The 57,671-nt window shown below is 36.5% G+C and carries 42 protein-coding genes, 5 pseudogenes and 1 riboswitch (1 of these 48 only partly in view); of the genes and pseudogenes, 39 read left to right on the top strand and 8 right to left on the bottom strand.

Annotated features, from left to right (window positions below; translation table 11 throughout):
• Together dptG and dptH are read left to right on the top strand one after the other, a co-directional pair.
• Nucleotides 1-536, top strand: the end of a protein-coding gene (dptG, locus tag B1R93_RS05800) for a DNA phosphorothioation-dependent restriction protein DptG (RefSeq protein WP_088102997.1). The gene continues 847 nt to the left of window position 1, outside the view; the window shows 536 of its 1,383 coding nt (coding positions 848-1,383); the start codon falls outside the window, past its left edge; the stop codon is at nt 534-536.
• Entirely contained in the window at nt 517-5,688 is a 5,172-nt protein-coding gene (gene dptH, locus B1R93_RS05795) for a DNA phosphorothioation-dependent restriction protein DptH (RefSeq protein WP_165763737.1), read from the top strand. The genes dptG and dptH overlap by 20 nt, the downstream gene beginning before the upstream one ends.
• A 180-nt stretch (nt 5,689-5,868) precedes the next feature.
• On the opposite strand, the gene B1R93_RS05790 is transcribed toward dptH, so the two are convergent.
• Genes B1R93_RS05790 through dndB form a run of 5 tightly spaced genes read right to left on the bottom strand, consistent with a single transcriptional unit; the run spans nt 5,869 to nt 12,094 of the window.
• Nucleotides 5,869-6,993: a cysteine desulfurase family protein gene (locus B1R93_RS05790; RefSeq protein ID WP_088102995.1), complete on the bottom strand. Its 1,125-nt coding sequence runs from the start codon at nt 6,991-6,993 to the stop codon at nt 5,869-5,871.
• 9 nt (nt 6,994-7,002) lie between these two features.
• Nucleotides 7,003-7,377 (bottom strand): DndE family protein, encoded by a 375-nt coding sequence (locus B1R93_RS05785; RefSeq protein WP_088102994.1) that lies wholly within the window; start codon nt 7,375-7,377, stop codon nt 7,003-7,005.
• Nucleotides 7,374-9,380, bottom strand: a complete 2,007-nt coding sequence (gene dndD / locus B1R93_RS05780) for a DNA sulfur modification protein DndD (RefSeq protein WP_088102993.1) — start codon at nt 9,378-9,380, stop codon at nt 7,374-7,376. The genes B1R93_RS05785 and dndD overlap by 4 nt, the downstream gene beginning before the upstream one ends.
• Nucleotides 9,381-9,398: 18 nt before the next feature.
• Nucleotides 9,399-10,997 carry a DNA phosphorothioation system sulfurtransferase DndC gene (gene dndC / locus B1R93_RS05775; RefSeq protein ID WP_088102992.1) on the bottom strand — a complete coding sequence of 533 codons (1,599 nt, stop codon included), beginning with the start codon at nt 10,995-10,997 and terminating at the stop codon, nt 9,399-9,401.
• A gap of 2 nt (nt 10,998-10,999) precedes the next feature.
• Nucleotides 11,000-12,094, bottom strand: coding sequence for a DNA sulfur modification protein DndB (dndB, locus tag B1R93_RS05770; RefSeq protein WP_088102991.1), 1,095 nt, complete (start codon nt 12,092-12,094; stop codon nt 11,000-11,002).
• Nucleotides 12,095-12,322: 228 nt separating this feature from the next.
• Here dndB and B1R93_RS05765 point away from each other — a divergent pair, with 228 nt between their 5' ends.
• From B1R93_RS05765 to B1R93_RS05755, 4 genes and pseudogenes are all read left to right on the top strand, one after another.
• Complete coding sequence (locus B1R93_RS05765) at nt 12,323-13,198, top strand: phosphorothioated DNA-binding restriction endonuclease (protein ID WP_088102990.1); 876 nt, start codon at nt 12,323-12,325, stop codon at nt 13,196-13,198.
• Nucleotides 13,199-13,280: 82 nt separating this feature from the next.
• Nucleotides 13,281-13,483 (top strand): annotated as a pseudogene (locus B1R93_RS23340) (MrcB family domain-containing protein); the annotation flags it as partial.
• Nucleotides 13,484-13,573: 90 nt separating this feature from the next.
• Nucleotides 13,574-14,608: pseudogene (locus tag B1R93_RS05760) on the top strand (nuclease domain-containing protein); the annotation flags it as partial.
• A 237-nt stretch (nt 14,609-14,845) separates the two neighbouring features.
• The gene (locus B1R93_RS05755) at nt 14,846-15,070 is read left to right on the top strand and encodes a hypothetical protein (protein WP_088102988.1); all 225 of its coding nucleotides are present in this window, start codon (nt 14,846-14,848) and stop codon (nt 15,068-15,070) included.
• 331 nt (nt 15,071-15,401) lie between these two features.
• Here B1R93_RS05755 and B1R93_RS05750 read toward each other — a convergent pair.
• Together B1R93_RS05750 and B1R93_RS05740 are read right to left on the bottom strand one after the other, a co-directional pair.
• Nucleotides 15,402-16,529, bottom strand: a pseudogene (locus B1R93_RS05750) (IS3 family transposase).
• A 489-nt stretch (nt 16,530-17,018) separates the two neighbouring features.
• Nucleotides 17,019-17,471: a hypothetical protein gene (locus tag B1R93_RS05740; RefSeq protein WP_088102986.1), complete on the bottom strand. Its 453-nt coding sequence runs from the start codon at nt 17,469-17,471 to the stop codon at nt 17,019-17,021.
• A 158-nt stretch (nt 17,472-17,629) separates the two neighbouring features.
• Between B1R93_RS05740 and B1R93_RS05735 the strand changes: the two genes are divergently transcribed.
• The 20 genes and pseudogenes from B1R93_RS05735 (at nt 17,630) to B1R93_RS05645 (ending at nt 45,208) form a co-directional block, all read left to right on the top strand.
• Entirely contained in the window at nt 17,630-18,847 is a 1,218-nt protein-coding gene (locus B1R93_RS05735; protein WP_088102985.1) for a hypothetical protein, read from the top strand.
• A 341-nt stretch (nt 18,848-19,188) separates the two neighbouring features.
• Nucleotides 19,189-19,659 (top strand): hypothetical protein, encoded by a 471-nt coding sequence (locus B1R93_RS05730; RefSeq protein ID WP_088102984.1) that lies wholly within the window; start codon nt 19,189-19,191, stop codon nt 19,657-19,659.
• A 77-nt stretch (nt 19,660-19,736) separates the two neighbouring features.
• A complete protein-coding gene (locus tag B1R93_RS05725; RefSeq protein WP_088102983.1) occupies nt 19,737-20,591 on the top strand; it encodes an AAA family ATPase in 855 nt (284 codons plus the stop codon).
• Between the two features lie 478 nt (nt 20,592-21,069).
• Nucleotides 21,070-21,825 carry an alpha/beta hydrolase family protein gene (locus B1R93_RS05720; protein WP_088102982.1) on the top strand — a complete coding sequence of 252 codons (756 nt, stop codon included), beginning with the start codon at nt 21,070-21,072 and terminating at the stop codon, nt 21,823-21,825.
• Between the two features lie 538 nt (nt 21,826-22,363).
• A complete protein-coding gene (locus tag B1R93_RS05715; protein WP_088102981.1) occupies nt 22,364-23,068 on the top strand; it encodes a response regulator transcription factor in 705 nt (234 codons plus the stop codon).
• On the top strand, nt 23,065-24,066 hold the full coding sequence (locus B1R93_RS05710; RefSeq protein ID WP_088102980.1) for a sensor histidine kinase: 1,002 nt from the start codon (nt 23,065-23,067) through the stop codon (nt 24,064-24,066). Before B1R93_RS05715 ends, B1R93_RS05710 begins: the two co-directional genes overlap by 4 nt.
• Nucleotides 24,067-24,148: 82 nt before the next feature.
• Nucleotides 24,149-24,913, top strand: a complete 765-nt coding sequence (locus B1R93_RS05705; RefSeq protein WP_088102979.1) for an ABC transporter ATP-binding protein — start codon at nt 24,149-24,151, stop codon at nt 24,911-24,913.
• Nucleotides 24,888-26,780 (top strand): ABC transporter permease, encoded by a 1,893-nt coding sequence (locus B1R93_RS05700; protein ID WP_088102978.1) that lies wholly within the window; start codon nt 24,888-24,890, stop codon nt 26,778-26,780. Before B1R93_RS05705 ends, B1R93_RS05700 begins: the two co-directional genes overlap by 26 nt.
• A gap of 74 nt (nt 26,781-26,854) precedes the next feature.
• Nucleotides 26,855-26,941: riboswitch (cyclic di-GMP riboswitch) on the top strand.
• A 97-nt stretch (nt 26,942-27,038) separates the two neighbouring features.
• Entirely contained in the window at nt 27,039-28,499 is a 1,461-nt protein-coding gene (locus tag B1R93_RS05695) for a S8 family serine peptidase (protein ID WP_245308198.1), read from the top strand.
• A gap of 395 nt (nt 28,500-28,894) precedes the next feature.
• Nucleotides 28,895-31,285, top strand: coding sequence for an arabinan endo-1,5-alpha-L-arabinosidase AbnB (gene abnB / locus B1R93_RS23605; RefSeq protein ID WP_088102977.1), 2,391 nt, complete (start codon nt 28,895-28,897; stop codon nt 31,283-31,285).
• Between the two features lie 458 nt (nt 31,286-31,743).
• Nucleotides 31,744-32,694, top strand: coding sequence for an ABC transporter permease (locus tag B1R93_RS05685; RefSeq protein WP_425348936.1), 951 nt, complete (start codon nt 31,744-31,746; stop codon nt 32,692-32,694).
• Between the two features lie 90 nt (nt 32,695-32,784).
• Complete coding sequence (locus B1R93_RS05680) at nt 32,785-33,684, top strand: carbohydrate ABC transporter permease (protein ID WP_088102975.1); 900 nt, start codon at nt 32,785-32,787, stop codon at nt 33,682-33,684.
• Between the two features lie 30 nt (nt 33,685-33,714).
• Nucleotides 33,715-35,340, top strand: a complete 1,626-nt coding sequence (locus tag B1R93_RS05675) for an extracellular solute-binding protein (protein ID WP_088102974.1) — start codon at nt 33,715-33,717, stop codon at nt 35,338-35,340.
• A gap of 59 nt (nt 35,341-35,399) precedes the next feature.
• Nucleotides 35,400-36,491 (top strand): glycoside hydrolase family 88/105 protein, encoded by a 1,092-nt coding sequence (locus tag B1R93_RS05670; RefSeq protein WP_088102973.1) that lies wholly within the window; start codon nt 35,400-35,402, stop codon nt 36,489-36,491.
• A 64-nt stretch (nt 36,492-36,555) separates the two neighbouring features.
• Nucleotides 36,556-36,969, top strand: a complete 414-nt coding sequence (locus B1R93_RS05665; protein ID WP_088102972.1) for a glycoside hydrolase family protein — start codon at nt 36,556-36,558, stop codon at nt 36,967-36,969.
• Between the two features lie 210 nt (nt 36,970-37,179).
• Nucleotides 37,180-37,698 (top strand): glycoside hydrolase family 43 protein, encoded by a 519-nt coding sequence (locus tag B1R93_RS05660; RefSeq protein WP_088102971.1) that lies wholly within the window; start codon nt 37,180-37,182, stop codon nt 37,696-37,698.
• Between the two features lie 516 nt (nt 37,699-38,214).
• A complete protein-coding gene (locus B1R93_RS05655; protein ID WP_088102970.1) occupies nt 38,215-40,473 on the top strand; it encodes a helix-turn-helix domain-containing protein in 2,259 nt (752 codons plus the stop codon).
• 422 nt (nt 40,474-40,895) lie between these two features.
• Nucleotides 40,896-41,297 (top strand): annotated as a pseudogene (locus B1R93_RS23900) (rhamnogalacturonan endolyase family protein); the annotation flags it as partial.
• A 24-nt stretch (nt 41,298-41,321) separates the two neighbouring features.
• Nucleotides 41,322-43,718 (top strand): rhamnogalacturonan lyase family protein, encoded by a 2,397-nt coding sequence (locus B1R93_RS23600; RefSeq protein ID WP_425348935.1) that lies wholly within the window; start codon nt 41,322-41,324, stop codon nt 43,716-43,718.
• A gap of 341 nt (nt 43,719-44,059) precedes the next feature.
• Entirely contained in the window at nt 44,060-45,208 is a 1,149-nt protein-coding gene (locus B1R93_RS05645) for a serine hydrolase domain-containing protein (protein WP_088102969.1), read from the top strand.
• 344 nt (nt 45,209-45,552) lie between these two features.
• Here the strand turns inward: B1R93_RS05645 and B1R93_RS05640 are convergent, their stop codons facing one another.
• Nucleotides 45,553-46,482 (bottom strand): DMT family transporter, encoded by a 930-nt coding sequence (locus B1R93_RS05640; protein ID WP_088102968.1) that lies wholly within the window; start codon nt 46,480-46,482, stop codon nt 45,553-45,555.
• A 33-nt stretch (nt 46,483-46,515) separates the two neighbouring features.
• On the opposite strand from B1R93_RS05640, the gene B1R93_RS22920 reads away from it, so the two are divergent.
• From B1R93_RS22920 to B1R93_RS05580, 13 genes and pseudogenes are all read left to right on the top strand, one after another.
• The gene (locus tag B1R93_RS22920) at nt 46,516-46,668 is read left to right on the top strand and encodes a hypothetical protein (RefSeq protein ID WP_165763736.1); all 153 of its coding nucleotides are present in this window, start codon (nt 46,516-46,518) and stop codon (nt 46,666-46,668) included.
• Nucleotides 46,669-46,871: 203 nt separating this feature from the next.
• Nucleotides 46,872-48,278 (top strand): aminotransferase-like domain-containing protein, encoded by a 1,407-nt coding sequence (locus tag B1R93_RS05635; RefSeq protein ID WP_245308197.1) that lies wholly within the window; start codon nt 46,872-46,874, stop codon nt 48,276-48,278.
• A gap of 182 nt (nt 48,279-48,460) precedes the next feature.
• Nucleotides 48,461-48,595 (top strand): annotated as a pseudogene (locus tag B1R93_RS23895) (DUF2164 family protein); the annotation flags it as partial.
• A gap of 144 nt (nt 48,596-48,739) precedes the next feature.
• Nucleotides 48,740-49,240, top strand: a complete 501-nt coding sequence (locus tag B1R93_RS05625) for a GNAT family N-acetyltransferase (RefSeq protein ID WP_088102966.1) — start codon at nt 48,740-48,742, stop codon at nt 49,238-49,240.
• A 293-nt stretch (nt 49,241-49,533) separates the two neighbouring features.
• On the top strand, nt 49,534-49,965 hold the full coding sequence (locus tag B1R93_RS05620) for a GNAT family N-acetyltransferase (protein WP_088102965.1): 432 nt from the start codon (nt 49,534-49,536) through the stop codon (nt 49,963-49,965).
• Nucleotides 49,950-50,207 (top strand): hypothetical protein, encoded by a 258-nt coding sequence (locus B1R93_RS05615; protein ID WP_088102964.1) that lies wholly within the window; start codon nt 49,950-49,952, stop codon nt 50,205-50,207. Before B1R93_RS05620 ends, B1R93_RS05615 begins: the two co-directional genes overlap by 16 nt.
• Before the next feature lie 153 nt (nt 50,208-50,360).
• Nucleotides 50,361-50,912, top strand: a complete 552-nt coding sequence (locus B1R93_RS05610) for a GNAT family N-acetyltransferase (RefSeq protein WP_088102963.1) — start codon at nt 50,361-50,363, stop codon at nt 50,910-50,912.
• A gap of 55 nt (nt 50,913-50,967) precedes the next feature.
• Nucleotides 50,968-51,927, top strand: coding sequence for a phosphotransferase (locus B1R93_RS05605; protein ID WP_088102962.1), 960 nt, complete (start codon nt 50,968-50,970; stop codon nt 51,925-51,927).
• Nucleotides 51,928-51,991: 64 nt separating this feature from the next.
• Nucleotides 51,992-52,417 (top strand): GNAT family N-acetyltransferase, encoded by a 426-nt coding sequence (locus tag B1R93_RS05600; RefSeq protein ID WP_088102961.1) that lies wholly within the window; start codon nt 51,992-51,994, stop codon nt 52,415-52,417.
• A 619-nt stretch (nt 52,418-53,036) separates the two neighbouring features.
• Nucleotides 53,037-54,509, top strand: a complete 1,473-nt coding sequence (locus B1R93_RS05595; RefSeq protein ID WP_088102960.1) for an amidase family protein — start codon at nt 53,037-53,039, stop codon at nt 54,507-54,509.
• A 314-nt stretch (nt 54,510-54,823) separates the two neighbouring features.
• Complete coding sequence (locus B1R93_RS05590) at nt 54,824-55,705, top strand: aminoglycoside 6-adenylyltransferase (RefSeq protein ID WP_088102959.1); 882 nt, start codon at nt 54,824-54,826, stop codon at nt 55,703-55,705.
• Nucleotides 55,706-55,834: 129 nt separating this feature from the next.
• Complete coding sequence (locus tag B1R93_RS05585; protein WP_088102958.1) at nt 55,835-56,404, top strand: GNAT family N-acetyltransferase; 570 nt, start codon at nt 55,835-55,837, stop codon at nt 56,402-56,404.
• Nucleotides 56,405-57,025: 621 nt separating this feature from the next.
• The coding region (locus B1R93_RS05580) for an SAM-dependent methyltransferase (protein WP_133058623.1) at nt 57,026-57,671 on the top strand (646 nt) is incomplete at its 3' end.

The raw sequence follows: 57,671 nt of genomic DNA, 5'->3' as shown, positions 1-57,671 counted from the left end.
GGTTAATTCGTTATACGGACTTTAAACAGATCGTTGCAGATTCAACCGAGGAAGAGAAACAACTACTAGCAGATGATTTGGAACAGTTAATCTCAGAATATAAAGAAAAAGTAAAGGATGTTGTCTGGAGCCAGCATCACCCCCCCTATCCAAAAAGTGAAGAGGATATTTTCAATCTAATTAAAGAATTGTTTTATGCCATTAATTATCAATTTGCAAACTCTACGCGTTCTCGCGCTAATGAAAAATATTATAAAGGATTTGAGAGTTTTGCTAAAAAGTTCTTTTTAAAAAAATCAGGTCCTTTAGGTTACACATTAAATTTGAAACAAGACTTCCTCATATTTTTAACAAAGCTATGTATCAAAAATGCTGAAAAAATAGCATTAAATGATTTGTTTACTAAGTTTAATTCCAGAGGAATTTATTTCGATAGAGATTCTAAAAAAGCAATTGTTGAGCTTTATGAAAAACTAAATTTACTGGAGAAAAAAAGCGATAGTGGTGATGCACAATATGTCAAATATATTCTATAAATACCTTTCTGAGAAAATATTAGATTATTTTCGTAATAAAACATTAAATCCCGGTGACAAATATAACATCCAGTTTGAACAATTAAAGGATGTAGCTGATTTAGTCGTTCATCTTGAAGATTTAGCGAAACAAGAAGGAATAATAGAAACATTTATATGGGATGAAAAATCATTTTCTACTTTTTCAATCATTTTTGAGGGATGTAAGATAATTATCTCGTCTACAGTAGATAAGGTTACCCCTGATTTCTTAACAACCCTTCGTAATATGGTCGGAACCGAGGACCCTTTATTTAAAAAAACAGCAATTTTGTTTATACATGATACGACCCTCGATAGTATTATCGGTGGAACAGAAAGTCTACAAAAGAAGGGGATGCCTCTATCATTTAAGGCTTTAAAAGATAATATTGCCCAAAAAATACAATCAAGCTCACTTAACGAAACAGAAAAAAGTATTGTTGCGTTCTCATTAAAGAAAATTGAAAGTCAAAATACCGATGCGGCGTCTATTTTCGATTATCAACCCATTATAAAAACATTGTACGGTCAAATTGATGATGAAACATTTAAAGAATTTAGACTATTTAAGGATAAAGGGTTGGACCAAATTTATGATGAGAGAAGTAGATTAGAGCGGCTTGAAGAAAACTACGAGAAATTCATTTTAATAGAAGAAATTCAAAAATACGGGGATCCAGCACAGGAGTTAGAAAAACATTTTGACGAAAAAGGAGTTGAAAAATTAACTCAAGAAAATTGGTCAGACCAAGATTATGCCTTTGTTAAAGAGTCGGCTGATATTGCCAAAAAAGTTACTCCATTAGCTTATATAGAAAATACACCGAAAACAACAGCTGAAGGTTTAACTTATTGGGAAAGAAGTGATGGCGATACAAAAGCAAAAGAAAGAAAGAGAAACATAATTATATTTAACAAAAATCATACGGATACAGTAACGATTGATTTTCATTTTGATCGTTATTTAAAGAAAGAACATTTTACAAATCAGTTTAACCAAAGTGCAAGTATATCCGGTAAAAAAATCACTATGACGATTGAATGTGAGGAAGGTACCACAACCTTTTCTAAATTTCGTTACAAAGAGGATGGGGTTAACTATGAGTTCAAGGTAGCTGTAGTTGAATGTTCTGAAGACTATTTACTTGCCGTTAGTACAAATTATCTGGTGCAAATTAGTAAAAAAGAGCAGTATATTGAAATTGCAGACCTAAAAGAAAACATCATTTTAAATCAGGGGGGGCGCGAGGAAGAAACGGTTGTTTTAAAAGATGAGCAATCTGTCATTAATCATGAAGATATTGATAAACAATTAGTGATTGTAAAGAATATTGAAGAAAATTCAAATGATAATAATCTCTTACAAGTTCTTATTAAATTACCTTCTACCGAAATTCCTTTTGCAATATCCGAGGAAATTCCAAAAATTACATCGATTACTGGCTTAAAGGTACAAAAAGATAAAAGGGATTATAAACAAAGTTTTCAATATGCCGACGAAAGATTACTACATGGAAACAGGGCTTATTATATAAATGACAATTTGTTTGAAGAGAATCTTAAAATCGAACAGGCTTTTATTAAAAATGCAGCTTTGTACATGAAGGAGATTAATGGGAAAGTAGAACGTGATGAGTTAAAAATTCCAGCTGATATCAAAGAGTCGTATCTCAATATAATCAATTACTTTCAACGAAATAATACTTTGCCAAGCCTCTCTTACTGGGACGAGGAGTTAACTAGATTGGCTGAGGTATATGTTCAGTCTGTGCTTAAGTTTATTAATAATATTAAAGAAGGTCATATACTTGATACAAACGAAAAGAATTTGATGAAGTTAGGTACTGTTGAAGTTTTAGGTGGATTAAAAGAAATTAAATTTACACCACTTCATCCAATTAATGTCGCTTATCAAATCGAATTAAATAAACAAGTTGGAGAAGAGTCGTTACCTGATGAAATTCTTAAAAGATTAGATTCAAAGGACTTACTTCCATATATTTATCACAATAATGAAATTTATAAGCCTGTTGAACAAAAGCACTCGCCAGAGTGGACCTATTACTATCAGTATCAAACGTCCAGATATAATGCATCAGTTAATTTTGTTTCTAAGTTAGTTAGCGAAAAAATTAAAGAGTTTACTTCTCATTTTGATTACCTTTTTCAAGCTCACTCACAAGCACCTTTAAAATTAAATTTGATTAATCTTGGTGACTGTCGAGAAGTACTTCAAGGGATTTTTGAATACTATAATAAAAATCTTAAAAATGTAAAATCTTTAAAAGACCTTTTACCTATCCAGTTGTATATTTATGGTGAAGAGAACTCCTACAATTCATTTGAAGAGTTTTCATTTTATGAAGATCCTGAGGAAATAAAGAAGCACTTTCAAATTAATCTTAATTCAAAAGACTTTAGTCAAGAAGATATTTTGAACATATTTAGAGAAAAGGTCCATTTCTTCAAAAGAAAATTGGATGAAGAAACGTACGAATATGCTCATATAACGTTCTATGAGGTTAATCAAAATACTGATGAAACTAGAGATGACATGCGAAATATTGAAACTGGTATAGGTTTAAATGGCTTGTTATCATCAGTTACTTCCGTCTTTTTAGGAAATTCTTATAGAACTGGATTTGGAACGAAATATTTGTATGAGAGCCCAAGTGACCTAGTTGAACTATCGATGTCATTTAATGCTCTAGCTCAAGCAGCAAGTAAACAAAATCCATTTAATCAGTTTGAGACTATTGTTACAGCGTTTTCAGAACGGGATGATAGTCAGTTAAATAAAATCTATAAATCCTCTCATTGGGTAACATTTATTGAACCGAAGTTTGACCTATCTTTCTTTAGGTATAATGAGGAACGTGATAATAACTTAATGATAATTCACTATAGTGACCAGTATAGTTCTTCAAGTAGCTATGACGCGATAACAGTGACTGAACGCTCGACACAGTATCAAACGATAATTAATGAATTTTTAGCTGATAAGTTAACAAATGAAGATTCATTTGAAACAAGTAAAATAATTAATCTGTTCAACAGTATAAATGGTGATTGGCTCCTAAGACTAATTTCAAATAATAGTCAATTCCCTCGTGAAAAACTCAGTTTATTATCTGCGGTCAAATTTAGTCTTGCCTATTTTGCTCACCCGGACATTCATTGGGTTCCGCTATCCTTAGAAGAAATATTTAGGGTCTCAGGCGCCGTCGGTTTAAAGCAAAAAGAAGGATTATTTTCAGCTAGTAATCTTGGTGTATCAGGTTCACAGAGTGATGACTTGTTATTAATCGGGATAGAAGAAAAGGGTGATACTATAAAAGTTCATTACTATCCCGTTGAAGTGAAAATTGGATACAATAAAGATGGAGTTATCAAAAAGGCAACTGAGCAGGTTAATAAAACGAGAAAGGCCCTTGAAGACTTTTTGGCAAGCCAAAGTTTTAGAGGAAAGGTCTACCGAGATTTTCTGATTCAACTAGCTTTAGTAAGTGCAAAAAAAATGCAACTTTATAATGTTTGGCCTGAGCAAGATTGGAAAAAGATTTTAGATACAGGTATTCGAACAAAATTATTAAATGACCAATATAAAGTGGAATTTGGCCTCAACAAATATATTAAGGATGGAGCTATTATTTCATTTGGAAAAGATATTAATTTTAAGACAGTAAAACCAATAGAGAACACCTTGTTAATTGAACTACCTGAGTATGACGGGTTTCAATATATTACAAAAGATATTCCATATTTAATGGAAACCATTCAAGGTAGCAGGACTGATTTAAAAACAGAGATACTTCTCTGCAATAACTATAACGTGGAAACCCATGTAGAAGAAAATAAGGGGAACACGGCTACGGAAGAAGAAACAAAGGACCTTGAGGATGTAACAGAGTTAGAGAAAGAAACAGAAAAAGAAATAGAAAAAGAAATAGATTCGACGACTAGTAGTCATAGTGCTTCTCAAGACCGACAAATGGAAATCTTGTTTGGTCATAGAATAGCTGATAAAACACCATTAATTTGGTATCCAACAACCACTAGTAAGGTGATGCATACAAATACAGGAATTATCGGCACAATGGGAACAGGCAAAACACAATTTACTAAATCATTGATAACCCAATTACACAATAGTTTTGAGAAAAACGTGAATAGGACAAATATAGGAATTTTAATCTTTGACTATAAAGGAGACTACATTAAAGACGACTTTGTAAAAGCAAATGATGCAACCGTATATGATTTGTTTCATTTGCCCTATAATCCACTTGCACTATTTAAAGGCGAACAACCAAAGCCTATGTTACCTCTTCACACAGCTAATAGTATTAAGGAAACGATTGGGACAGCGTTTAACCTTGGGGTAAAACAAAAAGGCCTGCTACGGGATTTAATTATGGAAGCATATGAAAGAAAAGGCATTCATCGTGCCAAATCTGAAACGTGGGACTTATTTGCTCCCACAATAGCAGATGTCTATAACATTTACCTTGAAAAAGAGGGAAGTAAGGAAGATAGCTTATCCGTAGCTTTAAAGGATTTAGCTGAATTTGAAATTTTTTCACCAGTTAGTGAAGAGACCAAATCATTATATGAATTAATTGATGGTGTGACTGTCATTAATTTATCAAATTATGATGTAGGCATACAAAATCTCATTGTAGGTATTACACTTGATGCGTTTTACTCTCAAATGCAAACAAAGGGTCACAGTCAAATTACTGGTGATTATCGAGAACTAACGAAGATGATTCTTGTAGATGAAGCAGATAATTTCTTAAGCAGGGACTTTGCTTCACTTAAAAAAATATTAAAAGAAGGAAGAGAATTTGGTGTTGGTACCATTTTATCAACACAATTTTTAAGTCATTTTGCTACTGGTGAAAATGATTATTCCCAGTATATTCTTACTTGGGTTGTTCATCAGGTAACAGAAATCAAGAGACGAGAAGTCCAATCGATTTTTAATACCGAGAGCAAGGAGGAAGAAGAGCGATTAATGAATAAAATTAGAGCTTTGGAGAAACATCAGAGCTTAGCCACCAATGTCTCAGGTAATAAGTTAGAGTTTATGGAGGATATGGCGTTTTGGAGGTTACTTAAAGAAGATTAACAAATAGTACCGCTAGCTTATATTTGTTAAATTAATTTTTATATAAAATTCTAGCAGCCTGAATCAGTTACTGAATTCAGGCTGCTATTTTAGTTTAGCTACTTCAACTTAGAATTCAAGTTTAAATCTTTTTTACTTCCCAATAAAGAGGCACAGTAATATTTCGAAACTACAACCCTTTTACAATCTATCAAATATGTCTAAATCAGTTTTATCAATTAAATGTGATAGAGAAAAACGTATTGTCGAACGGATTTCCTCCATTGAAAGCCCAATTGCTTGGAGAACGTGACTTGGTTTTGTTGAACTGCATGCCGAACCAGTCGAGACTGCAACGATAGGGGAAAGGGTCTTAATTAAAGTTTCATTATTTACCCCTTGAAATTGAACGCTAAGTATACCTGGAATTTTGTCTGTAGAGTCGTGATTGAATTGAATCACTTCACCAAACTTATCCAATAAAATATCTTGGAGATAGGATTCGAGTGTCTTGAGTTTTTCAACATTATTATATAAATTAAAAAATGCTAATTCTGCAGCTTTTCCCATCCCAACAATATTATGAACAGGAAGTGTACCGCTTCGGTAATCATATTCTTGTCCACCACCGTGAAGGAGAGGTGTAATTTTTTGTCTTAATCCTAGTTCGTCTTTCTTAATAACAGCGACTCCGATTCCTTTAGGACCATGAAATTTATGTGCTGAACAAGAAAGGAACTGAACCCCTTCAAATCCTTCTTGGTTTAAATCAACTGGCACTTTTCCGATAACTTGCGTAGCATCTGTGTGGAAAAATACGTCTTTTTCTACACAGAGCTTGGAAATTTCTTTTATCTGGTTTAAGGAACCAATCTCGTTATTTCCCCACATTATAGAAACTAGGAGAGGGGGAGTCTCAAGTATATTAGCAAGTTGAACTAAATCAATTCTTCCATATCTATCAACATCTAGGTAGGTTACACGGAACCCCTTTTGTTCAAGATAACGACATGTCTCTAGTACAGATGGATGCTCCGTTTTAGAGGTAATAATATGTTTATTTGAATCTCCATAAAAGTCCACTATGCCTTTGATAATCATATTATTGCTTTCTGTTGCACCACTTGTAAAAATAACTTCGTCTGCATTGCAACCTATTAGTCGACTAACTTGTTCTCTGGCTTCTTTAACTGCTTTGCTTGCTTTTTCTGCTAAAGAGTAATACTTACTAGACGGGTTTCCGAATTCTTCTAGTAAGTAAGGGAGCATGGCTTCTTTAACGGCGGGCAAGATTTGTGTTGTAGCACTATTATCTAAATAAAGCATTAGCTTCACCTACTTACATTGTTTTAAAAGGCTAATCCAGTAGCGGTCTATATTTCCTGAATGTTGGTATTCACCAGCTAGTAATCGTACACCCCTTTCTAAATGCGCGTTAAAGAGGGATGGGAAGTATTCTTCGTCAGTAATTTCACTGTTTAAATGTTGAGCAATCATCGCACGAAAAATTTCATCATCGCCTCCAGTCAATGTATGGCGATTAAATTCAACGCCGCCAGTATCTATATTTTCTATATTTGGCAAATCTTTTTGTTTTACAGATATTGCAATAGCATGACGAGCAATAATATTAGGAGTTTCGTTAGTAACTGTTTGTAATTGTTTTAATTTTTCTGCAACATATCTAGAAGTTTTTAAACGAAAATTCATGATAAAGGCACCTCCACTTCATCAGAATGAAAATAGTGTGGATGGATTTCTACTCTTTCTTCTTCCGTAATAAATTCGAGCATGTATTCTTTTGCTAAATAAGGTTTAATCATGTCATAGTGGAATGGATCAATTTCGGAATCTGTACTCAATATAATAACTTGATCTCCACACTTAGGAATGAATTTAGTTAAGATAGTTTGCTTATGTGTTTTATCTAATCGACCAAGTAATGTATCAAATACAAATGGTAACCTAATACGTGAACAAGTATACATAGCCCATGAAATTGAAAGAAGAAGAACTTCCTTTTCTCCTGAAGATAGGCGTTGGATTAGTAACTCGTCTTTGTTACTATTATAAAGTTTTATTTCATATGAATTTGGGTCAATTTGTATAGATGAAACATATGATTTTTTCCTCATTAAAGAGTTAAGCATTTTTGTTGCAGCTATTTCTACATCCATTAATTTCTTTTTCTGTTGCTGCAAACGAAACTTTGAGCTAACTTCCTTAATTTGACTAGCTAATAAAAAGGAATTTCCTAATTTTGTTTTATCTGACAACCTCTGTTTTTTTATAGTGGATTCCTTGGTAAGGGCTTCTAGTTCTGCTGTAAGAGTTTCTTGTTGTTCTTGAATTGTAATAAGAAGCTGCTTATTATTCATAATTTCTTGTGTAGCCACATCAATTTTATCGAGTAACTCTTTGAAGTCTTCAGTCGAATCATTTACTTCTATTTTCTTTCTAATTTCTTTTGCTTTATCTAGTAACGTCTGATTTTCTTCCAGTAAATTAATGAAATCATCCGGATTAATATTGTCTACCTTGTCAAGAATAGCTTCTATTTTACTTCGTTGCTCAAATGAAACACGGTGCACGTATTCAACATCTGGAGCTGGAAATAATGATAAAAATTCAGACCGCAAACTTTGAGAAACTTCAACTGGATTACTAATTTCAACTTTGGAGTTTTCTGTGATAGTTTTCAATAGCGAGTTCATTTTATCTTCAGTTAGAGAAGTGGCTACTTGCTCGTATAATTCAAAAGATTGTTCTAACTCCATTTGCCTCTTTACATCATGTAATAAATCTTTAGCAAGAAGAAATGGGAGTAGGGTAGATGTGAACTCTTTAAATTTCTCTGAATTCGATTTGCGTATCTGTTCAATCTTATTTACTTCTTCTTGTAACTCATCTCGCTCCTTTTTTGCTAAACCTCCATGCAGTTCAAAATGTTTTCGATCACTTTTGATTTGCTGTTCAAGATTGTTAATTTTTTCATTAGTTTCAAATTCTTTTATCTCTAGATTTTGTAACTTCTGTTTCAAACTTCTAATTTTATTATCTATGGTGATAATTTCTTCTTCGTCCAAAGATAATTGTTTTTCATCTAGGGAATTATTCATATAAGTAGTTAAATCTTTCTCCAAAGAATTAAAAAGATGTAAATTAAAAATGACTTGGGAAGCTGATTTTAAGTAGTTCGATAACTCATTGTCATTTACAATCCTTGAAATTTCTTCGCCATCAAATAAACATAAATTAAAAAGCTCTGGAGGGACGGTTTCTTTTAATCTAGTATGATAAATATCTTTGTCTGTTTCACTAAGTTGTGCATCATTTCGTTTAACTATAAATGTTTCTTTTGGTTTCCCGTTAGATAATTGCCATCTACGTGTAAGACGATATTGATTCCGTTCAAAATCTTCAACTTCTTCATATTCAATAATTATTTGGAATAAGTCCTCTCCACGTGCAAGAGCCGTTTTATTAAGTAACGAGTAGATGTTCTTAAAATAATGGTCATTTTCAGTTGCATATCCGTAGGCAAATGCTCCAAATAGTGCTAAACGAATGGAATTTAATAACGTAGTTTTCCCAGAACCATTCTCACCACCAAATAGAACAACATTCTTATTTGGTGGATTGGTTGTTAAATTAATCTCTTGTGCTCCTTTATATGCACCAATATTATTTAATATTATTTTTTTAAATTGCATAAGAATTCCCTTCCGTGCTTAAAGGTGTAAATAGTCTTGTTTTAGTGCTTTTTCTATATCTTGATAAATACCTCTTCTGATTTTATATCCATTGTATTGTTTTTGAATGCTAATAAGTGATTTTAATGCTTTAAAATCAACGTTGTGTTCCTGACAAAGTAACTCTAAATCAGTTAATTGATTACTATCAAATAGAGGGCGGTCATTGTATTCCCAATCAAGGTCATAACCCATTTCTTCAGCAAAAATTTGTGGCAGCTTATCATGAAGTTCACCATTGTCTAGCCAAATTTTGCGAATTATTTTTAGCTCTTCTTTTTTTATGAGGTCAAACTTTAGTCCATCTGGGAATTCCACTTCATTTTGTAATTGAAGTAGTTTGCGCAGTATCATTTCTCGTGCAACCATTGTGAATGGACCAAGACCAAGTCGTTCGTATTTTACCTTGCCGTCATCATCTAATGATTCGATTAATAAGTTTGTATCATCAAAATCTGAGAGGTCAATATTATTGTAAAGTAAATATTCTTTTAGTTTTTCTTTCTTAACAATTTCAAAGTTCTCTAAAGGAATGTATCCCCTGGAACGTCGTGATTTTTTAGGAATAACAACGTAGGCTTTGTCTTCTTTTGTCTCGATGGTAACATCAGTAAAGTAAATTTGGCCATTTTTTCGATATTTTTGGCGATAAATCCGCTCATCTCTAATGTCTACTAGCCAATCTCGAAAACTAAGTAATGGTTTAAGCCATTCTTCTCCATTATCAATAAAGCCTTTTACTGCTTTATCCTCTGTAACAACGGTACATGTCCAACACCCAAAACGGCTATTTCCACAAGAACCGGCACTTTCTTTAATGGATTTGTCGATAACAAGTGGACACTCAGCATCACTGCTAGAATCTTGGTAAAGCTTTTGTAACGTTTTATTATCATCACCCCAAGGTGATTCATGGTTATTTAAGTAATTCCACACATCATCGACAGAAAAATTACGTATAGGAGCAAAAACAAGAGCCTTAGTTAATGTCGAATGTCTCATTAAAACTTTTCCTTCGACTGTATATGATTTCATTACATTGGCTCTAGTTGCACTCTCATTATCCCGCATTCCTAAAACCATAATAACTTCACCGTGTTCAGATACTTTTTCCGTTATAAAGCGATTGGCAGGTTCAATTTTTAAACGGTCTGTACACCATCGAAAATTTTGATTAGGAGAAGGATAGCCTTGTCCTATTAACATTGACCAAAAGGACTGCTTATAGTTTGGTTTTACTTTGTGTGTTTCTATCGGTAAATTCAGTTCTAACGCTCGATCTTGGATACGTTGTAGAGTCCGATTAATAAAGGATATGATTAAAGGAGTTTCTACCAACGTATCAGATGAAATAATGTAAATTTTTTTATGGAGTTGTTCTTTAGACAATTGCGTTAGTGCTTCAAAAATTAATTGAACAACCGTTGAAGAGTCCTTTCCACCGCTATATCCTACAACCCAAGGTTTAGGGTTTTCTTCATTAATATCTTGTAGATAGACGTCTTTAATTAGTTGAATAGCATCATCAATTATGGGATTTTTCTTTTGAATTAAATTAGTAATAAGGTTATTTATCATCATTAAACACCTTGCTTTAATATATTCTCGACCTCTTTTTCTTTTTCAGTGAGAGGAAGGTTTAGTTGAAATTTGATCTGATTGGCTGTGAGTTGGACCGTTTGATTGTTCTTAACAATTCTTCCCGTTTGATTAAAGGCACGATCTAACCAATCTTTATAATTCGTACGACTCCAATCTATAAATTCTAATTTTACTATATATTGTTTCCAATCTGAAGGGTACTCGAAGTACAAATAGTTTCCTAGTATTCCTATAGCCTCCATGAATACTCCATGGCCAACGATAAAGTTCATTCGCAATTCACGAGGAGACATAGCTTTATTTGAAACTTGTTGCCATTCAGTTATAGACTCTGACAGTAACTCCCAAAACAGAAATAGAAACTCTTTTTCTTGTTCAGTAACAAATTCTCCTTTTTTCTTACCTAATAGACGTTGGTTTGTGTTAAACACACTGTTTAGAGAAAAAAGCTTAGGTGAATTTTTTGATAATGAAACTCTTTCATTATCAGTATATCTGTTAAGTAGGGGGATTTGTTTAATGATATCTTTTGTTAACATTGCCAATTGGTCGCGATGATCATACAAGATTCCAATAGAGGAAGTCGTATTGATTGCATGTCTGTTAAGGTCTGCAAACAGCTGCTGGGTCTTCTTCAACCCCTGATCATGAAAGAAAACTACTGAAATAGTTTCTCCGCCTAATTCAGGTGAAATTTTAAGTGCTTCTTCAATTGCTGCTCTTCTATGTTGACCGTCAATAATTAAAAACTTGGAATCTAAGGAGACAATCAAGTTACCTAAATCATTGTGAGTGTCTTGTTTTCCTAAAGATTGAAATTCAATATTACCATCAATAGACGCAGTTAACGATGAAAAGACATACTCTTTATGATTTTCTAAGATGTAATTTGTAATTTCAGGAATTCGTGATTTGTTTAAAATTCGTTGAGCACGGTGTTCTGCAGGTACATCCTCTTCATCAAATAAAAAAATTTTGGGAATTAACCGAAGTGGGACCATAGCAACATAAAAAGCTCTACCTGCTTGTACCCCACGTAAGGAAGGAAAGTTGTAACTAAATCCCTGTCCCATTGATTTCACCTCGATTACGTACGTAATTTTATAGATTATATGTTGATTTTACTAGTTTTATGTCGAATCAGTCAAACTAATTGATTTAAATAAAGGTTAATTTTTGGTAAAAAAATTATTAATTTAACAATGATTAGTTTTATGGCTTATTGTAACATTGTAGTGAAGGTTAAATAGAGTATGATTTAAACTGAAAATGAAGTTGGTAGGAAAGGAAACGAATAGTGAATGGAAATAAATAAGTTAATAGAAGAGTTAGATAAAATTAGGACATACAAAGGAAGTAAAATAGGTGCTTCGTTAAAAAAACCCCTATTTTTATTATTACTTATTTCACTAATAGAAGGGGGAAAAGTAAAAAGAAATAAGTTTTATTTTCCAGATATAGAAAGAGAATTGGATTTGTTAATTAGAACGTTTGGCGGTAGAGTTGGTAAAGGTAAACCCGAACAACCTTTTCACCACTTAAATAGTTCTATTATTTGGGATATTCATGTTCCTTATGGGACGAGGTTTTCTAATAAGGAGACACTACCTATAAGTGTTTTAAGAGATCCTGAGACATACGGGTATATTAACAATGAAATATTTAAGTTGTTAAGTTCAGATAATATAGCAAGAGCTGAAGCTGCACAGTTTATTTTAGGTAAGTATTGGCCTGAAACTGTGCAAAAAGACATTGCTGATTTATTAAATCTTCCAGTAAAAGCAATATCTAAACAAAAAAGAGATCGGAATTTTGTTGATAAGGTGTTGGCAAATTATCGTCATAAATGTGCAATTTGCGGGTTTTCTTCATTGTTCAATCAAGTGCCATTTGGGTTAGATGCAGCCCATATTCAATGGCATGCGTATGGTGGACCTGATAACTTAGGTAATGGATTAGCTTTATGTAAATTGCATCATTGGGCTTTAGATCGAGGAGTTGTAACTATCGAACCTGATAAGTTTGAAATAATTCTATCTTCAAAGTTCGTGGCTCAAGAAGAGATCAGTATTTCTTTTCTAGAGAATATTAAAGGTTCTAAACTTCAACAGTTTCGGGACGTACCACCTGATAAAAGATTTATGGCCTGGCATAATGAGAATGTTTTTGTTTTATAAAGATAGAAACGTTTCCTTTGAGAGACATCCTATCACAACCGAGTGTAATCCTATGCCATGGGACACCATTTGTTATTTTGACGTGATGGAAAGTCGGAAGTGGGAGAATAGTTAGTTGATAACATTGACGATTTTTTCAGAGGAAATTACCGGTCAGACTATTTATTTGCCGGGGTTGTTTATATTATTGGTACCGTTAATATGGATGAAAAGACACATCCTTTCAGCAAGAAGGTGTTGGACCGGGCGAATACGCTTGAATTTAATCGAGGGAAATTGGATTATTAGGAGTTTTAAAAGGACCGCAGGAAAAGCTGAGTTTGTTTAACATAATGCTAAGTTTGTGACAAAGTATTTTGATTTAAAAAGCCAGATAGTGTGTTAAGCATTGCGAAAAAGGGCAAGGATTATTCGTTTGATTATGTGTTTGATGCAAAATATCGTATCGACTTTGCGGTTGAAGGCAGTTATTATGGCAATCGTTACAAAACACCAGGTCCGTTAGAGGAAGACATTAACACGATGCACCGGTACCGCGATTCAATCGTAGCCAGGAAGAAAGGACCGTACGAGCGAACCGCTTTTGGCGCGTATGTCTTGTTTCCGTGGGAGGATGAGCACACGTATACGGAGCATCATTTTTACGAAAGCAATGAAGAAGTGAACATCGGCGGATTACCGTTTCTCCCTTCGGCAACGCAGCTCGTCGAACAGTTTGTTGAGCATTTAATCGAAAAAAGTCTTGAAGAGCTACAGGCGGAAGGGATTTTGCCAAGAGGAACGCAGGAGGATTGGCAGTCTGTTTTGGATGAAAAGGTGCTCATCGGTGTCGTGTCATCGGAGGAACAATACCGACTGTGTATGCAAGAGGCGTTGTTTGAACTGCCTGCGAATCAGTTGAAAGGTGGCTGGCAGGAAGCTGCTTATGTTGCTTTGTACGTGAGTAAAGATGTTGGGCGGCAGAACGGTGTTGTATGCTATGGCAGGATCACAGAGGTAGAGGTTGTTGAAGGTGGAAGTGTACTTTTTCACGTAGAATCTTGGGTGAATGTGAAACAAGTGATTAAGCCTGTTCACTACGGGATAGCAGGCTACGCGATGACGACGTTGAACCTGTTGAAGGAAGCAAACGAACTGCCGGAGCTCTTCATAAAGTCGAAGGATGAAAAGGCGATCTGGCGAATGCTGCGACGAGTCTCTGACCGGATAAAGGTGGAGTTGGATTCGGAGCAGTTGGATGAAGCGAAGAGTGTGCGGACGTATCAGGTGAATGGGTTGGAAATCAAAATGAACCCTGAGGAGAGTGAGGTTGAGATTATGGGGGAGGGTGAGTCTGCGAAGGTGAGTTATAGTGAGTTGCACCGGAATCCTTCTGCGGTGTTTCGGGTGGTTTGTGAGATGGTGCAGTGAAGCTGGGGGACGGTTCTCTTGCTTCTTTTTGCATTACGAGTGAATTGCTTGTTTATGGTAAAATAAAAAGGAGCGAACCAATGGGTTGGGATTAATCCTCAAGACCAAAGGGGCTCCTTAATTATCAATATATAATATGCTTTTCAATTAAAATTATATACAGATTTTGTCAAAATGTCAATTGTGTTGGAGGGATAAGGTGGAAAGAGGCCTTAATAACAAGGACGTATTAACAACTTGTTAGCGTATAGACTTAATGAATTAAACACAGTTTTAAAAGATGGAAAAAAGTGTGCAGAGCTTCTTTTAAAACACATGAAAAATATTCAACAGCATGTCCATAGATTGTATCGGATTAGGAACGCAATTGTTCACTCGGGTGAGATGCAATATAATGCGAACTTATTTACTAAACATTTATATGAATATATTGAGTACACGATGTCTGTCGTTATCCATTGATTAGAAGAAAATCCCTCAGCAAGTTTAGAACAAATATTTGCTCAAGTACGTGATAGTGTGGAGGCAACAATAGAGACGTTAAAAAACAGCAGGCTTTTGGATCAAGGTACTTATAGTAATTTAATTTTAAAGGGGGCGTTCTAGTACGCCTACTTTTAAATGAATTTAATAGCTGAGAATACTACAATCTAAGTGGTTCACCTCTTAATTAAGTCATCTTTCTATTTTGTGGTTTTGAATTATTATTTGACTTAAAAAGAGGGCAACATCTAAAGCTAGACTGGTAAATGAGGAAGCAGGAAAGTTAGAAGCTTGGACTGTCAACAAAAAACTAGACAATATTTTTAAGGTGTTTCAATTTATAAGCAACCGGGCTTTTATAACCCAGGGTACTGTGAATTCTGTGGTGATTGAACCAATGAACATAGTCACTTAATTCTCGATTTAATTCTTCTTTCTTCTAGACTCTCATAGTGTTTGTCTTTGATAAACTCGGTTTTGACGACCTTAAACGTTGCTTCTGCAACCGCATTGTCATAGGGACAACCTTTCATACTTAACGAGCGTTGAATGGAGAATGTCTCTAATACTTCGTCAATTAACTGATTTTTAAATTCACTTCCACGATCGGTGTGAAACATTTGTATCTGGTTTAAATCCGCTTTAATCGAAGCCAATGCTCGATAAACTAGATGTGCATCTTTATTTTTACCCGTACTATAACCGATTAACTCACGATTAAAGAGATCAATAAATAAGCATATGTAATGCCATTTTTTACCCACTCGTACATATGTTAAGTCGCTGACAACGACAGCTAATGCTTTGTCTTGTCCGAATTTTCGGTTTAGTTCGTTTTTGTGATTGGATTCATTTGGTTTTGAAGAGTACGGTCTGAACTGAGCCACTGTGTAGACTGAAACAAGTCCTTGAGCATTCATCATCATTCCAATTCGCCGTCTAGACACAACGTGTCCAAGTTTTTTTAGTTCTTGTTTGATTCTACGAGTTCCATAGGTTTGACGACTTTCATGAAAGATGCGGCTGACTTCTTTCATTAGTGGATCTTCATGTGGTCTTGTTTTGGCTTCGTAGTAATACGTACTTCTTGGAAGTTGTAGGACGTCACACATTGCTGATACTGAGTATTTGTGTTTGTTATTCCGAATCACATCTACTTTCGTCCCATGATCAGCGCGGCTTGCTTTAAAATGTCATTCTCCATTTCAAGTTGCTTATTTCTTTTACGGAGCTCAAGTAGTTCTTTCTGTTCAGCAGTAAGATTATCCTTTTCTTTGAAAGAACCCGAATTCTGATTTTGAGCCACCCACTTATCGAAAGTTGAAGGGGTTAAGTCATGTTCACGAATAATCTCTTTACGTGGTTTACCGCTTTGATAAAGTTGGACGATTTGTCTTTTAAATTCTTCACTGAACGTTCGACGTTTTCTTTTGGTCATCATAGATTCTCCTCAACCGTATTAATTGTAGTCTACTTGACCTTAAAAATTCTGTCCAACTAAGTGTAGCCTATCCAACACACCTAACTGTCCTCATAAGGTTTCGCTCAGTCGATAGCCACAATAGGTTCCGTAATTTATAGCGGTGGTAGATAAGAGGAAGGGGAGTTAAGGTGAACGAATTTACTGTATTTCTATTCATTTGGATGGGATTAGGATTAATCGCGTCTTTTCATATCCTATTTGTGTATGGAGAAAATTTCGAAAAGGTGTGGAGGCAAGCCCTTCCGCCACTAAAGGGCAAAGCGATTCATCCCGCCACTTTACACTCCGTAGGAAGTGGGGGTTTTCTCGCTATTTTTTTGATGAAATTGCCCACTCACACTTCTTAACGGAAAATGAATTTAACCAATTACTCAAATGTTATAAACTAGTCATGAGACAGCCCCTCACAAAAAGAACACATAAAAAATTATTAAAAAATAGTAATTAATAGTATCCGGTCGGTTCCCCTCGATTGATCATTTCAATTTCTTCTTGGAAGCCATCGTTATATGTTAGGACAAGGATTAACCGTTCTTGATTTATAACAATTTCTTTAACTTTATACATCGACAGGCTATCACGGTTCAAGGTAGTCGGTTCTCCGATTATGAGCTCACCCGAGATATCGGTCCCCTTAATTTGATAAGAAACATTTCCTTTTTCATTATTCGAGGAAATATAAGGGGTGTCTTTCACGATTAATACATTGGCTATATCCTTACTAGGAGGTTTTTCTCCTGAATAATCCGAAAGAAAATATAGTTCTATATCAGATTCCGGAGAATTTATGGGAGAAAACTTCAATTGGAAATATCGCTCTTTCCCTAAAGGAACGCACCCTGTTATAACAATTATAAAACAAAAAATCAAAATCCACTTATTCCTAAATTTATTCATGGATTACCATCTCCTTTACCAATAATATTATATTTTAATAGTTGTTATTTGTAAATTGTATGATAGTATTAAATTTGTAAAAAAAAAGAAAATTTACGGATGGTGTAAGTATGTACATATTTTGTAGGAGGAGTTATTCTTTAACGGTATTCATTATTATGCTTATATTTTTGGCTAATTCCAATAGCGTTTATGCTGCAAATCAAGTTTCTGTTACTGAGGCAAAAAAGGTAATCCAAACACATATCAGTGATTTGGAGTCTGACCACGAATTCTCTGACGAATGGCGTAATGTAGACATTGAATTTAACAGAAATCTTTATGATATAGATGATACGGTAGTAAGTTATTATTTTTCACTTGTAAAAGATGACAAAGAGGTTGGCTATTATATCATTGCAGCTCGAGACAACCTTACCCCTGTTTTGGAGTACAGTAATGCTGCTTCGCATGAAGGTTTTGAAGAAGTTCCAGGTGATGAAAAAATTTATTATTTTGGTGGATTGAATTTCACAGGAGCTTTAAACAAAGAAAAATTAAAAGAGAAATTTAAAAAAAGTAAAGATAAACATATTACTAACCTTGAAAAAGAGTTAATTGACCTTGAATTAACCTCTAAAAATGTTGGTGGAGATGAAAAGAAAGAACAAAAACAAAAATTAGAAAAAGAACTAAAAGCTAATAAGGAATTAACATTAGAAAAATTAAAAATTAAAGAAAACGTTACAAATATTGAAGATACATGGGAATATTATTTAAAAGATCAACCTATTGAAGAAGCTGAGTTTAAAGCACTATCTTTACCATCTTCTTATTGGCTAGGCGTACCTCATATGTATCAACGACAAGCATATGTATCTAATCCAGGAAGCGCATGTGGACCAACAACCGCTGCTATGATCGCTCAATACCATTACAATAATGGTCATTCATATGTAAGGGCAAAGCAATATTACGGTGGTAACGAATGGCAATTAATTAATACATTAAGAAATGAGTTAGGAGTAGGTGCATTAGGACTATACGAATCAAATTTCACTCACCATTTCCCACGATATTTGAATTATGATAATTATTCTGGCCAGGTTTGGAGAGGGAATAAGATAAATGGCGAAGACGCTTATTCTTTGGATACATTTAAAAGTAGGGTTGTAAGCGGTTCTCCACCACCAGTAATGTGGCATCGGTTTCCTTGGTATGATAACGCAAGTGTTACATGGCATTGGCAAGCGGGGATGGCATATAGAGTTACAGCTGGTGTAACAGAATTTGGGGTTAGGGAACCTGATACTAATGTCGATAGTAACAAAACCAAGTACTATCCCTATATGCAAAACAGAAACGATTTTCTATTTATAAGATTAATCAGAAGCTAAAATAGAATAATTGTTATGATTTTTTACAGCTTAAGAGCAGAGTAAAAGCATCTAAGTATATTATCCAAACAATTAAAGACAACTATTTAGCTTCATGATAAGGTAACCACTTCTCTTTACATAGTAAAAGGAGTGGTTGTTTTATTTTCCTTGTAGGTTTTCCCTTAATCTCGACACTTTAGTTCCTAAAATATATAGTAGTTTTAGTTAGGCGAAGGGAGAGATTATGTAAACGAATTTACTACTGGTCATCTGGATGTCATTAGGTAATCCCTATCATCGACTCATCACATGAGGTGTGTAAGGAAACATCGAGATTAACTTATATAAAACAACTGCCTGTGATTCAGTTAAAAGGCGGCTGGCGGAACGGTGTTGTATGCTATGGCAGGATCACAGAGGTAGAGGTTGTTGAAGGTGGAAGTGTACTTTTTCACGTAGAATCATGGGTGAATGTGAAACAGGTGATTAAGCTTGTTCACTACGGAATCGCCGGCTACGCAATGACAACGTTGAACCTAATAAAGGAAGCAAACGAATTACCAGAGCTCTTTATGAAATCAAAGGACGAGCTATCGATCTGGCGAATGCTGCGAAGAATCTCAGACCAGATTAAGATTGAATTGGATTCGGAGCAATTGGATGAAGCGAAAAGTGTGAGGTCTTATCGGGTAAGTGGGTTGGAGATTCGGATGAACCCTGAGGAGAGCGTTGTTGAGATTGCCGGGGAGAGTAAGTCTTGGAAGGTGAGTTATCGTGATCTACAGCGGAATCCGTCTTCGGTGTTTCGAGTGGTTTGTGGGATGATATAGTAAACAAGAGACGATTCAACACCGGTCCTAACATGCTATAATTAAACAAAATTCATGATTGCTTAGTGAGGATTCGTATGATGTATGTAAGAACATTTACATTTCCAGATGAGGAAAGGGAATTTGATTTTTTTATTAATATAAAAAGAACGTGCTATGATTCGTATTATCCGTTTAAGATATTATCTAGGCGAGGTCTTGAGAAACTAGTCTTTGAGCCTGTTACTATTTTATATGGCGGAAACGGTTCAGGAAAATCGACAGCATTGAATGTAATCGCAGAAAAGATAGGGGCAAAGCGTGATTCTCTTTATAATAAATCAAATTTCTATCCTGACTATGTAAAGATGTGTGAAGTCGAGCAGGCTGCTGATATTCCTGAAACGAGCAGAATCATTACCAGTGATGATGTGTTTGATTTTATGCTGAATATTCGAACTCTCAATGAGGGAATTGACCAAAAACGTGAAGAACTTTTTGAAGAATATTTAGATACGAAATACTCTACGTTTCAAATGAGAACGATGGCAGATTACGAACAGTTGAAAAAGGTAAATACAGCTAGAAGCAAAACGCAGTCGCGTTTTGTGAGAAATGAATTGATGGATAATGTGAGGGAATTATCGAATGGGGAAAGTGCGTTCAAGTATTTCGTTGAGAAAATCGGTGAACATGGACTTTACATATTAGATGAACCTGAAAACAGTCTTTCTCCAAAACTTCAGATGGAATTACTACGGTTTATCGAAGATTCTGCACGTTTTTTTGGTTGTCAGTTTATAATATCAACTCATTCTCCCTTTCTCCTTTCGATGCAGGGAGCAAAAATCTATGACCTTGATGAAAACCCTGTTATTGTGAAAAAGTGGACAGAGTTAGAAAATGTGCGCACATATTTTGAATTTTTTAAGAGAAATGAAGACAAGTTTTAATGCAGAATACGTAGGGACGGTTCTAGGTTTTCGTCTAAACATAACTAGTAGAAAGAATGGGATGTTATTTTCATCATCCCGTTCTTTCTTTGCTTATATAACCGAAGCAGGTGCTTCCCCTAGAAAAGAGTCTAGGAGTATACTATACAGTAAAACGTAATAACTACGATTTGTTGTATATTGGATAAAGGAGGATTATCTTGAAAAACAACTTAGTATTGATTGGATTTATTGGTCTAGTTATGCTGCTTTCTAATGTGGGGGACGAAACATCTCAACTTAAAACAAATCGATATTTCAGCTAAACCCATCCGAACGTACAGTTTTGATGGGTTATGTAATGTATTTTCATTTGGGTGTTATGAATTATTATACCGTTGTCGTTCGTTCGCATACCTGATACAGTTTACATATGGAAGAATGTAGAAGAGTAAACAAAACCATATCCTTAATAACGTTATTTGTTGGAGGTTTCAAGATGAATGAATGCATAAAGAAAGCTGTAAAGATTAACCATCATGGAAGGGAAATTTATGGTGTCTCTTATATGCCGGATACTAGTGAAAAGTGTCCGGTTGTTATATATAGCCATGGCTATAACGGAACAAATGCCGATTTTGCGATGCATAGTGAATATTTAGTAGAGCATGGCGTAGGAGCCTTTTGTTTCGATTTTTGCGGTGGATCGGTACATTCCAAAAGTGATCTTAACACTACGGAGATGACTATTTTTACAGAAAAAGAAGATCTATGCGCGGTGATTGATACGATAAGAGATTGGGAAAATGTAGATCGTGATAATATCTTTCTATTTGGGGGAAGTCAAGGAGGATTGGTAACAGCATTAGTAGCAGAAGAATATATAGCGGAAATCAAAGGAATGCTCTTGCTATATCCTGCATTTAGCATCCCAGATAACTGGAATACAAAATTCCCTACACTTGATCGTATTCCTGATACATATGAGTTATGGGGGATGACTTTGGGGAGAGCATTTTTTGAATCGATACATGGGTATCCTGCATTTGAACATATTGGAGGATTTCATAAAAATGTCTTGATTTTCCATGGTGATCAGGATGATATTGTGGCACTTGAATATGGAAAGAGAGCATCTAGGCTGTATCCTCATGCGAGAATAGAAGTATTCCCCGGAGAAGGACATGGTTTTTCAGAAGCTGGTAATAAGAAAGTAGCTGAAATGACATGTCAATTTGTTAAAGCAAATAAGTAAGGGGATGGTTCTCCTGCTTCTTGAAATAGGGGGAATCTCGATAAATTTGAAGGCAAGACGTATATGGCTAAGTTTCTTAGATAAAATGTGGGGATTTATGAAGAAACCCGAGATAATGTATTAACCTTTCGTTATACCAACCCTAATCCTATTTTCCTGGTTCATAGATAGAACAATCACAATAGATACTCAATGAATTCTTTTTTTGAAAGCCCTTTTTGACATAACTTCCTTTTTCCAACAGAAAGTATCAAAAATATTATGTAGTTTAGGTTGGTTAAAGCATGGGAGGATTTATGAAAATTGAGAAAAAATCGATTTTAGTTTAAAGTTATTATTTTTTGGAGAACAGTTACTAATTCAAAAAATATCCTTTTAATTAGTTCATGACCGCACGCTCTAACCATGAATGAAAAAGTTTTTTGGACAGAAAAAGACATAAGAAGAGGGCTTCCTAAATGGAGGCTCCTTTTGTGATAAGGAAGCGCGAGAACCGTCCCACTGCTTCCAATTAACTACTGTGCTAGGAGAAACTAACATGGAAAAAATCATGATTGTTGAAGATGATATAAAAATTGCGGAGTATTTAAACTCTTATATAGGAAAATATGAATATGAAGTCATAATTGCGAAAGACTTTGATAATATAATGACCACATTTCGTCATGTGAAGCCCAGTCTGCTATTACTAGATATTAATCTCCCTAGTTATGACGGGTACTATTGGTGTAGGCAAGTTCGAAAAGAGTCGATCTGCCCAGTGATCTTCATTTCGGCGCGGACGGGTGAGATGGATCAAGTCATGGCATTAGAAAGTGGTGGTGATGATTTTATTACGAAGCCATTTCATCCAGAGATTGTGATGGCGAAAATCCGAAGTCAGCTGCGCCGTGCATACGGGGAATATGCGGTAAAGTATGAAGAAAGGATGCTAACTCAAGACGGCTTGAGTTTATATCCGGAACGATTAGAGCTACGATTTGGAAATGAAGTGACGCAATTAACGAAGAAAGAAACAGACATTATTGAAGCGCTGCTAGAGCGTTATCCTCGTGTGGCTGGTCGACAGGATTTGTTGGCGAAGCTTTGGGATGAGCAAGCGTATATTGATGAAAATACCTTGAATGTGAATATTACTCGCGTTCGGAAGAAGTTTCAAGAGCTAGGGATTGAAAATGCTGTGGAAACGGTTAGAGGGGCAGGATATCGTCTACGCATTACATGGAGTAAGGGGGAAGTATGAAACTTTTTCTTCGTGAGCATTTGTTACTTATTATGATTCAACTCTGCCAGTTTGTAATGATTCCATTGCTTTTTTGGTTGGACGGCTATAGAGGGTTTAGTGTAAGCATGTACGCTATTTTTCTATCACTAGTCATATTAATGGCCTACCTCATTTATCAATACATGCGGAGAAGAAGCTTTTATCACAGGTTACAGAATCGGATGGAAACACTTGATGCATCACTTGAGACTACCGAACGAACGCCCATATCAGAAGCACTCGATCAATTACTTAGTGCACAGTATCATTTATATCAAGAAGAACTTCAGAATGCGGAGGATAGGCAGGATGAGCATTTGTTATTTATGGATCGTTGGGTTCATCAAATGAAAACGCCGCTTTCTGTAATTGAGCTAACCGCCCAAACTTTAGATGAACCTGAATCGTCTAGCATTCGGGAGGAAACAGAACGAATGCGAAATGGTCTGAATACCGTTCTCTATATGGCTAGGCTCCGTACCATTGCAGAAGATTTTCATATTAAGCCCGTTATGCTTGTAAAGCTAGTCCATGAAGTGAATCAGGAAAACAAGCGATTTTACATCCGTAATGAAGTGTATCCACAAGTAAAGGAAGACAAGCCAGGCATTACAGTAGAGACCGATGAGAAGTGGCTTTTCTTCCTTGTAACGCAGCTTGTACAAAATGCTGTTAACTATTCTGCTGGGAAGACAAAGCGACTCGTCCTCTCTCTTTATGAAAGGGCAGGGGAAGCGGTCCTCGAAGTTCAAGACTTTGGAATTGGGATCCCGCTTGTTGATCAGAAGCGGGTTTTTAATAAATTTTTCACTGGGGAAAATGGGCGAAAGCATCGAGAATCAACTGGGATGGGCCTTTATTTGGTTAAAGAGGTGGCGGAAAGGCTCGAGCACCGCATCGAATTGGAATCAGAGGTCGGGGTAGGAACCACTGTCCGGATCATTTTTTCGAAAACGCAAAACCTTACATCAATGTAAGATTCGTGAAAGCATAATCGATAGTTCTAAGGGAGGGGCACGGCTATACTTTTACTAGAAACGATGTGAAAGGAGAATGATTATGCTGAAGCTTACAAAAGTAAGTAAGGTTTACGGAGGGAAAGTCGCATACCGTGCCCTTACTGATATCAATTTAGAAATAGAAAAAGGTGAATTTGTTGCGATTATGGGTCCGTCCGGAAGTGGGAAAACGACACTATTAAATATTATTTCCACGAATGATGCACCGACTACAGGGGAGGTAGAAATCGAAGGACACCATCCACATCGCTTGAAGAAAAGTGCATTAGCCAAATTCCGTCGAAATGAACTAGGATTTATCTTTCAGGATTTCAATTTACTGCATACATTGACGGTCGAGGAAAATATCGTCCTACCACTCACATTAGATGGTGCTCGTGTAAGAGATATGAAGGAAAAAGCGCGTACCATTGCGGAAAGCCTTGGAATTGCGTCAATCATGAAGAAACGCACGTACGAAATATCAGGAGGTCAGGCACAGCGGGTAGCGATTGCGAGAGCGATGATTCATGAGCCTAAGCTGCTGTTAGCCGATGAGCCAACGGGAAACCTAGATTCGAAAGCAGCAAAAGATGTGATGGACATGCTTGTCTCGATTAATCAGCAGGAACAAACTAGTTTGTTAATGGTCACCCATGACCCACAAGCGGCTAGCTATTCCGACCGTGTTATTTTTATCCGGGATGGGAAACTTCATTCTGAAATCTACCGCGGGGAAAGTAGGCAAGCATTTTTCCAGAAGATTATCGACATGCTTTCGTTGATGGGAGGCGACCGTCATGACATTTCGTCAGTTCGCGTTTAACAATGTGTTACGCAATAAGCGACTGTATATTGCGTACTTTCTTAGTAGCATGTTCACGGTGATGGTTTTTTTCACGTTTGCCATCTTTGCCTTTCATCCTGTGTTCTCAGGTGGCTCCATTAATCAAAATGCTTTAATGGGGATGGCGGCTGCTGGTGGAATCATTTACGTGTTTTCGTTCTTTTTTGTCTTATATTCTATGAGTTCTTTCTTACAATCGCGAAAGAAAGAGTTTGGTTTGTTAATGACGCTAGGGGCCTCCAACAAACAAATTCGTTTGATGGTTTTTCTGGAAAATATCTTAATTGGCTTTTTCGCGACAGTGGGTGGTATTCTGCTTGGTTTGCTTTTCGCTAAAGCGATTCTCTTACTTGCTGAAAATGTATTAATCATTAGTGAATCGCTTCATTTTTATTTTCCTACATTGGCCATTGTTGTGACGTTTAGTAGCTTTCTCTTTTTATTTATCTGTATATCGATTTTTGTTTCGTTTATTCTCCGTACGAATAAGCTCGTTGATTTAATTAAAGGGGATAAACAGTCTAAAGGGGAACCGAAAGCATCAATTTTTCTATCCATTCTTGCAGCGCTCCTCCTTATTGCAGGGTATGGAACGGCTTTGTATGTAAAAGGTATTTTTGTTGTTTATGCGATGATACCCGTTATTGTCGTGGTTACACTTGGAACGTATCTCTTCTTTACTCAATTAAGTGTGTATGTGATTCGTCGTTTAAAACGAAACAAAGCGATTTTCTGGCGGAAAACCAATATGCTATTGTTTTCTGATTTATCATTCCGGATGAAGGATAACGCACGGACATTTTTCATGGTGGCTATCATATCAACGGTGGCGTTTAGTGCAATTGGAGCGTTATATGGATTACAATCTTATTTAACGAATGGAATAAAAGAGGCTAATCCATATAGCATGACGTATATTCCATGGCTCGATGACAGTGAAGACGTAATTGAAAAGGATCTTCGTACAATTAACACGCTCTTGCAAGAAGAACGTATAGAGGCAACGATGGAAGTAATCGATTTGAATTATTATGAGATATCAGAACAAAACGACAGACAGCTAATCGTGAGGGCATCTGATTACAACCGGTTTGCGGCATTAATCGGGGAAACGGAGCTTGATCCAGAGGAGCATGAGGCGTTTGTAGTGGAACAGAGTGAAGGAATCATCGGGCAGGGACGAAAAGCGAGTGAAGTGTTGATGAACGCTAACGTCCCACTAGACAACGGACAACAACTCCAACCTAGTCGTGTAGTAGAATCCAAGGTATTATCTGAGACAAATGGCTATTATGTTGTGAATGACAGCATAGTGGACCTGCTTGGAGCGCCAGGAAGAAGTGACATGACTGCCGTATGGAAAGCGGAAGAAGGGCAAACAGAGCAACTAATTGAAGTGGGAAGAACGCTACAGGAACAACTTGAGTATAAGGTATTTCCCATCGATTATTCCCTTTATGAAATCAATAAAGCCTATGGACCGATCTTATTTATCGGCTTGTTTATAGGAATTGTCTTCTTCGTTTCAGCTGGAAGCTTTCTATATTTCCGATTATTTACGGACTTGGATGAAGAAAAGCAAAAGTTTCGTTCCATTGTCAAAATTGGGTTAACACAATCTGAGTTGAAGAAAGTAGTGACTCGCCAAATTGCGATTTTATTCTTCTCGCCAATTGTCGTCGCACTCATTCATGGTTTCGTAGCACTTACCGCATTATCCCATATGTTTGACTATGATCTAACCGTAGAATCTTCCCTCGTATTAGGATGCTTTGCGATTATTCAAGTCATATACTTCTTGATTGTACAATTTTTCTATGTGAACCAGGTGGAAAGAACGATGTAGTAAAAGAGGTGCCTGACCGTCCCCATGCCTACTTTTACCATTTACAAAGAAAATTTCACATGATATATATTGATTAACCGAAAAGGCAAACCAAGGGAAACCTTGGGACGCAAAGCTTTAGGGGCTTCATCGGGCAACTGATATGCCAGCCAGCTACCGAATAGAGAAGGTTTTCCCTTGCTATTCTTCGGAGTAGCTTTTTTTTGTATTTACATAAAAAAGCTGCGAGATTTTCATACATTTTAAGGGGGAAGCTCAGTGAAAAAGATCGGTTTAATGTTCTTAGTATTTGTACTAGTATTTACAGTCATTCCATTCTCAGGTACTACTGAAGCAAGTACGAATGAAAGAGTCATTGTTTTATTTAAAGAAAACGCGAACAAGACTTTAGTTTCACAAGCAAAAGGAAAGATTCATAGAGAATATAAGCATGTACCTGCGTTAGCGATCACGGTACCTGCTGCTGCAATCCAAGGGTTGAAGAAAAATCCTAATGTGATAGCGGTGGAACCAGATCAGGTTGTTAACGTCAAAGGTCAAACCGAAGATTGGGGAATTCCGCGTACAAATGCTCCTTCTGCCTGGTCTTCAAATTTTACAGGTCAAGGTGTTAAAATCGCTGTTGTCGATACTGGGATTGCAAAGCATGACGACCTTATAATTGCTGGTGGAGCAGCCTTTACTTCTTATACGACTTCTTACCATGATGATAATGGGCATGGCACACATGTTGCAGGTATTATCGGTGCAAGAAATAATAGTATCGGTACAGTTGGAATCGCTCCAGAATCTAGTATTTACGCGGTAAAGGCTTTGGACAATAACGGAAGTGGTTATTTATCGGATATTGTAGCAGGTATCGATTGGTCGATTAACAATAAGATGGATATCATAAACCTTAGCTTAGGTACTACATCGCATTCTTCCACTTTACAACAAATCGTGGACAAGGCTTATAGTCAAAATATCCTTGTCGTAGCTGCTGCTGGTAATAACGGTGCTTCAGATGGAAGTGGGGATACCGTTAATTATCCAGCTCGTTATGAATCGGTTATTGCGGTTTCAGCAACAGATTCCAAGGATCAACGTGCTTCATTTTCAGCGACAGGATCAACAGTGGAGGTAGCAGCACCTGGTGTAAATATTTTAAGCACTTATTTGAATAACCAGTACGGGCAAATGAGTGGAACATCAATGGCTACTCCATATGTGGCTGGTAATTTAGCTCTACTCAAGCAAGCTAACAGCACTTTAAGTGCGACAGACTTACGCTTGAAACTACAAGAAGGTGTAGTTGATTTAGGTTCAAGTGGAAAAGACAACTGGTTTGGCTACGGGTTAATTCAAGCACCTACACAAGGGCAAGAGGAGACTAGTCAAGAAACGGTAATCGTAGAGGAGCCAGTTCAGATTTTAGGAACGGCTACCAAAGTAACAACCGATCAAACATCCTATGTGGCAGGGCAAACGGTTAATATAACAGTGAACGTAAAAGACCTAGATGGAAGTGTACTTTCTGGAGCCGAAGTGACAGTAGCCATTACGCCCCTAAGTGGCAAGGTGATTACTGGAACGGGAACAACCGACCAGAACGGGAACGTTACGTTTACAATGACAACGAAAAGAACAACGAAAAAAGGGACCTATCAAGTCAAAGCTGATACAACTTTAAATAACTATGAAAGTAGTTATGATACAACATCGTTTCAAATTAAATAAGGGAAAGAAGCAAGGGGACGGTTCTCTTGCTTCTTTTCTTTTTCATCGTTTTTAAGTGTTTGTTTTTCGTAACACTAGGCACATTGTTAAAATAGGTTAATATGTTTTAGATCAAAAGTGAAGAGGAGCCTAACCTTCAACGCTTTAAAGCCGTGGGGGTTAGACACCTTTGTTTTGATTAATATATTTATTAACCTTACCTAGTATTTTTAAAGATAATTTGTTATTGAACAATAATATGATTTACATTATAATTAATGTATTGGTAAAAACGTTAACGTATTAGTTAAAAGCGTTTTTACAAAAATGCACTGAAGGGGGAATCTTAATTTAGGATTCATCACAATTTTGCAAAAATGGAAGCGCTTAATTAACATTTAGTTTAAGAGAGGGGAATGTTTGTGAGTAAAGGGTTATTTCAGAAGTTGATATCTGTTTTGTTAATATTGGCTTTACTACTGCCTACTTCGGTGTTTGGGCAAGGTAATGGTACTCAACCGAGTGAAAATAGTAATAAGCCTCATCTTGAGTATCAAGGAGAAGTTCCTGAATTTCTGAATGCATCTGTGCATGATCCATCTGTTATTAAAGTGGATGACACGTATTATGTTTTTGGTTCGCATTTAGCAGCAGCGAAAACAAAGGATTTTATGAAATGGGAAAAAATTGCGGATGGAGCAACTCCAACGAATCCAATATTTGAGGATGTAACAGAGGAATTAAAAGAAACATTTGATTGGGCACAATCAGATACACTATGGGCAGCTGATGTGATTCAGCTTGAAGATGGTAAGTATTATATGTATTACAATGCGTGTAAAGGTGATTCTCCAAGGTCTGCAATGGGTATAGCAGTAGCTGATCATGTTGAGGGCCCTTATAAAGATTTAGGGATTTTTCTAAAATCAGGCATGTGGGATGAGCCTAGTGAAGATGGAACGATTTATGATGCAACAATCCATCCAAATGCTGTAGATCCTGATGTTTTCTTTGATAAAGACGGAAAGCTATGGATGATGTACGGGTCTTATTCTGGTGGTATTTTCATTTTAGAAATGGATCCTGAAACAGGAAAGCCTCTACCAGATCAAGGTTATGGTAAAAAGCTTTTAGGAGGAAACCATAGTCGAATTGAGGGGGCATATGTACTTTATAGCCCTGAAACAGACTATTACTATATGTATCTATCTTTCGGTGGCCTTGATGCAGATGGCGGTTATAACATGCGCGTGGTTCGCTCGGAAAATCCGGATGGCCCATACTATGATGCAGAAGGCAATGATATGATTAATGTCTATGGTGAAGAAGGTACGATCTTTGATGATCGCTCCATTGAAAAATATGGTGTAAAACTGATGGGGAACTTCTTATTTGAAAGAGAAGTAGGTGACCCAGGAACAGGAATTGGCTTTGGTTATGTATCTCCAGGTCATAACTCAGCTTACTATGATACAGAAACAGGTCAACAATACTTGATTTTCCATTCACGTTTCCCTGAACAAGGTGAGATGCATGAAGTTCGAGTACACCAGATGTATATGAATAAGGATGGGTGGCCAGTGGTGTCTCCATACCGTTACTCAGGTGAAACGATCGACAAGGTAAATAGACAAGATGTAATTGGAGACTATAAGTTTGTTAATCATGGCAAAGAAATTACTGCAGACATCAAGAAATCTGTATTCATGTCTTTAAACAAAAACAATACCATTTCTGGAGATGTAAATGGTACATGGAACAAGACGGCTCATAACGAAGTTGAACTTACAGTAGATGGTGAGACGTATAAAGGTGTATTCGTTCGTGGCTGGGATCCGACATCTGAGCGTTATGTAATGACCTTTACAGCGGTTTCAGAAAAAGGAGTTTCAGTTTGGGGTAGCAAAATCGAAACGAAAACAGATGCAGAAATTGTAGCTGATGTGAAAGAAAATTTAACGATTGGTAATACAGATAGTGTCATTGCTGATTTGCCTCTACCTACAGAAGGGACACGTCACACAGAAATTACATGGACAACATCAGACGCGAACGTCATTTCTGAGACTGGGGTTATTAATCGTCCAGAAGCTGGCTCAGAAAGTACAAACGCTGTTCTGACTGCAAAAATCACAAAAGGCGATGTAACTGATACAAAAGAATTTTATATCACTGTTTTACCGCACAAAGCTGCTGGATTAGCTGCTCATTATCAATTTGAAGGTGGGTTAGCTGATACAACAGGTAATTTTGATGAAGGTACTGTAACAGGAAATCGAATCGATAATTCAGATGGGACGATTACTTATACTGATGGTAAAGACGGTCAAGCTGCCGTGTTTAATGGCGCATCAGGAGTACGTCTACCAAATGGATTAATCTCAAGCAACACATACTCCGTGTCAGTTTGGCTAAATCCTGAAGAAATCACACCATTTACGACAACGTTCTTCGGAGCTAGAGACGGGAATAACTGGGTAAGCCTTCTTCCAGCTGGATGGTCAGATGGAAAGACGATGGTTTGGTCTGGAAGTTCAAGGTGGTATGATGCAGTCTTAGACGGGCAAATAGGTACGAATAAGTGGACTCATCTTGCCTTCACAGTGGATAATGGGGAAATTATTGTGTATGTTGACGGTGTTCAACAGTTCAGTGGTACGGACTTCCCGAATATCTTCACGACTTCTGATGCTAGCTTCAGCTTAGGAGTTAACTGGTGGGATGTTCCATTCAAAGGGTTAATGGACGATTTACGCGTGTATGAAGGTGCGTTATCTCCAACGGAAGTTACGGAATTGGCAAAGTAATTCGGATTATATAACTTAATATAGCGACTCGAATAAAAGGAGTAGCCTTCTTACACTGGTACTAGTGTAAGAAGGTTACTTTCTTTTTTCCTTTAAGAACTAAATTAGTATATGTCCTTATTTGAATTTGCTTTTTGATAATTTGAGGGCGTCTACCTATTAAGCTTGTAATGTTTCAGTAAGTAATTTTTAAGGCGTAAGAAACGGTTTATAGTCACTCTAGAACAAGGTATTAATTTTGATTATGACCTTTAAAAATGACCATTCCGCCCCGTGAAAACGCCTACATTAGCTAGTTTTCATCAATTGTAAAATATGATAATCAATATTCACGATTTACTCTAGTGTTTAGCTTGATTAACATTATGACTAACCCCTTCAGCCACAACGCCAGCAAACGGGGATAAAAAAATTTTATTTAATAATAGGGAGGTGAGATTTTGAAAACAAAGGTCGATATAAATCAAAAAAATGAAACCGCTTTTATACATGTGGAGCATAAAAAAAAGAACATTTTCTACTATCTTCGTCGAGACTGGCAGCTCTACTTTCTTTTGTTCATTCCAATATCGTTTGCGTTCGTTTTTAAGTATTTACCCTTGTCTGGTCTCCTAATTGCTTTTAAAGATTACAATATTATTAAAGGCTTTTGGGCTAGTGAGTGGGTTGGATTCGATGTATTCAGGAAATTATTCGCTAGACCTGATTTCGGAAAAGCCGTTCGTAATACGCTGCTATTAAATGTGTCGGATCTTATCCTTAGTTTTACGATACCGATTATGCTCGCGTTGTTAATTAACGAGATAAAAGGAAATGTCTTCAAACGAGTGAACCAAACAATCCTTTATTTACCGCATTTTCTTTCTTGGGTGATTATTGGAGCGTTGGCTTATCAATTGCTTGGTTTGGGAAGCGGAATGGTGAATAATTTCATCGCAGAGCTTGGAGGTAACCGGATTCCGTTTCTTCAAAGTGATCTTCATTGGTTATTCAGCTATCTCGCGATAGGTGTCTGGCAAAGCATGGGATGGGGGACGATTATTTACCTCGCTGCTATGAGTGGCGTGAACCCCGAATTATATGAAGCTGCAACTGTTGATGGTGCAGGAAGATGGCGTAAGATGTGGCACGTAACCCTACCATGCATTCGACCGACGATCGTAGTCTTATTGATTTTGAGTTTGGGGCATGTCATGGGTGGATCATTTGAACGAGTGTATGCATTGCAAAACATGGCAACCACTGAATTTACGACGACGATCCCAATTTTAGTATTCCGATGGGGGATTGAAAATGGTGATTTCAGTCGTGCGACTGCACTAGGACTGTTTCAAGCGATTATCGGACTTATTCTCGTGTTACTTGCAGATCGGATTGCAAAAAAGCTAGGGGAAGACGGAATTCTATAATAGTGAAAAATCGTTCGATGACCTATTAACAGTGAGACTGTTTTCCTTTTGTCTAAAAACATGCTGAATAACAAGGAAGGAGGTAAAAAAATGAAGCTATCCGATCGTAGCACTTACGTGAACCAGTCTAGACGCTTTGATATATGGGATATAGGTATTCGTTTAATACTTATCGTTTCATCATTAACGTGTCTATTGCCTTTTGTTCATGTGTTGGCTAAATCGTTAAGTAATGATGCCTATGTCGTGGCAAATAAAGTATTTCTTTGGCCTAGAGAACTTAATTTTGATGCGTATTACCAAATATTATCCGATAAAAGCATTTTGCAATCACTTTATGTTAGCGTTCTCATTACCGTTCTGTTTACGGTTCTGGGCATGATTATTACCATTTGTGCTGCTTACCCTCTTTCTCGAAAGCAATTAAAAGGGCGTACATTTATAACAGCCATGTTTATGGTTACGTTGTACTTTACTGGCGGTATTATTCCCGACTATTTACTTGTTAACAAACTGGGCATGCTCGATACCATTTGGTCTCTTGTGCTTCCAGGTGCATTTAGTGCTTTTAATCTACTCATTTTAAAAAGTTCGATTACTAGCACAGTTCCTGTCAGTTTAGAGGAGTCGGCTAGAATGGATGGAGCAAATCATTTCCGAATTCTATGGAATATTGTCCTTCCGCTTTCGAAACCGATACTTGCGACGTTGTCCCTCTTCTACGCAGTTGGTCGTTGGAATGGTTATCAAGATGCTCTATTTTATATTCGGTATGAAACGACATTACGACCATTACAGCTTAAATTGTATTATCTTGTTGTTCAGGCGAGTGAAAGCTTTCAAACTGAGATGACGTTTGTACAAACAACTAGCCCTGAAGTCCTTAAAGCGGCCGTTGTGGTCTTTGCAACACTTCCTATTATTTGTGTATACCCGTTTGTGCAAAAGTATTTTGTTCGTGGTGTTATGCTAGGTTCTGTTAAGGAATAGCAAAATAATTTTAAAAAATGGAGGTTATTCATGGTGAAAAGAAAATTCTTTCTTATAGTAATAGCTATATTTACAATTGGTAGTTTGCTAGCGGCTTGTTCAAATAACGCAGCTAATAATAATGAGGATGACTCATCAACTTCAAAGGAAACAGAAAATATACCTAATGAAGGTGACATGAAATTTCCAGAAACAGTTAGTCTCGATATCCCGGTGTATGATCGAGCTTTTGAAGGCTGGAATGTAGCAGATAATTACTATACGCGTTGGATCCAAGAGGAGTTCGGTAAGCAACATAACATCGATGTGAATTTTGTCCCGATTTCCCGTTCCAATGAAGTGACAGATTTTCAACAGCTACTTGCTTCTGGAAACGCACCAGATATTATCTACCATTATGACATGCCACAGGCATTATCCTATTATGGTTCTGGTGTTTTACAGCCATTAGATTTAGATGAAATTGCCGAGTATGCTCCGACATATTGGGAGAATTTAAAAGAAACCATTGACCAATATAGTGTCGTGGACGGAGAAAATATTTTCTTTTTTGCAGAGCGACCAGACTTCTCTAACTATGTTTCAATTATTCGAAAGGATTGGGTTGAAAAGGTTGGAATGAAAGTAGAAGATTTGACGTCTCTCGAGAAGTTTAATGAAATGGCTCACAAATGGAAGGAAGCAGGGCTAGGTACTTTAGGTGGTGCTTTAACAGCAAATATCTACAATTATAACTATGCTTTCCGTGATTGGCCGATCGACCCAGAATACCGTGCTCTATATTCGGACTTAATGGTTGCTGATTTTACAACGGAAGACACAGAGCGTTGGCTTCGCAATTTGAGTTATCAATATCACAATGGATTAATTGACCAAGAATTCTATTTGCGTGAGGACATTAAGGGTGAATTTGTTGCAGGTAGAACAGGAACATATGGAGAATACATTTCTAGCAATACGGATCTGTTCGAAGCTGTATTAAAAAATAACCCAGAAGCTGAGTTTGCCGTGATACCTCCATATGCAGGCGTGCCAGAAGGACGCAAGCCACAAGGACGTGCCAATTTCCCATTCGGATTAATTATGGGAATTAACGAGGCTGCGACGGATGAGGAACGAATTGCTGTATGGATGTATCTTGAGTGGCTGAGTCAGCCAGATAACTTATTCAAATTGCAGAATGGTATCGAAGGCGAGACCTATACGCTTGATTCGGAAGGCTTACCAATAAGAAATAGTGAATATAGTGGTGAAGCAAAACTATCTATGAATAATAACAAAGACTACTGGGCCGTCGTGACGGAAGCTCCATACTTCGGTTCAGAGGAAAAGACTCGTAAAGCGATGGAAAACTTTTGGTCTCCTCCAGGTTTCGAGTATATCGTTAATGATATGTTCAAGAATCAAGAAGAGATAAGAGAGTATCTTACACCAGATGCGTTGTTCACCACTGTCATTGAGAGTCAAAACGAATACCAGGCGGACTTGAACGCACTATTCCAAGAACTTTACTTGAAGGTTGTACTTGGTCCTGAAGAAAAATTTGATGAGGAATATGAAAAAGCGAAGCAACACTACCTAGACGCTGGTTATCAAGAAATTCTCGATGAAAAACAGGCAGCCATTGATGCGGGTCAGTACAATTACTTTGAATAAATAATAACGAATCAGTAGAGCCCTTACTATCCAAGTAAGGGCTCTTAAAAGGAGGAAATATGAAACTAAATTTTGATACTACTCTAGATGAGTTAAAGGAAGTTGTAGATCGTGTTGTCAACTATACGTTAGATATGGATTTAACGTGGGAATGGCCGGGTGGTGTTGCCTTTTATGGAGTGAGCCGTGCTTTTGATGTAACTGGAGAAACGAGTTATTTGGAGCGAATGGCTGAATGGGTCGATGAGTACCTAAAGGTAGGACTCCCTGGTTGGACCGTTAATACGTGCTCAATGGGCCACATTCTTCTAACCCTTTATGAACATACAAAAGACCAGAAATATCTTGATATTATATTAAGTAAAATCGACTATTTGGAGCATAAAGCGTTACGGTTTGGGGACAGAGTTCTTCAACATACGGTTTCACTCAATAATGATTTTGCGGAGCAATGCTGGGCCGATACGCTTTTCATGGCTGCCTATTTCCAACTTCGAGTTGGGGTTTTACTGGAAAAAAGTAATCTGATTGATGAAGCGCTACACCAGTTTGTTTGGCATATTGAATATTTACAGGATGAAGATTCCGCACTTTGGTACCATGGCTATAACAACATCAAGAAGAATCATATGTCCGGTATTCATTGGGCTCGTGCCAATGCTTGGGCGGCGTACACAATGTCACGGGTAGGTAGAGTGTTACCTGAAGCCTACTTATATCCACCCTTTATGCATATTATTTGCTCTTTGCGTGATCAATTGGCTGCAATCAAAAAGCTACAAAAAGAGGATGGGCTTTGGGGAACTGTCTTGGATTATCCGGATGCATACGGGGAAGTGTCCGCAACGTCTGGAATCGCCGCAGCCATGGTGATGCAACGTAATCCGCTACACGGAAAATACGTTCAGAAAGCCCTTCATGGTGTGTTAGACAATATAGCTGATAATGGCCGGGTCCTAAATGTTTCTGGTGGTACGGCTGTTATGAAGGATATGAAGGGGTATCTTGAGATCGATCGTAAGTGGGCTCAAGGCTGGGGACAAGGATTAACGTTAGCATTTCTAGCATCGGTCATCGAGCTTGTCGAATGGCATGAAGCGAATCCGAATGTTCAGCATCATTTTGAAGAGACTGATCTGAAGGTTGATTAAGAAAATGAAAGAGCTATTCATTAACGATATTTAGATGCAAGTCAGATACATGATAGGAGAAGCGATGGATAACAAAGAAGACTATGCAGGTTATTTATTTACGTATTTCAAAGGAGAATCAGAGCATATAGTAGATGGAGAGCAAGTCTATTTTGCTTTAAGTAAAGGGAATGATCCGCTATATTGGCAAGAATTAAACGGGGGAAAGCCTGTCCTTACGTCTGATTTAGGAGAAAAAGGAGTACGTGATCCCTTTATTATTCGCTCTCCGCTCAATCATACCTTCTATTTATTAGCCACGGATTTAAAAATTCAAGGAAACGGAAACTGGGACCGAGCAGTAACGGAGGGAAGCAAGGCAATGATGGTTTGGGAGTCTAGTGATCTTGTCCATTGGTCAAACGAAAGAATGGTTTATCTTGCACCTCCTGAAGCTGGTTGCACATGGGCTCCTGAAGCCATATTTGCAGGTCACTGAAAAAGGGTGGGTTCCCCTTTTTTCAGTGACCTTTAAGTAATGTGCGGAGCCGTTGCCTGGTTTTGAAAGCCTTGCTATGAGTGGGTTTTCTTATAGCAAGGCGCGCAACGAGTGAAGCCATTACTTCTTCTTTGAGTTACAAAAAGTAGTTTTTCAGTTCCCTCCATATTTGATCATGAGAATGAGGAGTTTATTGTCTATTGGGCATCGATGCTTGATAGCTCTGATAAAAATCGCTACCACCGGATGCTCTATTGTAAAACGAAAGATTTTGTGGAATTCTCAGAACCAAGGCTGTTTATCGATTATGGCTACTCTGTCATTGATGTGACGATGCTCCGAGCAAATCACAAATTTTATCGCTTTGCCAAAGGAAAGCATGTTTTTCAAGAGTCTAGTGATTCGTTGCTGGCTACAAACGTTACGACGTTAAATCCAAACATTGAGGAAGCCTTTATGGTACGCGGCGAAGGTCCGATTATTTTTAAATCAAACAAGGAAGAAAAGTGGTATTTGTATATTGATGAATATGGGTTGAGGGGCTACCTACCACTTGAAACGACGAATTTGGATTCAGGAGAATGGAGTATGCCAGAACATTATTCTCTTCCTTTTAAGCCACGACACGGCTCCATCATACCGATTACCGCTGCAGAATATGAGAGGTTACTTAGAGAATACGGGCCGAAGGAGGGGGAAATCGTATCACCGGTTAATCAATCCAAATAGCAGTCTGCTACAAGAAACATATAATATGAGCAAAATAGATTTTGTGGATGTTGATAAACAAATAACTACTTAATAATGGTAAAATAGTAAAAGAATACTCGTTCTGCATATTCGTTTGATTGATAAGAGGGCACTAAAGAGCTGGCCTCTTATCAATCAAAATATGCAAGGAACCAGTAATTGTCCTTATCTCTATTTCAACAGTTGGAGGTTTACGGAGCTTTTTAAGTTACTTTTTGTGAAAGCGCTTTAATGAAGGGGTTCTTTTTTTGTTTTTCCCTTTTTATGTTCGTGTCATTATTTTTCTGTAATCTGTTATCCTTCCTTTACATAAGCTGTGAAAATACAAATAAGACCATAGTACTGGATTTTAGGAGCGACTCATATGAAACCCATTTAGGCATATTAGCACGCCCCCTTTGTTTGTCCCTTCTAGATAGATTAATTTTCGTAGAGCTGTTGGAGAGATGTAGCATAAATGAGAGAGTATGAATCATTTGGAGAAGGAGGTTACGTATGAAACGAGTTCCAATGATGTTGCAATTAACAGTTATCCTTTTCTGTATTATGGCTGCTCCAATTGCTATTTTAACTTGGTATAGCGGCAAGCAAATATTGCAGAATTCAGAACAGGCGATTGCTGAATCTTCTTTAGCTGAATTGAATGCGAATCGTATGCTTACCGAGAAAGCATTGAATAACTTATCCCAGAACACAGTGGCTCTTACTAGTACGAACACATTCGACCGCATTCATTCTTACAAGAGTTATAATGAAATCAATTCAAATTACTTTTATGTTCTCGAAGTACGAGCCGTTTTAAGGGAACTGATGCAGCTAAAGCGAAGAGATAATGGAATTTATTCTTCCTTTTTTCATCTAAGTGGTTCTGACTATGTCATTTCAACGGATCGAGGCGTTACGACTTTAGGAAGATATGAGTCTATCGACTGGATGCAGGAAGCACTTGAAGAGCGGAGGGGGATTACAGGTGTATGGTATTCACGCAAGCTTGATTCGGGCATTAACGTCGTATCCTATGTTTTCCCTCTTAATCAACTTTCAACTAATACACGTGGGATTCTTGTTGTCAATTTTTTAGAAAGAGAGTTTGATCAATATTTTGGTACATCGGATGCCGGGAAACAAGAATATTTCATTATGAATTCAAAAGGAATGATTATTTCTCACAGTGACAAAAGCTATCTGCAAGAGGATGGTAGAAAGACTCCCGTTATTCGTGAAATTTTAGAGCAAGATTCAAGGGAAGGGTACATGTTCCGGGAACTAGAAGGAGAACGAATGTTATATACATGGTCCCGTTCTCAGAAGCTTGGATGGGTAAACGTTGGGGTTTATTCCGTCAATGAACTAATGATTACGACACATGCCTTGCAACAAAAAATCATTTTACTTACTAGCGTTATTATTTTGGTCGGAATCATATTAACATTCTTTCTAGCGACCTGGTTGTCCAAGCCAGTGAGGAAGCTAGTGCAAAATTTGAGCTCACGGACTAATTTAGGGGCAAAAGGAAGGAACGAGCTCGCTTTTCTCGATGAGGCATTCAGGACGATGCAGGATAAGGAAGAAGCTCTTCATAAGATGCTGACGATTCGCAAACGTGATTCCCATAGTTTGGCTATTCATCAATTATTGCGAGGGGAATTGTCTCCGCAAGCAGATGAAGTGTTTTCAGCTTCTTGCTTTATAGTTGCTGTTATTTCAATTGATCAATATAGACAGTATGTTAGCAAGTACAATCCGGATGCTCGCAGCTACCATCGATACCTTTTTATTTCAAATTGTGAGCGTATGTTTACAAATGATGTGATAGCTAGGTGCATTTATCAAGGCAATGGTTGCTTTGTCATCGTCATCAATTATGAACAACTTAAACAGGAAACGGATTCGCTCTTTCATGAGTCACTTATAAAAATAAAGGATAATGCAGAGGAGGTTTTGAATCATTCTGTAACGATCGGGGTCAGCAGTCCTACTGTCGATATGGATTTAGTATCAGAGCGCTTCGGGGAAGCAATGGAAGTGATTAAGCACCGAATGGTCAAAGGAAGTGGCGGTATTACCTATTGGGAGAAGAAAAATGCCAATGAACAAAAATACATCTATCCCGTTAATAGTGAAAGACGTATTCTCAACTTTATGGATAACGGTGATCTCGACAGTATTATTAAAGAGCTGAAGGTCATTGGTGATGAAATTCGTTCCGCTGAGTACATTTCCTATGATAATATTCTATTCATTTATCATCAGTTAGTCGGTATTTGTATCAAGCATCTTAGAGAGAATAATGTCAGCACCGCGAGAATTTTTGCAGGACGAGGTAATATTTATACGCATTTTGCTTCAATCGATACATTGGATGAGCTTGAAAACGATCTTTGTGATTTTTTTGACGAAATTATGCAGTACCTAACACAACCAACATTCCAGACTAACGATTACGGGGAACGTATTCTTAGCTATTTGGATGAACATTATTGCGAGGAAATTGATTTTGAAGAAATGGCGGCGGAAATTGGAATTAGTTATTCTTATATGCGGAGGATTGTATACGAGATGACAGGTCAAAGTTTAATTGATAACCTTAATCTTCGGAGAATCGAGAAAGCTAAAGAAATGCTTGTGGAATCCAATCTGACAATTACTAAGATCGCATCTGAGTTAGGCTATAATAATGCTCAAAGTTTCAACCGATTCTTTCGTAAATTTGAAGGAATGACCCCAAGCAACTTTAAGCAGGCAAAATCATAAACAAAGTAAGTGATGTTTTCTGTCAGACAAGTAGATTCGTATCAAAAGAGGACTGAAAAAGGATAAACCACCCTTTTTCAGTCCTCTTAGTATACCCGCTTCTCCATCTTTCATTCTACGTGTGAAAATGACTTTCTAAGATCTTAGTAAAATAAGTAGTGTTCATCTTGATTCATACCACTTTATCCTTATCGATTTTTGATTATATTATTTAAAAATGACTCTATAAATAGAAAGGATCAGTTATGACAAGGAATATCAACAATGATGATTTACAGCTTGGAAGAGTATGCATAACATCATATGTAAGCGCTTTATACTTAAAGGGCTATTAACAACCGATATGTCGATGCCTAAAAGCGGTGTATTGGTTTAGAGGATTCGGAGGTGAGTGAGCAGGAAAAGGAGCAACACTATTGGGCATGCTTCTAAAAAAAATGAAAGTGAGGTCATTTGAAAAAATGGTAAAAAGAATATCAATCTTGATGGCAGTAGTAATGTTATTTTCTTTATTTCCATTAAACAGTCCAGCGTTTAATCCTGCTTCGGCTGAAGGGGCATCTGTAGCAACAAAACTACGACAAATGGAAAGATTGGATCGGGGAGTTATTGCGGTCAAAACGGATGAGGGTGTCTATGTGGGATGGCGCCTGTTGGGCACTGATCCGAAAGATATTTCTTTTAATCTTTACCGGAATAACGAAAAAATTAATGAAGCCCCGATAACATCAAGCACAAACTTTTTGGACACTGAGGGCAATGAAAATTCCAGTTATTTTGTACGTGCAATCGTAAACGGAGAGGAGCAGTCTCCGTCTGAAGCTGTGAGTGTTTGGGCTCAAAATTATATGGATATTCCATTGCAAAAACCGAAAGTGGAAACTGATGATGAAATTGAAGAAATCCCTGAAAACATCACCGGGAAAATAGGTATGGGTTCATGGGCTACTCAAGTGGAGTACGATGATGTGAAAGTCACGAGCAACGGTGAGACTTTGTTTGCTGACGATTTCTCAGACGGTTCTACTGATGAGTGGGATGTATTCAACGGAACATGGGTGGAGGAAGACGGTGTCTACAAGCAAACTAGTAATGACACCGAAGTCTGGGCATCAGCCGGAAGTGTAGATTGGAGCGATTATACACTTGAATTGCGGGCCAAGAAAAACGACGGGTCTGAAGGAATGTTGATTTTGTTTGGCGTTCAAGATAGTGATAATTATTACTGGCTCAACCTTGGTGGTTGGGGCAATAGTCAACACGCGATCCAGAAGGCGACCAAAGGTGCGAGAACGGTCGTAAGCGAAACTGTTCCTGGCAGCATCGAAACTGGCCGCTGGTACGATATTAAGATTGAGGTGTCTGATAGGCACATCCGGACGTACCTCGATGGAGAACTTCTACACGAAATGGAAGACATTGTGATTCCCCCGCCACCGCTGGACTACTTTGCAAATGATGCGAGCGTCGGCGATTTGGATGGTGACGGAGAGTACGAAATCGTGCTGAAATGGGAACCGAATAATGCCAAAGATAATTCCCAACCAGGCATGACTGATGAAGTTTTTATCGATGCTTATAAACTCGACGGTACTCTGCTGTGGCGGATCGGATTAGGTAAAAATATTCGTGCGGGCGCTCACTATACTCAGTTTATGGTGTATGACCTGGACGGTGATGGTAAGGCTGAGGTTGCGATGAAAACTGCCGATGGTACAGTGGATGGTGCAGGTAAAGTCATAGGGGATCCGAATGCCGATTACCGTAATGAAGGCGGCTATATTTTAGACGGTCCGGAATATTTGACTGTTTTTGACGGGGAAACGGGCAAGGCGCTTGATACAGTCGACTATGATCCGCCAAGAGGCGATGCTTGCGATTGGGGCGACTGCTACGGGAATCGTGTCGATCGTTTTCTAGCGGGCATTGCTTACCTTGACGGGGAGAGACCAAGTTTGGTCATGAGTCGCGGGTATTACACAAGGACAGTGCTTGCCGCTTATAACTTTAGAGATGGAGAATTAACAAAATTATGGACATTCGACAGTGACGAACCGGGTAATGAAGGGTATGCCGGACAAGGAAATCACAGCCTAAGTGTCGGTGATGTGGACGGAGATGGCAAGGATGAAGTGATCTTCGGTGCAATGGCTGTCGATGACGACGGAACTGGACTGTATACGACGGGATGGGGACACGGAGATGCAAATCATCTGAGTGATCTTGATCCGAATAGACCTGGCTTGGAGTTTTTCCAAGCGCATGAATGGGGACAATACGGGGCTACGTTACGCGATGCCGCTACCGGTGAATTGATCTGGGGAGTGGTGACAAACAAAGACACCGGAAGAGGAATGGCAGCAGATATTGATCCAAGGTATGAAGGAGCCGAAATGTGGGCTGCTATTCCGCCAACTAAAGGACCAGATGACAGGGCGACAGGTGTACGCTCAGCTAGCGGTGAGGTCATAACCGATGCTATGCCGTCCTCAATCAATTATGGGATTTGGTGGGACGGTGACTTGCTTCGTGAGCTTCTCGACCATAACTGGGTAGATTGGGGAATTGAAGCCGAAGGGACGATTAGTAAGTGGGATTATGAAAATAATGAAACCGTCAATTTACTAACGGCAGAAGGCGCCTTTTCGAATAATAGCTCAAAAGGGAATCCTACCCTTCAAGCTGATATTTTAGGAGATTGGCGCGAAGAAGTGATTTGGAGAGTGGGAGACAGCGACGCACTGCGGCTTTATACGACAACAGACTTCACCGAACATCGCATCTATACCTTGATGCATGATCCTATTTATCGATTAAGCATCGCATGGCAGAACAGCGGCTATAATCAACCACCGCACACTGGCTTCTTCCTCGGACACGATATGAAGGAACCGCCAATTCCTTCTATCTACTTGGGAGAAAAGATAAATGCAAGTGTCAACATTACGCCCGAAACCTTAAACCTAAATTCCAACGGTGGGGATCACTCCCTGCAAGTCATCATAGATGTAGGTATGGCCACAGCGGAGCCGACGAATAATGTTCAGTTAAACGTGAATGGTTCTACGATTCTTGCAACGAGAGTATCGAATACTAATAATAAGATACATGCGATGTTTGATAGACAAGAAGTCATTCAAGCAATCAAAAGTCAAAACGGTGGTGTTTTTGAGGTAGAAGCTAGAGCTTATCTAGATAATGGTAGTGTTCTTATTGGTAGTGACTCACTGAATGTCATTAACTAAAGAATTCTGCAAATGTTTGGGAGAGCGGGTGGTCGCCACATTGGCACTGCCCGTTTTTTATCTTGTTGGCTTCCGAAAAAGAAAATTTAATAATGAGGGCTTTTTAAATGGTGCCTATCTTCTAACGACTAAGAATAATGGGGTTATCATTTTTTGATTTTTTTTCAAGATTAACCAAATTAATGTAATATATAAATATAAGCAAGTATCGTAGCATATAATCAGTACAAAGACGGGAAGCAAGGAAAGGCAAGCAAGGGGACGGTTCTCTCGCTTTTTTTCGAACGAGGAAGCATAAGAACTGTCCCTATGCTCACGCTCTCTTAAAGGAGGAATAGGCTTTGGAATCTTCAAAAAAACTTCAGCCATTGTTAAGAAGCTTTGTCGAAAAAGGTCCTGCAGGAAATTCCTTAGCGGTCATGCATCAAGGAAAGACCGTATTTGAGGATTATGTAGGTTATGCAGATAAGGAATCTCAACTTCCGATAGGGAAAGATACGATTTTCAGAATTTACTCGATGACTAAGGTAGTGACATGTACGGCTGCACTGATGTTGTATGAGCGTGGGTTATTTTTGCTCAATGATCCATTAGAGGCGTACTTACCAGAATTCAAGGATCCTCACGTATATCGGAGTGAAGCAGATGCATCACCGGCATCACGATCAATAACCGTGAGAGACCTGTTTACGATGACATCAGGTTTAACGTATCCTGGAGATGGCAATCCAACAGAACGACAGATTGCAAAGGCGCTCGGTGAGTTGAACGAGACGCAACGTAAAAATTCTACGTCACGGGATTTATCAAAATTACTTGCTTCGATTCCGTTAGCATTCGATCCTGGGACCCAGTGGCGTTATGGTTTTAGTCATGATGTACTAGGAGCATTGATTGAAGTGGTATCTGGAAAGACACTTGGTGAATTTTTAGACGAGGAAATCTTGAAGCCGCTCGGAATGCGAGATACGTTTTTTACTCTCCCAGAAAATAAAAAACATCGCCTTGCTTCCATTTATAACCGTGAAGAGGACGGAAGCTTAATCAAAAATGAAACGCTGGATGAGGAATTTCAGCCGAACGCGACGTTTGAATCAGGGGGAGCGGGTTTGTTATCGACGTTAGGGGATTACGGTCGATTTGCCCATATGCTAGCAAACGGGGGAGAGTTCAACGGGACCCGGATTATCGGTTCAAAGACGATACAATTAATGGCTACAAACCATCTAACAGCTGAACAAAAACAGTATTATAATTGGGATTACCTAAAGGGTTATGGTTACGGTTTAGGGGTAAGAACCATGATAGATCCAGCAGAAGCAGGAATTAACAGTTCGATTGGTGAATTTGGGTGGTCGGGCTTAGCTGGAACATGGGTGCTGATTGATCCTAAAGAGAAACTATCGGCCGTTTATATGCAGCAAATGCTACCAAACTTTGAAGCGTTTCAACAGCCAAGATTACGGAATGTGATTTACGGCGCGCTTTAAAAAATGCTTAGGTTGTGGGTTTGAAATAAAGTCGTACTGTTTACTCCTTTGGATTTTTTATCAAACTTTTTTATAAAGAATAATCCAATAAGAATTAATAAGAGCGTGTTTGATTAAACTTTTTAAAAACACGCTCTTTTGTATATCAAGGTTCTGTGGAAGCTTTTGATTAAACTTTATTCCAAACCAACATCGTGAGTCGAATCTACCTATTTTTGGAACATAATAACTTGAGTCCAAATAGTTCCACATTGAGTCTTTATGAACGATGGAATTTTTGTAAAGCTAAAAAAGTTCTTATTTCTTTAACATAAAGTCCTATATAGTTAGTAGGAGCGAAAAAGTCACACCTTTTCACCTTGATTTTGTTCTTTTAAATTACGTAGCTTTTTATTAACTCTTATTGAATCGTCACTCCCTATTTTTAAGCTTGATAAACTGACACCTATTAATGTCAAAGCTCCTCCTACTAAGGCTAGCAAAGTTGGAATTTCACTTAATATAAGCCATGAAATAAGAAGTGCTACTACCGGTGTCAAATACAACGAACTAGTGGCTTCTGATGCACCTACTTTTGAGGTGACATAGGCTAGTGCAAAATATGGAATTACTGTGGGAAATAAACCTAAATATACAATTGCAGAAATATCGGATACTGAAGCATCCGATATTTCTGCCACTGTTCCAGGTAAGAAGAACACCATAAATAGAGAACCAGCAACAATTGTGTAAACAGTGAAGGGGAGGAATCCGTATTTTTCTAAATATTTAGTTTGAAAAACAAAATAAAAACTCTCACCTAATGCAGCTATCAAAATCAATAATGCCCCCACTGCTAAAACTGATATCGGACCCTCCATTCCGAAGGAAATCATAGCTACCCCTAATAAAGCAATGATTGATCCTAACCACCCTATTTTTGAATATTTTTCTTTTAAAAACACTGTTGCTAAAATAGCTGAAAAAATAGGAGTCATCGTGACTAACAAGCTGGCGGCACCAGCTGTAACATCATTTTCTCCGAAACTTAATGCTGTATGATAAACAGTAAAACCTAAAAAACCTAATAAAAAGATAACAGGTACATCTCGTATATCTGGAAACTGAATCTTCTTGATAATAGCAAAAATAATTAACGCAAACGCTCCTATAAATAGCCTTAATGCAGAGAGGTGCTCCGCACTAAATGATTCTAGCCCTAATTTAATTCCTGGAAACGCAGAGCCCCATAAAATAATTGTTACACTATACGCTGTAAAAACTCTCCAATTCATAAAATCCCTCAATTCTAAAAAAGAAGCCCGAATGTGGACTTCTTTATTTATTATGTCATTACTAAAGTGTCTGGTTTATTGTTGCTATCATTAACATCTGCTACAACAGTTGGTTGGAAATCAATTAAAATAACTGATCTAATACCAGGCTTATCACCTATTCCTTTCTCAAATGGACTTACATAATGACTTACTAACATAAACAAGAATCTAAAAGAGTTGTTATTAAATAGAATGTAATGCCGATTTATCTACATAAGAAGGTAACTCTCCTAAATTGGAACTATTTTCAAATTTATAGTAATATATTAGATGTTAAAATTCTCCAACCAATTACAAAGAAAAAAAACCAACAAATTTTATAAATATTCTTTAGGAGGTTATTTCTTTTGGGCAAAATACCACGTTACCTCCAAATTGTTCAAACAATAAGAGAAAAAATTCTACGCGGGGAATGGTCAGTCGGGAGTAAAATTCCTACTCAAAGAGAACTTTCGGAAAAGTTTAACGTAAATAGAAGTACAGTTATTACAGCAATTGAAATCTTAAAATCTGAAGGGTTACTAGAAGGAAGAATTGGAAGTGGAGTTTATATTGTAAATAATAAATGGTCATTATTGAACGCATTTTCACCACCCGATTGGCATGATTTATCCAAGTGGGCACTACATCCTCCAAGTGATAATACTGTACAAACCATTAATGAACTTGAAACAAAAAAGGACATCATCCAATTATGTAAAGGTGAGTTAGGTTCTGATTTATTTCCGCATATCGAAATAGCTGAAGCTGCTAATAGAGCTTTTAATAAATTACCTGAATTCGGTTATGGAGATGGTTACGGAGATTTAGAATTAAGAAAAGAAATGAGCATATATCTAAGAAAACAAGGAATACATGCCTCTCCCTCTAACATTCTAATTGTGTCAGGAGCTTTACAGGCGATTAAGCTAATTTCCATTGGTATACTTAAAAAAGGTTCTACGATATTTATTGAAAACCCATCTTACATTTATTCATTAAACTTATTTCGTTCAACCGGAATGAACCTAAAACCTATTTCTATAGATAATGATGGTCTTAACATAGAAGAGCTTACACAACAAAAGATAATAAATAACCTGTCAGCTTTATATGTAAATCCTACTTATCAAAATCCAACTAGCACAATTATGTCTCTTAAGAAAAGGAAACTTCTTATTGAAACGTGCCAATACTATCAATTACCCATCATTGAGGATGATATTTATAGGGATCTATGGATCGATGAACCAAGCCCTTTCCCTATAAAAACTTTTGATAAACAAGGACAAGTTTTATATGTAGGAAGTTTTTCAAAATCTATTGCAGCTGGTCTCCGAATCGGCTGGTTAGTTGGTCCAGAAGACGTTGTAAAACGTCTTAGCGACTTAAGAATGCAAATCGATTATGGTTCTAGTTATTTACCGCAAGTACTAGTGAAAGAATTATTATCCTCAGGTTTATACGAGGACCATTTAATTAGGACTCGCTCATTCCTAAAAAAGAAACGAGATTTTTTACTTACTTTACTCCAAACTCATTTATCTGAATACGCAACATGGACAAAACCTCAAGGTGGTTTTTTTATATGGGTCACTTTTAGCAAAAGTATAAATATGAGAAAGTTATTTAAGCGATCAATAAGTAAGGGAGTATTAATAAATCCAGGATTTATCTACAATGATAATAAATCAACAATTCGACTTTCCTTCGCCTATCCCAACTTTGAAGAAATGGAGAAAGGAATTTTAATACTTAAAGCTTTAATTAAATGAAGTAAATAATTATAATAAACAAAACTCGCAAGTAGTTGTGTACAAGGTAAGTTAATCTACACTTTTGAAAATGTGGTTTCTCATACGGTTTAATAAAAAGCCGAGTTCAGAGTTGTGGCTTTGAAATAAAGTCGTACAGTTTATTTTAAAGATGTACCGGGGAACAAGGAGTTGTCGAAAGGCAGCTCCTACTTGATTTTATATTAAAAGAACTTGGTCCTTATTTTTATAATCAAGGTGTAAAGGATGAATGGTTAAGAACCAAAAACTTAGGTATTGATGATAAAACTTATGAAGATTGGAAGGTCTTAAAATAAGCAGTTCAGTTATTGTGGATGCTTTGCTTCAATAAGGAAGCAAGGCAATTTCTTATTCAACAAACGAGGCAGTTTTATTGAACAAGAACTAAATCTAAATGCTGTATAATCTAGGTAATATACACTTTGCTAAGGGGGATAAAAATGGAAATAAGACAATTGAATCGAATTGATGCTGAAGAATATCTTTCTATAAGGCTTGAAGCACTCCAAAATAGTCCGTATGCGTTTGCATCTAGTTATGAAGAGGAAAAAAACCAAACAGCAGAAAAGTACAAAAATAGGTTTGAAACACCAATAAACACATTTACATTTGGTGCTTTCGAAGAGTCTCAACTTGTTGGGGTTGTTACGTTAGTAAAGGAGCAACTATTAAAGTTGAGCCATCGGGCAAATATTGTAGCGATGTATATCAAACCAGAAAATCGTGGAAATGGAATAGGAAAGGCTCTAATCTCTAAAGTAATTGAAAAGGCATATAATCTAGAAAGCATTGAGCAAATTTATTTAACTGTTGTAACAACTAATGTTCCTGCTAAAAAGTTGTATACTTCTAGTGGGTTTGAGGTAATTGGAAAAGAGAAAAGAGCATTGAAATTTGATAATACATATTATGATGAAGAGCATATGGTTTTATTTCTTTAAATATATTGTTCTTGAACTAAAGGGTGCATTCCTACAAGAAGGGATGCTTTTTTTATGCAAATAAAAAGGAAATTAATGTTAAACTAAAGAGGCAGTTAACGAAACAAGAAGGCTATGAGGGGTCTTAGAATTAAAAGGTCAAAAGTATGCTGACATTGCTTATGGATGGACTGAGATAGCATCTTAGTATAAAGTCTTTTTAACTAACGAATCAAGTTGAATAAAGCTATTAAACTAACTAACCTTAATTTAATTATAAATTTATAAGTACTTTATTTTGAAAGGGTGATAACGTGAATATTAGAAAAAATAAAAAAACGGAACTAAATAAATTAATAAAAATATGGTACGAAGGTTCCATAATAGCACATGACTTTATTGATAAGGATTATTGGAAATCACAGAAAAAGGAGATGGAAGGAAAGTATCTTCCAATGTCTGAAACCTTTGTTATAAGTAATGAAAAAGAAATTGTGGGCTTTGTATCAATGGTAGACGATTATTTGGCTGCACTGTTTATTGATGTTAAGCACCAAGGCAAAGGATACGGAAAAAGATTATTAAACTTTATAAAAGAACGAAGGGAAAATATACAACTGAAAGTGTACAAGAAAAATAGGAACGCTGTTAATTTTTATGTGATGAATGATTTTATAATAAAAGAAGAATTGTTAGATGAACAGACAACTGAGGAAGAGTTGTTAATGGGATGGGAAAGAGTTTAAGTTCCACAGGTTGGAAATTGTATGAAGGTAATTTTTATATTACTAATTCATTTAAAGAAGTTAAATATGTAATGGTAGAGGAAGAATTTATAATGGGGAAAGAATTTAGATTAAGACCAGTATTCAAATTAGGTAAAAATGAAACTTTGACAGAAGTTTTTCATGATGGTCTTATGTTTACTTTAGGAACCAATGATAAATATTTATTCTCAAAGGATAAAGTTAGAGAGGTATTTATGTAAGACTTTGTTATTCAACAAACGGGTGCGTTTATTTAACAAGGTCAGCGCACTTCTTGTTGTACGAACTGGCAGTTTAGCAGTATTAAAGGAATTACTCGTCAATTGTGGAAACCTGTACACTAGTTTGTTATATCTATTTTGAAGGAGAAGCCGATGAAAATTGATGTTAAATTAACAGATAGAAATGAAGCATATATTATAAAAAACTTATATCCTTTGTTCCTATATGACTTATCGGGACATTATGGCAGTATCCCAAATGTTCATGGGATTTACGAGGATGGTGATGATTTTCGAACATTAAACGACCAGTATGAAGTTCAAAATATCTGGTGGGAAAAGCCAGATATTTTATTCCCCTATTTAATTTTAGTAGATGGGATACCAGCTGGATTTGTTCTAATAGCGACCCCACCACATTGTAATAAAGGTATCGATTATTTTGTTAATGAATTCTTTTTAATTCAGTCATTAAGGGGGCAAGGTATTGCTGAAAGAGTAGCAAATATAGTATTTGACCAATTTAATGGAAATTGGGAGTTGTTTACAAATCCTTCAGAAAAAAACATAGTTGGGCAAAAATTTTGGAGGAAGACAATTTCAAATTATACTAATGGAGTTTACATTGAAGAAAAAGGGGAAACATTCGATGGATATAAACTTATTTTTCGATTTAATAATTATGAAAAAATCACTTTTGAATAAATAGGTTAAATAAAGTTACTAACAATTACATTGTGATTGTATTAGGAGAAGAAACTTGAATATTAAAATACCTACTGTCAAAATGATAGAACAAGAAATAAAACGCTTATATAAAGTAGATGTAAAAAATGTCGTTTTTTTAGGCAGAAGTGATAATGAAGCATATCGTATTGAGACCTTAAGCAACAAATACTTATTAAAAGTACATTTAGGAAGAAACGATAAATCTATGATTGAATCTGAAATGATGTGGCTTAAAGCAATTCAAGATGATACAAATTTGGAAATTCAATGTCCGATAAAAAATTCGCAGGGGACATATGTAACCGACCTTATTGATAGTAATGATAACCATTCTTTATGGACCTTACAAGACTGGTTAGAGGGGGAAGTATTACAAGAACAACCTAATGAACAGGTGATTGAAAATTTAGCTCATGTAATGGCTACTCTCCATAATCATGCCAATCATTGGAATGTACCAGAAACTTTTTCAAGACCTCAATTCAATGCTGAACACTTATTAAATTCATTAAAACAGTTATCGATATTAGTATCAGAAAACGTGGTAACTCCAGACCAATATGAGTTTTTCAAAAGGACCTCTGATAAAATCCTTCCAGTGATATATAGAGAAAATACTAACTCAAACTATTGGGGGATAATTCATTCAGATCTTCATGAGGGAAATTATATAATTAAAAATGGAATACCACATGCTATTGACTTCTCCTGCTGTGGTTTTGGTTTTTACTTGTTTGATATTGCTGAGACTTTCTTACATCTTAATCCCAACAGTCAGAAGAAGTTTATACATTTTTATACAAAAAAGCGTAAACTACAAGAAGATTATCCTGAAATATTGGAATCCTTTTTTTTATGGCAAATTCTTCGGAATTTTGCTTTTCTATCTAAGAATAAAGAGGAATATAAGTATCTGACTGAAACAATTCCCTTTGTTATTGAGAATTTCTGTATTAAATATCTTGATGGGGAACGTTTCTTATTACCTTAACCGGGTGTGATTGCTGATATAGGAGAAATTGTAAGTAAAATAATACGTCGGGGGATATGTGCAAATGACACTTCATATCACTAAAGAGTTAAATAAAAAGGATAAACAATATATTGACGATGAACTATATAAGTTTAATTTATCGCACTTTCCAAAAGATTTAGGAGGTAGATATGAAGAAATTTGTCTATTTCTTAAGGACGATAATGGTATCGTCCGTGGTGGAATCCTTAGTGAAATATGTTGGAATTGGTTAGAGATACATACTTTTATGATAGATGAGGATATAAGAAAATCGGGATATGGAACTAAATTATTATCAGAACTTGAGAAAATAGCTTTGGAAAAAGAATGTGATTTCATAAAAGTAGATACTTTGAGTTTTCAAGCATTAGATTTCTATAAAAAGAACGGTTATCAAGTGTTCGGTAGTATAGATAATGTGGGTAGGGACTATAAGCATTACTATTTAAAAAAGGATTTAAATTAGGAGGCAAAAAAGGTTTTCTTATTAAAGTAACGGGTGCGTTGATCCTAGAAGGGGTAACGCTCTTTTTGTGGAAGTACTGAACTAACTGGCAGTAATCTTTAATAAGGGGTTATTGGTTTTTTATGGTAAATTAAAGTAGGGAGGGGATTTATTTTAAAGAAAAGAACTTTTCTTTAAATATTGGTTTAACCTTTATTTATTTCGTCTTTTTCTATCTTGTTACTCATGGTCTAATGCTAATCAATGTTATTGACGATGGTGTTTTTGCCATAAATAGAGTTTTTATTGGTTTTTATCAATGTATTTATTTAATCCCACTTATCATTTGTTTTAAAAAGAAAATGAAGTCATATAAAGGTTTTATTGTTGGCGGTTTATCTATATCTGGTTTAAATATCGTACTCATTATTTGGATATTACTTGACCCAGGCAAATTCATTTAGTTCTATCTTATTAAAGTAACGGGTGCAAAAGTGCAAGAAGAGCTGCTATTCGGCAGCTCCTATTCTTGTTGTACGAACGTGGCAGTTTAGTATAAGAACGGTTATAACAAATAGTAACTAAACATTTAGAATTAATGGTAAAATTAAGAAAATTTTTATTGATTAGGAGTTCATTAATGACTATTAATTTTAACAAGTTTTACAAAGATGAATTAACAATTAGTGAATTACAAGTTGGAATGGAAAATGGAACTGTAACCTCAAAGGAATTGGTAATGTATTACTTAAATAGGATTGCAAAGTATGACCAAGACGGTCCAAAATTAAACTCCATACTTGAAATTAATCCCGATGCGATTTTTATAGCTGAAGCACTCGATTATGAAAGAAAAACAAAAGGTGTTAGAGGACCTTTGCACGGAATACCTGTACTATTAAAAGATAATATCGAAACATTCGATTCTATGCATACCAGTGCAGGTACTATTGCATTAGAAAACCATATTGCTGGCAATGATGCATTTCTTGTTAAAAAGCTCCGCGAGGCAGGTGCAGTCATCTTAGGAAAAACAAATATGACAGAATTAGCTAATGGTATGGCAAGTGAGATGTGGGCGGGTTACAGTTCAAGAGGCGGGCAAGTATTAAATCCTTATGGGTACCCAGACCTTTTTGTTGGTGGTTCAAGCTCTGGTTCTGCTGTTGCAGTTGCTGCAAATTTTACTGTTTTATCCGTAGGTACAGAAACAGATGCTTCAATTCTTAGCCCAGCCATTCAAAATTCAGTGGTAGGTATTAAACCCACTGTGGGTTTAATTAGCCGAAAAGGTATTATTCCTTTTACTTATTCTCAGGATACGGCAGGTCCATTTGCAAGGACAGTTACGGATGCATCAATCTTACTTGGCGTTCTAGCTGGTGTCGATAAGAGTGATCCTGCAACCCATAAAAGTGAAGGAAGACTAGAACAGGATTATTCTATTTATTTAGATTCGATGGGTCTAAGAGGAGCTAAAATCGGTGTATATAACAATGCTTCTAATGATTACCTTATATCTGATGAGTACGATGATGAATTATTTAATGATGCTGTACGAACTATTAATGACCAGGGAGCAGAAATAGTAGAAAATATCGAAATTCCATCATTTCATAGAAAATGGGATTGGGAAGTGACTTTATACGAGTTTAAACATAGCTTAGATAATTATCTTTCACAACTACCACCAAATTTACCTGTCCATTCAATTACTGAATTAATTGAGTTTAATAAGGGCATTAAGGATAGAGCACTAAAATATGGTCAGGATAAATTGGAACAAAGAGAAGCACTCCCAATTACATTAAGAAACCCAAAATATATAACAGCAAAATTAGAAGATTTGTATTATTCACAAGAACAAGGTATTGACTTTACCTTGAAAAAATATGACCTAGATGCCATTCTTTTCCCTTCTTATATAGGGTCAACAATTTGTGCAAAAGCAGGGTACCCTTCAATTGCCCTACCTGCTGGCTATATGAAATGCGGAAGACCTTTTGGTGTAACATTTGTAGGGACTGCATATAGTGAAGGTGTATTAATTAAACTAGCCTATGCTTTTGAGCAAGCTACTAAGTATCGACAAAGCCCAAACATAACAGAGTAGCTTTAATAAAATTGTGATAGATGTACTTAATTTAACGATGTGTGATGCTGGAATAAGGATGCTCTGGCTTATTGAACTAACGGCGCATAATGTTGATGAATACTTTATATTGAGTTTTATTAAAAAAAGGAATCTACGAACTAATATTGAAATGAATTACAACCAGAAATTACTAAATTAGAAAGGAAGGTTTGATGAAAAAAATCCTCAATAAATTATAAACTCTAATTATTAGATTAGGTTTGTATCATCCACGTGCCCCTCCATTTTGTGATTTTATATTCAAAACGAAAATAATATAGGAGGGGAATGAAATGAGAAATGAACAAGTAATGATGGACCAAATAATAAACATCGCCAAGGAAGATGAACGTATTCGAGCCGTCTATATGAATGGTTCAAGAACAAATCCTAATTCACCGAAAGATATTTTTCAAGATTATGATATTGTTTATGTTGTGACAGAAACAGCGTCTTTCATAAAAGATAAGACATGGATAAATGCTTTTGGAGAGTTACTCATGATGCAAGAACCTGACAAAAATGATGTTGGCAGGGGGAAGGATGTTGATTTTACTAAGTCTTATGGGTTTTTAATGCTCTTTACAGATGGAAACCGGATAGACCTTCATATTGAAACAAAAGAAGTTACGTCTGATGGGTATGAACAAGATAGGCTCACTCTTCCATTAATGGACAAAGATAATCTTTTGCCTGCGATCCCTAATCCTAGTGATATAGATTACCATGTCAAAAAGCCGACTAAAGGTGAATACGATCATTTTACGAATGAATTCTGGTGGTGTTCACAAAACGTTGCGAAAGGGATTTGGCGTGATGAACTCCCATATGCAAAACAAATGTTTGAATATACTATGAGAGTTCCTTTAGATACAATGGTTTCTTGGTGGATTGGCATACAGCATGATTTCCAAGTTTCTACAGGAAAGTTAGGGAAATATTTTAAAGAATATCTACCAGAATCATATTGGAAGATGTACAAAGAAACCTATTCTAATTCTGATTATACAAATATGTGGGAATCAATATTTGTTACTTGTGAATTGTTTAGAATCTTATCTCAAGATGTGGCTGAACATTTTAATTTTAAATATCCAATTGGTGATGATAGAAACATGACTAAATACCTTAAAGATGTAAGAAATTTACCTTCTTTTGCAAAGAAAATATATTAAGTGAATGGATGCACCCTGCAAAAAAATTAGTAGGGTGCTTGTTCAATTAGGTCAGGATAATGGAATAAGAAGGTAATTTACGTTACTAATAGAAAGTAATAATAACATTATTTATTCAAGGGGAATTTTATGAATATTGAGGAACTATTAAAAGATTTGCCGCCTTTTGAAACTAACCGTTTAATATTAAGGAAAATAACATTAGGCGACTTGGATGATATATATGAGTTTTCATCAGATCCAGAAGTGGCTCATCATATGACCTGGGAAGTAAATAAGTCAAAAGATGAAACCTTAAATAATTTTGTTAAGGTAGTTATAGAAGGTTATGAAAATGGTCAATCTGCTGATTGGGCAATAACTCACAAGGAAAGTAAAAAGGTAATTGGTACTTGTGCGTTTGTAGATTGGTCCAATGAACATAAAAAGGCAGAAATAGGGTATGTCTTAAATAAAAATTACTGGGGTAAAGGATTAGCATCTGAAGCTATAAAAGAAATCATTAAATTTGGTTTTGAGACTTTACAGCTAAACCGAATTGAAGGTGGATGCGACACCGATAATATTAGTTCTGAAAAGGTTATGCTAAAGGCTGGTTTTGAATATGAAGGTACGTTAAGAAAAAATGAGTTCATTAAAGGTGAATTTCGTGATACTAAGATTTTTTCAATTTTAAAAGAAGATTTCTTATTCAAGTAACGGGTGTGTTCCTAAAACAGGGACGCTTTTTCATTGCCACACGAGGAAGGAAATAAGTGTTAAAATTATAACGTGTTATCCAAGTAACGGGAGGTCAGTGGAAGAAGGGGATAATATACCAGTGAAAGCTAATCTTGTATTATATATAAAAGTTATACGATAATCACTAAAATCAACTAGAATGAATCGATGGTTGGAAGATGGAATTAATATTATTTTCGATAGTTGGAATATTACTTGGTATATATGCAATGTGGTTAGCGATATTTGGTAAAAAGGAAGATGTTAAAGAGTTTGACTCTGGCTTCCCCTTAAGTATCGGGACTTTCTTTTTAATGATTTTTTTTCAAACTTTTCCCTCTTTTTCTTAGAAGAGTATTACATTTCTTATTAGGATTAGGTATTGTAATTGCATTAATATATTTATGTTATCTTGAATTAACTGGTTCACTGGTTTAACAGTGAAGTAGTGGTAGAGGTCTTTCTTATGTGCTAACGGGTGCGAATCTTCAACAAGAGGATTCGCTTATTTCTAGTACAACAGAAAGGTGAAAAAATGGTTACTATTACCAATTTATTGTGATAATATGAATGTAATCTTTTTAGAAGAGGTGAGTATAGTTGAGTAGAGTTGAGAAGAGTACAAAGTTAGATTTAGAACGAATTGTTTTTATTGGGAGAACCTTTGAAGAGTATTTGGATATGTTCTCGCTTTCAGAGGAAGAACTACAAGGAAAGAAAATACTCGATTGTCCAGCAGGAGCTTGTTCATTTACTGCTGTTGGAAACGAATTAGGTTTAGATGTAACAGCATGTGATATTGCATATTATCATTCGGGTGAAGACTTAAAAAATAAAGGTCTTCAAGATATTGAACACGCAATGGAGCATATGGAAAAAGCGAAAAATAATTATAAATGGGATTATTTTAATAATGTAGAAGGTCTTAGAAAACATCGTTTAAGAGCCTTGCAAGATTGTACCAACGATATGAGGGAATCCAGCGAAAGATACATTCCCGTTACTTTACCTTCGTTACCATTTAAGAATGCAGAATTTGATATTCTTCTTTCGGCACATTTTTTATTTATGTATGCGGATAGATTAGATTATCAATTTCACATCGAAACGCTTAATGAGTTATTGAGGGTTACGAAAGAGGAAGTTCGTATTTTCCCTTTAGTTGATTTAGAGGGAAAAAGATACGAGCATTTAGATAAAATGATAAGTTATCTGGCTGACAACGGCTGTACAGTTGAAGAAGTGA

The organism is Halalkalibacter urbisdiaboli, from assembly GCF_002156385.1.
Classification (GTDB): domain Bacteria; phylum Bacillota; class Bacilli; order Bacillales; family Bacillaceae_D; genus Halalkalibacter_A; species Halalkalibacter_A urbisdiaboli.
The sequence above is the reverse complement of the archived record's forward strand: the minus strand, read 5'-3'. Positions and strand labels throughout refer to the sequence as shown.

Bases quoted from the DNA above. Each gene is read 5' to 3' on its own strand.
- dptH (WP_165763737.1), top strand. From the start codon at position 517: ATGTCAAATATATTCTATAAATACCTTTCTGAGAAAATATTAGATTAT.
- B1R93_RS05790 (WP_088102995.1), bottom strand. From the start codon at position 6,993: ATGCTTTATTTAGATAATAGTGCTACAACACAAATCTTGCCCGCCGTT.
- B1R93_RS05785 (WP_088102994.1), bottom strand. From the start codon at position 7,377: ATGAATTTTCGTTTAAAAACTTCTAGATATGTTGCAGAAAAATTAAAA.
- dndD (WP_088102993.1), bottom strand. From the start codon at position 9,380: ATGCAATTTAAAAAAATAATATTAAATAATATTGGTGCATATAAAGGA.
- dndC (WP_088102992.1), bottom strand. From the start codon at position 10,997: ATGATAAATAACCTTATTACTAATTTAATTCAAAAGAAAAATCCCATA.
- dndB (WP_088102991.1), bottom strand. From the start codon at position 12,094: ATGGGACAGGGATTTAGTTACAACTTTCCTTCCTTACGTGGGGTACAA.
- B1R93_RS05765 (WP_088102990.1), top strand. From the start codon at position 12,323: ATGGAAATAAATAAGTTAATAGAAGAGTTAGATAAAATTAGGACATAC.
- B1R93_RS05740 (WP_088102986.1), bottom strand. From the start codon at position 17,471: ATGAATAAATTTAGGAATAAGTGGATTTTGATTTTTTGTTTTATAATT.
- B1R93_RS05735 (WP_088102985.1), top strand. From the start codon at position 17,630: ATGCTTATATTTTTGGCTAATTCCAATAGCGTTTATGCTGCAAATCAA.
- B1R93_RS05725 (WP_088102983.1), top strand. From the start codon at position 19,737: ATGATGTATGTAAGAACATTTACATTTCCAGATGAGGAAAGGGAATTT.
- B1R93_RS05720 (WP_088102982.1), top strand. From the start codon at position 21,070: ATGAATGAATGCATAAAGAAAGCTGTAAAGATTAACCATCATGGAAGG.
- B1R93_RS05715 (WP_088102981.1), top strand. From the start codon at position 22,364: ATGGAAAAAATCATGATTGTTGAAGATGATATAAAAATTGCGGAGTAT.
- B1R93_RS05710 (WP_088102980.1), top strand. From the start codon at position 23,065: ATGAAACTTTTTCTTCGTGAGCATTTGTTACTTATTATGATTCAACTC.
- B1R93_RS05705 (WP_088102979.1), top strand. From the start codon at position 24,149: ATGCTGAAGCTTACAAAAGTAAGTAAGGTTTACGGAGGGAAAGTCGCA.
- B1R93_RS05700 (WP_088102978.1), top strand. From the start codon at position 24,888: ATGACATTTCGTCAGTTCGCGTTTAACAATGTGTTACGCAATAAGCGA.
- abnB (WP_088102977.1), top strand. From the start codon at position 28,895: ATGTTTGTGAGTAAAGGGTTATTTCAGAAGTTGATATCTGTTTTGTTA.
- B1R93_RS05680 (WP_088102975.1), top strand. From the start codon at position 32,785: ATGAAGCTATCCGATCGTAGCACTTACGTGAACCAGTCTAGACGCTTT.
- B1R93_RS05675 (WP_088102974.1), top strand. From the start codon at position 33,715: ATGGTGAAAAGAAAATTCTTTCTTATAGTAATAGCTATATTTACAATT.
- B1R93_RS05670 (WP_088102973.1), top strand. From the start codon at position 35,400: ATGAAACTAAATTTTGATACTACTCTAGATGAGTTAAAGGAAGTTGTA.
- B1R93_RS05665 (WP_088102972.1), top strand. From the start codon at position 36,556: ATGGATAACAAAGAAGACTATGCAGGTTATTTATTTACGTATTTCAAA.
- B1R93_RS05660 (WP_088102971.1), top strand. From the start codon at position 37,180: ATGCTTGATAGCTCTGATAAAAATCGCTACCACCGGATGCTCTATTGT.
- B1R93_RS05655 (WP_088102970.1), top strand. From the start codon at position 38,215: ATGAAACGAGTTCCAATGATGTTGCAATTAACAGTTATCCTTTTCTGT.
- B1R93_RS23600 (WP_425348935.1), top strand. From the start codon at position 41,322: ATGGATATTCCATTGCAAAAACCGAAAGTGGAAACTGATGATGAAATT.
- B1R93_RS05640 (WP_088102968.1), bottom strand. From the start codon at position 46,482: ATGAATTGGAGAGTTTTTACAGCGTATAGTGTAACAATTATTTTATGG.
- B1R93_RS05625 (WP_088102966.1), top strand. From the start codon at position 48,740: ATGGAAATAAGACAATTGAATCGAATTGATGCTGAAGAATATCTTTCT.
- B1R93_RS05615 (WP_088102964.1), top strand. From the start codon at position 49,950: ATGGGAAAGAGTTTAAGTTCCACAGGTTGGAAATTGTATGAAGGTAAT.
- B1R93_RS05610 (WP_088102963.1), top strand. From the start codon at position 50,361: ATGAAAATTGATGTTAAATTAACAGATAGAAATGAAGCATATATTATA.
- B1R93_RS05600 (WP_088102961.1), top strand. From the start codon at position 51,992: ATGACACTTCATATCACTAAAGAGTTAAATAAAAAGGATAAACAATAT.
- B1R93_RS05595 (WP_088102960.1), top strand. From the start codon at position 53,037: ATGACTATTAATTTTAACAAGTTTTACAAAGATGAATTAACAATTAGT.
- B1R93_RS05590 (WP_088102959.1), top strand. From the start codon at position 54,824: ATGAGAAATGAACAAGTAATGATGGACCAAATAATAAACATCGCCAAG.
- B1R93_RS05585 (WP_088102958.1), top strand. From the start codon at position 55,835: ATGAATATTGAGGAACTATTAAAAGATTTGCCGCCTTTTGAAACTAAC.